The 57671-nt window shown below is 38.0% G+C and carries 53 protein-coding genes; 10 read left to right on the top strand and 43 right to left on the bottom strand.

Annotation, left to right across the window (positions count from 1 at the left end):
• Window positions 1-185: 185 nt before the first annotated feature.
• Complete coding sequence (locus BLR60_RS22370; protein ID WP_090504043.1) at window positions 186-1172, top strand: alpha/beta fold hydrolase; 987 nt, start codon at window positions 186-188, stop codon at window positions 1170-1172.
• Window positions 1173-1218: 46 nt separating this feature from the next.
• Here the strand turns inward: BLR60_RS22370 and BLR60_RS22365 are convergent, their stop codons facing one another.
• The 3 genes from BLR60_RS22365 to BLR60_RS22355 are packed head-to-tail and all read right to left on the bottom strand — an operon-like array spanning window position 1219 to window position 3946.
• Window positions 1219-2109: a DUF6263 family protein gene (locus BLR60_RS22365; protein ID WP_090504041.1), complete on the bottom strand. Its 891-nt coding sequence runs from the start codon at window positions 2107-2109 to the stop codon at window positions 1219-1221.
• A gap of 17 nt (window positions 2110-2126) precedes the next feature.
• The gene (locus tag BLR60_RS22360; RefSeq protein ID WP_090504038.1) at window positions 2127-2900 is read right to left on the bottom strand and encodes a M90 family metallopeptidase; all 774 of its coding nucleotides are present in this window, start codon (window positions 2898-2900) and stop codon (window positions 2127-2129) included.
• Window positions 2901-2908: 8 nt separating this feature from the next.
• Window positions 2909-3946, bottom strand: coding sequence for a Gfo/Idh/MocA family oxidoreductase (locus BLR60_RS22355; protein WP_090504035.1), 1038 nt, complete (start codon window positions 3944-3946; stop codon window positions 2909-2911).
• A gap of 105 nt (window positions 3947-4051) precedes the next feature.
• On the opposite strand from BLR60_RS22355, the gene BLR60_RS22350 reads away from it, so the two are divergent.
• Complete coding sequence (locus BLR60_RS22350; RefSeq protein WP_090504033.1) at window positions 4052-4396, top strand: hypothetical protein; 345 nt, start codon at window positions 4052-4054, stop codon at window positions 4394-4396.
• 307 nt (window positions 4397-4703) lie between these two features.
• Here BLR60_RS22350 and BLR60_RS22345 read toward each other — a convergent pair whose 3' ends face one another.
• From BLR60_RS22345 to BLR60_RS22325, 5 genes are all read right to left on the bottom strand, one after another.
• Window positions 4704-5381 carry a YiaD family glycine zipper/OmpA-like lipoprotein gene (locus BLR60_RS22345; protein ID WP_090504031.1) on the bottom strand — a complete coding sequence of 226 codons (678 nt, stop codon included), beginning with the start codon at window positions 5379-5381 and terminating at the stop codon, window positions 4704-4706.
• A 178-nt stretch (window positions 5382-5559) separates the two neighbouring features.
• On the bottom strand, window positions 5560-6252 hold the full coding sequence (locus tag BLR60_RS22340; protein WP_090504028.1) for an ABC transporter ATP-binding protein: 693 nt from the start codon (window positions 6250-6252) through the stop codon (window positions 5560-5562).
• A 2-nt stretch (window positions 6253-6254) separates the two neighbouring features.
• Complete coding sequence (locus BLR60_RS22335; protein ID WP_090504026.1) at window positions 6255-7727, bottom strand: DUF5687 family protein; 1473 nt, start codon at window positions 7725-7727, stop codon at window positions 6255-6257.
• Between the two features lie 66 nt (window positions 7728-7793).
• Window positions 7794-9074, bottom strand: a complete 1281-nt coding sequence (locus BLR60_RS22330) for a replication-associated recombination protein A (protein WP_090504023.1) — start codon at window positions 9072-9074, stop codon at window positions 7794-7796.
• Window positions 9075-9342: 268 nt separating this feature from the next.
• Window positions 9343-10641 carry an MFS transporter gene (locus BLR60_RS22325; RefSeq protein WP_090504021.1) on the bottom strand — a complete coding sequence of 433 codons (1299 nt, stop codon included), beginning with the start codon at window positions 10639-10641 and terminating at the stop codon, window positions 9343-9345.
• A 181-nt stretch (window positions 10642-10822) separates the two neighbouring features.
• Between BLR60_RS22325 and BLR60_RS22320 the strand changes: the two genes are divergently transcribed.
• Window positions 10823-11554: a class I SAM-dependent methyltransferase gene (locus tag BLR60_RS22320; protein ID WP_090504018.1), complete on the top strand. Its 732-nt coding sequence runs from the start codon at window positions 10823-10825 to the stop codon at window positions 11552-11554.
• Between the two features lie 227 nt (window positions 11555-11781).
• Here BLR60_RS22320 and hisS read toward each other — a convergent pair whose 3' ends face one another.
• The 5 genes from hisS to BLR60_RS22295 all read right to left on the bottom strand — a co-directional run bounded on the left by hisS (window position 11782) and on the right by BLR60_RS22295 (window position 15979).
• Entirely contained in the window at window positions 11782-13173 is a 1392-nt protein-coding gene (gene hisS / locus BLR60_RS22315; protein ID WP_090504016.1) for a histidine--tRNA ligase, read from the bottom strand.
• 259 nt (window positions 13174-13432) lie between these two features.
• Window positions 13433-14035: a LytR/AlgR family response regulator transcription factor gene (locus BLR60_RS25260; RefSeq protein WP_244155727.1), complete on the bottom strand. Its 603-nt coding sequence runs from the start codon at window positions 14033-14035 to the stop codon at window positions 13433-13435.
• Window positions 14025-14219 carry a hypothetical protein gene (locus BLR60_RS22305; RefSeq protein WP_090504013.1) on the bottom strand — a complete coding sequence of 65 codons (195 nt, stop codon included), beginning with the start codon at window positions 14217-14219 and terminating at the stop codon, window positions 14025-14027. The genes BLR60_RS25260 and BLR60_RS22305 overlap by 11 nt, the downstream gene beginning before the upstream one ends.
• Before the next feature lie 340 nt (window positions 14220-14559).
• Complete coding sequence (locus BLR60_RS22300; protein WP_090504011.1) at window positions 14560-14910, bottom strand: translation initiation factor; 351 nt, start codon at window positions 14908-14910, stop codon at window positions 14560-14562.
• A gap of 187 nt (window positions 14911-15097) precedes the next feature.
• Entirely contained in the window at window positions 15098-15979 is an 882-nt protein-coding gene (locus BLR60_RS22295; RefSeq protein ID WP_244155726.1) for a diacylglycerol/lipid kinase family protein, read from the bottom strand.
• A 223-nt stretch (window positions 15980-16202) separates the two neighbouring features.
• Between BLR60_RS22295 and metK the strand changes: the two genes are divergently transcribed.
• Entirely contained in the window at window positions 16203-17453 is a 1251-nt protein-coding gene (gene metK, locus BLR60_RS22290; protein WP_090504005.1) for a methionine adenosyltransferase, read from the top strand.
• 608 nt (window positions 17454-18061) lie between these two features.
• On the opposite strand, the gene BLR60_RS22285 is transcribed toward metK, so the two are convergent.
• Entirely contained in the window at window positions 18062-18595 is a 534-nt protein-coding gene (locus tag BLR60_RS22285) for a biopolymer transporter ExbD (RefSeq protein ID WP_090504002.1), read from the bottom strand.
• A 114-nt stretch (window positions 18596-18709) separates the two neighbouring features.
• Window positions 18710-19240 (bottom strand): superoxide dismutase family protein, encoded by a 531-nt coding sequence (locus BLR60_RS22280; protein WP_090503999.1) that lies wholly within the window; start codon window positions 19238-19240, stop codon window positions 18710-18712.
• Window positions 19241-19355: 115 nt separating this feature from the next.
• On the opposite strand from BLR60_RS22280, the gene BLR60_RS22275 reads away from it, so the two are divergent.
• Both BLR60_RS22275 and BLR60_RS22270 read left to right on the top strand, forming a co-directional pair.
• Window positions 19356-19703, top strand: coding sequence for a hypothetical protein (locus BLR60_RS22275; RefSeq protein WP_090503997.1), 348 nt, complete (start codon window positions 19356-19358; stop codon window positions 19701-19703).
• Between the two features lie 117 nt (window positions 19704-19820).
• The gene (locus BLR60_RS22270; RefSeq protein ID WP_090503995.1) at window positions 19821-20672 is read left to right on the top strand and encodes an EamA family transporter; all 852 of its coding nucleotides are present in this window, start codon (window positions 19821-19823) and stop codon (window positions 20670-20672) included.
• Here BLR60_RS22270 and BLR60_RS22265 read toward each other — a convergent pair whose 3' ends face one another.
• Window positions 20673-20957, bottom strand: a complete 285-nt coding sequence (locus BLR60_RS22265; RefSeq protein WP_090503992.1) for a putative quinol monooxygenase — start codon at window positions 20955-20957, stop codon at window positions 20673-20675. It lies immediately after the preceding gene.
• 12 nt (window positions 20958-20969) lie between these two features.
• Window positions 20970-21365 carry an NAD(P)H-dependent oxidoreductase gene (locus tag BLR60_RS22260; protein WP_244155728.1) on the bottom strand — a complete coding sequence of 132 codons (396 nt, stop codon included), beginning with the start codon at window positions 21363-21365 and terminating at the stop codon, window positions 20970-20972.
• A 633-nt stretch (window positions 21366-21998) separates the two neighbouring features.
• On the opposite strand from BLR60_RS22260, the gene BLR60_RS22250 reads away from it, so the two are divergent.
• A complete protein-coding gene (locus BLR60_RS22250) occupies window positions 21999-24497 on the top strand; it encodes a PAS domain S-box protein (protein ID WP_090503987.1) in 2499 nt (832 codons plus the stop codon).
• 236 nt (window positions 24498-24733) lie between these two features.
• On the opposite strand, the gene BLR60_RS22245 is transcribed toward BLR60_RS22250, so the two are convergent.
• Window positions 24734-26740 (bottom strand): urocanate hydratase, encoded by a 2007-nt coding sequence (locus BLR60_RS22245; RefSeq protein WP_090503984.1) that lies wholly within the window; start codon window positions 26738-26740, stop codon window positions 24734-24736.
• A gap of 18 nt (window positions 26741-26758) precedes the next feature.
• Window positions 26759-28294, bottom strand: a complete 1536-nt coding sequence (hutH, locus tag BLR60_RS22240) for a histidine ammonia-lyase (protein WP_090503981.1) — start codon at window positions 28292-28294, stop codon at window positions 26759-26761.
• A 76-nt stretch (window positions 28295-28370) separates the two neighbouring features.
• Here hutH and BLR60_RS22235 point away from each other — a divergent pair, with 76 nt between their 5' ends.
• Window positions 28371-29264 (top strand): LysR family transcriptional regulator, encoded by an 894-nt coding sequence (locus tag BLR60_RS22235; RefSeq protein WP_090503978.1) that lies wholly within the window; start codon window positions 28371-28373, stop codon window positions 29262-29264.
• On the opposite strand, the gene BLR60_RS22230 is transcribed toward BLR60_RS22235, so the two are convergent.
• From BLR60_RS22230 to tssO, 24 genes are all read right to left on the bottom strand, one after another.
• Window positions 29265-29726 (bottom strand): hypothetical protein, encoded by a 462-nt coding sequence (locus BLR60_RS22230; RefSeq protein ID WP_090503976.1) that lies wholly within the window; start codon window positions 29724-29726, stop codon window positions 29265-29267. It abuts the gene before it with no gap.
• Window positions 29727-29845: 119 nt separating this feature from the next.
• Entirely contained in the window at window positions 29846-30808 is a 963-nt protein-coding gene (locus BLR60_RS22225) for a hypothetical protein (RefSeq protein ID WP_143009127.1), read from the bottom strand.
• A 206-nt stretch (window positions 30809-31014) separates the two neighbouring features.
• Window positions 31015-31941 carry a hypothetical protein gene (locus BLR60_RS22220; protein ID WP_143009126.1) on the bottom strand — a complete coding sequence of 309 codons (927 nt, stop codon included), beginning with the start codon at window positions 31939-31941 and terminating at the stop codon, window positions 31015-31017.
• A gap of 3 nt (window positions 31942-31944) precedes the next feature.
• Window positions 31945-32919 (bottom strand): hypothetical protein, encoded by a 975-nt coding sequence (locus BLR60_RS22215; protein ID WP_090503968.1) that lies wholly within the window; start codon window positions 32917-32919, stop codon window positions 31945-31947.
• A 339-nt stretch (window positions 32920-33258) separates the two neighbouring features.
• Window positions 33259-33849 carry a hypothetical protein gene (locus BLR60_RS22210; RefSeq protein WP_090503966.1) on the bottom strand — a complete coding sequence of 197 codons (591 nt, stop codon included), beginning with the start codon at window positions 33847-33849 and terminating at the stop codon, window positions 33259-33261.
• Window positions 33850-34253: 404 nt separating this feature from the next.
• A complete protein-coding gene (locus BLR60_RS22205) occupies window positions 34254-35036 on the bottom strand; it encodes a hypothetical protein (protein ID WP_143009125.1) in 783 nt (260 codons plus the stop codon).
• 64 nt (window positions 35037-35100) lie between these two features.
• Window positions 35101-35796, bottom strand: coding sequence for a hypothetical protein (locus BLR60_RS22200; protein WP_090503962.1), 696 nt, complete (start codon window positions 35794-35796; stop codon window positions 35101-35103).
• Between the two features lie 10 nt (window positions 35797-35806).
• A complete protein-coding gene (locus tag BLR60_RS22195; RefSeq protein ID WP_090503959.1) occupies window positions 35807-38407 on the bottom strand; it encodes an OmpA family protein in 2601 nt (866 codons plus the stop codon).
• Between the two features lie 3 nt (window positions 38408-38410).
• Entirely contained in the window at window positions 38411-38890 is a 480-nt protein-coding gene (locus tag BLR60_RS22190) for a DUF4280 domain-containing protein (RefSeq protein ID WP_090503956.1), read from the bottom strand.
• 3 nt (window positions 38891-38893) lie between these two features.
• Window positions 38894-39850 carry a hypothetical protein gene (locus tag BLR60_RS22185; protein WP_090503954.1) on the bottom strand — a complete coding sequence of 319 codons (957 nt, stop codon included), beginning with the start codon at window positions 39848-39850 and terminating at the stop codon, window positions 38894-38896.
• Window positions 39851-40039: 189 nt separating this feature from the next.
• Complete coding sequence (locus BLR60_RS22180) at window positions 40040-40807, bottom strand: hypothetical protein (RefSeq protein ID WP_090503951.1); 768 nt, start codon at window positions 40805-40807, stop codon at window positions 40040-40042.
• Window positions 40808-40817: 10 nt separating this feature from the next.
• Window positions 40818-41777 carry a T6SS effector amidase Tae4 family protein gene (locus BLR60_RS22175; protein WP_090503950.1) on the bottom strand — a complete coding sequence of 320 codons (960 nt, stop codon included), beginning with the start codon at window positions 41775-41777 and terminating at the stop codon, window positions 40818-40820.
• Between the two features lie 3 nt (window positions 41778-41780).
• On the bottom strand, window positions 41781-41951 hold the full coding sequence (locus BLR60_RS24980; RefSeq protein ID WP_167354805.1) for a hypothetical protein: 171 nt from the start codon (window positions 41949-41951) through the stop codon (window positions 41781-41783).
• Between the two features lie 2 nt (window positions 41952-41953).
• Window positions 41954-43816 carry a type VI secretion system Vgr family protein gene (locus tag BLR60_RS22170; RefSeq protein WP_090503947.1) on the bottom strand — a complete coding sequence of 621 codons (1863 nt, stop codon included), beginning with the start codon at window positions 43814-43816 and terminating at the stop codon, window positions 41954-41956.
• Between the two features lie 347 nt (window positions 43817-44163).
• Window positions 44164-44559 (bottom strand): type VI secretion system tube protein TssD, encoded by a 396-nt coding sequence (gene tssD / locus BLR60_RS22165; protein ID WP_090503945.1) that lies wholly within the window; start codon window positions 44557-44559, stop codon window positions 44164-44166.
• A gap of 129 nt (window positions 44560-44688) precedes the next feature.
• Complete coding sequence (gene tssD / locus BLR60_RS22160) at window positions 44689-45084, bottom strand: type VI secretion system tube protein TssD (RefSeq protein ID WP_090496868.1); 396 nt, start codon at window positions 45082-45084, stop codon at window positions 44689-44691.
• Between the two features lie 346 nt (window positions 45085-45430).
• Window positions 45431-46003, bottom strand: coding sequence for an NAD(P)H-dependent oxidoreductase (locus BLR60_RS22155; RefSeq protein WP_090503943.1), 573 nt, complete (start codon window positions 46001-46003; stop codon window positions 45431-45433).
• A 123-nt stretch (window positions 46004-46126) separates the two neighbouring features.
• Window positions 46127-47515 carry a DUF5458 family protein gene (locus BLR60_RS22150; RefSeq protein WP_090503940.1) on the bottom strand — a complete coding sequence of 463 codons (1389 nt, stop codon included), beginning with the start codon at window positions 47513-47515 and terminating at the stop codon, window positions 46127-46129.
• An 18-nt stretch (window positions 47516-47533) separates the two neighbouring features.
• Window positions 47534-47980 carry a hypothetical protein gene (locus BLR60_RS22145; RefSeq protein ID WP_090503936.1) on the bottom strand — a complete coding sequence of 149 codons (447 nt, stop codon included), beginning with the start codon at window positions 47978-47980 and terminating at the stop codon, window positions 47534-47536.
• A gap of 86 nt (window positions 47981-48066) precedes the next feature.
• A complete protein-coding gene (locus tag BLR60_RS22140; protein WP_090503933.1) occupies window positions 48067-50553 on the bottom strand; it encodes an ATP-dependent Clp protease ATP-binding subunit in 2487 nt (828 codons plus the stop codon).
• Between the two features lie 5 nt (window positions 50554-50558).
• Window positions 50559-52934, bottom strand: coding sequence for a type VI secretion system protein TssR domain-containing protein (gene tssR, locus BLR60_RS22135; protein ID WP_090503931.1), 2376 nt, complete (start codon window positions 52932-52934; stop codon window positions 50559-50561).
• Window positions 52935-52975: 41 nt separating this feature from the next.
• Entirely contained in the window at window positions 52976-53959 is a 984-nt protein-coding gene (locus BLR60_RS22130) for a PKD domain-containing protein (RefSeq protein ID WP_090503928.1), read from the bottom strand.
• A 34-nt stretch (window positions 53960-53993) separates the two neighbouring features.
• Window positions 53994-54479: a type VI secretion system transmembrane protein TssO gene (locus tag BLR60_RS22125; protein ID WP_167354804.1), complete on the bottom strand. Its 486-nt coding sequence runs from the start codon at window positions 54477-54479 to the stop codon at window positions 53994-53996.
• A gap of 11 nt (window positions 54480-54490) precedes the next feature.
• Window positions 54491-55012, bottom strand: a complete 522-nt coding sequence (gene tssO / locus BLR60_RS22120) for a type VI secretion system TssO (RefSeq protein ID WP_090503926.1) — start codon at window positions 55010-55012, stop codon at window positions 54491-54493.
• Between the two features lie 179 nt (window positions 55013-55191).
• Here tssO and BLR60_RS22115 point away from each other — a divergent pair, with 179 nt between their 5' ends.
• The gene (locus BLR60_RS22115; protein WP_090503924.1) at window positions 55192-55626 is read left to right on the top strand and encodes a GPW/gp25 family protein; all 435 of its coding nucleotides are present in this window, start codon (window positions 55192-55194) and stop codon (window positions 55624-55626) included.
• Window positions 55627-55653: 27 nt separating this feature from the next.
• Complete coding sequence (locus BLR60_RS22110; protein WP_090503922.1) at window positions 55654-57519, top strand: type VI secretion system baseplate subunit TssF; 1866 nt, start codon at window positions 55654-55656, stop codon at window positions 57517-57519.
• Window positions 57520-57671 lie beyond the last annotated feature (152 nt).

Raw genomic sequence — 57671 nt, 5'->3', positions numbered from 1 at the left:
TGCCGTCATTTATATTGACTTCCCTAAGGCAGACTGATGTATTAATGATATAGCCAACTTATTACGCTTTACTTTATATACAATACATCTTTTCTTCGGTTTTATAAAAAGGGCATGATTTTTAAGCTAACTAATTGGCAAAAGTTTAACTTGAGCCAATTAGTTTTTTACATTATTAGCCATCAATGAAGAGATACTTCCTGTTATTAGCACTTAGCCTGTTTATTTTTAGCCATGCACAGGCACAAAAAACTGATACGCTATCCATTACCCTTGATAATGTAAAATATCCCTACCCGGTTAAGTATTTCCCGATCAATACGGAAGGACAGGATATTAAAATGGCTTATATGGATGTTGCACCCACTTCAAATGCCAATGGCAAAACGGCTATCCTTTTTCATGGAAAAAACTTTGGCGGCTACTATTGGACCAACGTAATCAAGGCCCTAACCAATATTGGTTACCGGGTAATTGTTCCTGATCAGATTGGCTTCGGTAAATCATCTAAAGCATTTATTCATTACAGTTTCCACCAAATGGCGGCCTGGAACAAAAGACTTTTAGATACGCTTGGCGTTCAAAAAACCATAGTTCTGGGGCATAGCATGGGTGGTATGCTGGCCACCCGTTTCGCATTGATGTATCCTGAAAAAACAGAAAAGCTTTTACTTGAAAATCCGATCGGATTAGAGGACTATAAAACGTTTATCCCTTATATTACTACAGCACAACAATACCAAACGGAACTTAAAAGCACCGCCGAAAGCATACGAAAATACTACCAGGGTTCTTATTTTACTCACTGGAAACCCGAATATGAATATTTGGTAGACATTGCCGGAGGGGTTACCAATAGTTCTGACTACCCCCGCTGGGCTAAAGTAGCTGCACTCACCTATACTATGATTTATGAGCAACCTGTGGTATACGAATTTCAGAATTTAAAAGTGCCAACTGTTTTATTTATCGGTAAGGAAGATAAAACCATTGTTGGCAAAGCATTGCTTACTCCAGATCAACAGGCTCTACATGGACAGTATAAATTTTTAGGCAAACAGACTGCGGCCAAAATTATTGGTGCTAAAATTATCGAATTTGATGCCTGTGGACATATCCCGCACATTGAGATCCCAACTGAGTTCTTGGTGGCCTTAACGGGTAGTTTATAGTTTTAAAGACCTCGCAGGTCTTTAAAAACTGCGAGGTCTGAATAAATTAATTAATCTCTTTCCCAACAACTTTATTAATGCCCTGCATTTCAAAATCGATATCCTGTCCCATCGATTTCATTTTTCCATACAACTCTACCCGTAGGTGACTGTTCTGCACAATACCGGTTTTGATCTCGATAGATGTTTCACCAGAATTGGTTCCCTGTAAATCTGTTTCCATTTTGTTGCCCATTGCTTCAAAATTTCCTTTTGAAACCAATGTTCCTTTTACGCTCAATATAGCAATGCCATCCTTTACTTCTTTCAAAGTATATTGCATAATGGTTTCAATGGGCATACTCATTTGCATTTTGGTATCAATAGTCCAGCTATCGCCAATTTTAACCGCTTTATCGGGATAAATTTTAAATGACGATTCCATTGTCTGCTTTACTATTTCATTGCTAAATTGTTTACTTAAAGCATTTTTAAACTGTTTAACCTGACTGGTATCTTTACTCATCCTTACCGCCATATTATCCAACATCTTATCTATGCCAGCAACGGTTTTAACCACACCGGCCGGGCTTATCGTCATGTAAAAAGATTCGCCTTTTAATCCGCTAAAAGGATTCTTTTTGGTACTATCCTGATCATCAGAACTCAATGTCATGGCATTTCCCATTGCATTCGATTTCATAAACAACCTATTGTAGGTTACCTTTATATCTTTATCGCCGTTGTGTCCTTCGGTGATATCAAAAATGTAATCTGTACCAATGGTTTGCGTGGAGTTAATGCTTCTGCCCGCAATTTTCTGATTGATGATCTGATCTGAAACAAACGAAAAATCATACTTATTCCCTGTCGTGTAATTCTGCTTAAGCGAATATGTTTTTTGTGCCCACACACCAAGTGAGGCTAAACTGCAGAGCAATGTGATTATTATTTTCATCTTCCTTTGTTAATCAACTATCCGGCGGGTTGCTGGGCAAAAATACGACTCAACTGAAAATACAATTCGGGATGTTTATCTTTTAACAGCTCGGGGTTTTCAAAAAAATATTCAGAAACCACGGCAAAAAATTCGGCCTGATTGGTCATGGCATAAGGGTTAATATCCGATTTGTTATCTGCAATTTTTTCCATTTCCTCATGCATCATTTTAATCCATGGTAAAGTGTACTCATGTGCCAATAAATTCTCCGGAACACCATCAGTTGCCCCATCAGATTTATCTAAAAGATGTACAAATTCATGTATGGCTGTATTTTCTTTGCCAGCACTTTTAGAAAAACCATGGCGCAATGCCGAACGCGATAAAATCATTTGTCCGTTCATATAACCTGTACCCACCATGCCCATAATATTCCTTTCGCCGTTATCAAACTGAAAATCCTTATTAAAAGTATCCGGATACAATAAAACGCTGGTCAGGTTTTTGTATTCCCAATTGTCGAAACCAAAAATGGGTATTACCGCACTCGAAGCAATCAGTAACTCATCTAATGTGGTCATTTCCAAACCAACCGGTTCAATTTTAACCGTACTGAAAAATGCGGCTATTTTTTCTTCAAATCTACGTTTATCTGTCGAATCAAGATTATGGTAATAACTCACGTAGTCGTCGAGTATTTTTTTGTCTACATCGGTTAAAGGCGTTACTGCCACTTTCTTTTTCTTCAGGATTAAATAAAGGGCAATCAGAAAAATTGGAATGAGGTATATAAAAGGGAGAGAATTCATGCTCAGGATTATGATATTGCAGGGCTTTCTATAATTTCAATTTGTGTTAAAACATCCGCTCGCGTTACGGGATAAGGTTTATTGTTGGCTATCGCCTGGTAAACGGCTTCAAAAAGCGGTAAATAACTTCCTATTTCCGACGGAATGTGCTCCTCGGTTTTCTTTCCGTCAGCATCAATGGTAGTTAATAAACCTTCTTTATTTGCAGGCTCAATGCCATAATCCGGATCGGTTAATTTCATGCCAGCCAACAACTGTTCTTCCTGAATATCGGCTCTTTGTTTAATAAAGCTGCCATTTACGCCGTGTAAAATAAAGGCTGCCTGCGAATTTACTACCAACATGCTCGAAGTAACAAAAACATACACGCTATCAGGATAAGTTAATTGGATCGAAAAATAATCATCTACTAAAGTGCCGGCCCTATTTTTACCTAAAATTTTATGATAACTTAAAGGTTTGCCAAAAAGGCTGATTACCTGATCTAAAAGGTGTGGTCCCAAATCGTATAGAAGTCCGCTGGCCTCTACAGGGGTTTCTTTAAATACTTTTGGTCCAATTACGTTACGGTAACGATCATAACGCAAATGCACTTCAACCAGTTTACCCAATTTACCACTTCCAATCACCTTACGTACAGATGTAAAATCACTGTCCCAGCGGCGGTTCTGGTAAAAGAAAATTTGTTTGCCTACACTATCGGCCAACTCGAAAAGCTCTTTTGCCTGCGCTGTTGTAGCGGTAAAAGGTTTTTCTACTAAAATATGTTTGTTTTTATTCAAGGCTGCTTTTGCATGTTCGTAATGGAGATTGTTCGGAGTGTTAATTACGATTAGCTCTATTTCCTCGTCATTCAGGAGTTCATCAACACTATTGTAGCTTATAATAGCAGGATAGTCGTTTACCGCGTTTTTATGGCTGCGTTCTACTATAGCCTTTAAGTTGAAGCCGCTGTGTGCCTGCAAAAAGGGGGCGTGAAAAACCTTCCCCGACATGCCGTAAGCTAATAAACCCGCATTAATTGTTTTATTGATATTCGTATCCATAGGTTATAAATGTAACCAAAAATACCATTACCATTCAAGGCTAAGTGTTAAAAAGCCTAAACGTTTTACTTAAGGCTTACACGTTTTTACACTATCTTTGCTGGCATGAAACCGTCGGAGATTAATGCCAAGTGGAAAGTTTTACAGGAAAGGATTTCAACTGAATTTGATTCAGATTTTCCTGATTTAAAGGTAATGCTTTTTCTCATCGGCGTTCAGGAACTGGGCAAGGGGCCGAAGAAATACAGTAAACGCCAGAAAGAAGAGCTCATGCACATTGCTACCTGCCGCTTATTGAGCGAAATGGGATTTTATGAACTGGAAGGATTGGACCAGGATGGCTGGCCGCACTGGAAATTAATCAAAGCCATTCCACCTTATACCATGTTGGAGCAGGAAATGCTGATGAAATCGCTGGTGGTGAGTTATTTTGAAGATATTTATTCGTAGTGAGGAATTTTAGTTACTTTTCCTAACGGGATCATCATGCGGCGTTTTAGCTTCCGGGCACAACCCAGATTATCTAAACGATATAATAGTATCGGACATCCCAACTTAAAGTCGGGATAAAGCGAATGGCGGCGCTATCTGAACCGATATGCACAGGAACCTGCTTTCCAAAAATAAAATATATTCAGTCATATGAGAACATCAGACACCACAAATAGCGTTGTTGAATCTTAAATGAAAAAACCCCAGTGCTTGTACACTGGGGCTGCATATATATTGACCTCATAGGTAGAGGGAATTTTCGATATTATCCTTGTTTTTGTGCCGTAGCTTTTAAAGCATCGTTGGCAACAATTACGATTTCTACACGACGGTTAGCTGCGCGGCCTGCATCAGTAGTATTATCGGCAATTGGCTCAGCAAAACCTTTACCAATGGTTACTAATCTCGATGATGGAACACCTTGAGAAACAGCATAAGCTTTAACTGCAGCTGCTCTTCTTTCTGAAAGCCCCATGTTATATTGTTCAGTACCTTTGTTATCGGTATGGCCGATAATTTTGATATCTGTATCAGGATATTGATTTAATGAAGAAGCTAAACTCTGAATATTGGTTTTGGCTGCATCTTTTAAAGCGGTTTTATCGAAATCGAATAAAATACCACTGTCAAATTTCACAATAATACCTTCGCCTTCACGGATCACTTCTGCGTTAGGAATAGCTTTTTGAATTTCAGCAGCCTGTCTGTCCATTCTACGACCGATAAAAGCACCTGCTGTACCACCTATAGCACCACCAATTAACGCACCCACTGCTGTGTTACCAGCCTTTTTACCAATTAATGCACCAATTACACCACCTGCTGCTGCACCAATACCGGCACCTTTTTGTGTTTTAGTTAAACTATCACAACTTTGAAATGCCATCGACCCCACAGCTAATCCTATACTTAATGTCGCTATTCTTACTTTTGAAATACTCATGATATGCTAGATTTATAATTTCCACCAACACATTCAAACACAATGCCAAAAACTATCAGCACGCTGTTTTCGCACCTTTTTATCTCCATTCACAATAAACCGAATGTTGTTTATACAAAAAAGAGTCCCAATAACTCAGGACCCTTTGCACACATTGTATCATTCTTAGTACAAAAAATTAAGCTGAAAAATAACTCTCCAACTCTTTTAAAGTATTTTCATCTGTTTTAAAATCTTTGATTACCTGTCCTTTTTCGACCAGCACAATGCGACTACAAACATCGGTAACATGGTTTAAATCATGGCTAGAGATAAAAGTAGTCATGTTTCCTGCCTGTGCTTTCAACAAATTCTTTAAGCGGATCTGCGTGGTTGGATCGAGATTGGCAAAAGGCTCATCAAGGATTAATATTTCAGGCTTTTGCATTAAAGCGGCAGCAATACCTACTTTAACCTGGTTCCCTTTACTAAAATCGCGTATGTACTTTCCGCTGTTCAGGATTTCGCCATTAAAAAACTCTCCATATTGGTTAAGGTATGCAGAAACATCGGCAATGCTTAAATTGTGTAAACTTCCGATAAAGATAAAATACTCTTCAGGTGTTAGATAATCGATCAGGAAACCCTCGTCCAGAAAAGATGCAGTGTAATTTTTCCAGTTATCATTTTGCATTACATTTTCACCTTTCGATAAAACCTCACCTGTAGTTGGGCGGATTAAGTCTAAAAGCATCCTAAAGAATGTAGTTTTACCGGCACCGTTATTCCCTACTAAACCTACGGTTTCTCCGGCAGCAATCTGTAGATCTTCGATGTTTACAACGGTTTTATCGCCATAAACTTTTTGTAATTTCTTAACTTCTAAAATCATAATTATTCTCTAAAGCCTTCGGCTATTTTATATCGTTGTTTTTCAAGTCTTTTAGCAATATAGTTTACCCAGAAGCCCCTTAACAAGAGCATGGCCAAACCGAATACGCCCACTACAGCCAGGCCCCAGTAAGGTTTATTTAATATGCCAAATGGCACATACATGATAATAGGTGTAAGTGCATAAGGAAACATCAAAAGCCATTGGGTAGCACCGGTTCCCTGATAGTTAAAGCTTGCGGCTTTGGTAATATCTAATCTTTTATAATTTAAAGTAGCCAGGTAAAGTACCACTACTGTTCCAAACCCAATATTATAAAAATAAGCAGCCAGGTGCAGGAGCAATAATTTTGGACTTAAAAATCCATAAAAACTTGCCAGTACGGTAATAATGGTACAGCCAATAGTAAAAAGCAAAAATTTAGCCTTAATGTAATCTTTAAAATTGATTTTGTTGGCCAATATACCATCAAAGTGGGCACTTTGCCAGGCAAACATAAACTGTCCATAAATAATGATCGAGATACCTGTCATAAATATAGCGCCAAACATCATCTGGCCAAAGGCATCGCTATTGATCGCCTTTTCCTTATAAAAGATAAACCCGTAAAAAAGGAAAAAGAAGCCCATAATCACTGCTGATCGTGGACGTTTATGACGGAGAATTAATTTTAATTCTAAAGCAGCCAGTTCGCCAACTTTACCAAAGCGGTTAAGGAAAGCATAATCGGTACTGCCTTTTTTCTCCTGTTTGGCACTCAGCTCTTCCACGTATAAATTTTTACGCAGGAAACCAGCATTGAAATAAAATATAGCAACAGCTGCGAGCGTAAATGCAAATCCATATGCAGGCTGTGCGGCGATGCCTTTGAATACGAAATCAGAAACTGCCATGATAGAAATAACCTTATAATATTCTAAAGCAGCAAAAGCAGCAATAACAACCAGTCCGAAAAAGGTATAAAGGGTATTAGTAATTGATTTACGTTTAATATACAATACGAGGTAATTGTTAAAAACCATTATTGAAAGTATCGAAACGATATACATGATGGTGGTAACAGCACCTAAGTTTGGCGCAATCTGCGTAAAGCAGAAAGGCAGAAAAATAAAAAAAGGCCAAAGGTTAAAGGCAGAAAATAGTGCTTTAACATTTAAAAAACTGATGATTTTGCTTCTCGAAATCCTTAAATGCAAATAAGGAATAATGCTTAGTGTAGGCAGTTCCTGAAATTGTAAACGCATGATAAAATCGAATGCAAAATAATAAAGGATAATGCCATTGAAACTGGAGATTACCGTTTTGTTTGGAAAAATTTGTGGCAGAAAATGCGACATTCCAAAACCTACGCCAACAGCGATGGCAAAGAAGTAAAGCAGAACGAAACCCAAAACAATCTGGCCAGCAATACTACCGCCCCTGTTTCGCGAACGCCAGAAAGATTTTCTTTGATGGCTTAAAAAAGTACTCAGCATATTTAGTTTAGGTGTTTGATTTTAGTCAATATACCTATTAGTATGCATTTGGAAGAAATTGTTACACTAATATTTGTATTTGCCTTTCCAGTTCTGTCTAAGCTTTTCGCGCAGTTTCTCTTCTGCAGGGTTTTTACCCGGATCGTAGAGTTTTGTGCCGCTTAATTCTTCAGGAAAATATTCTTGTGGCGAAAAATTGCTTTCATAGCCGTGTGAATACTGGTAATCTTTTCCATAGCCGATATTTTTCATTAATTTGGTGGGTGCATTGCGGATATGAAGCGGCACAGGCAGATTACCAGTTTGTTTAACCAAAGCCTGCGCCTTGTTAATGGCTTCGTAAGAGGCATTACTTTTTGGCGAACTGGCCAGATAAGTCACACATTGCGACAAAATAATCCGCGCCTCGGGATAACCGATTACATTTACTGCCGTAAAACAATTATTGGCCAATAACAGCGCATTAGGATTGGCATTGCCGATATCTTCTGAAGACAAAATCAACAACCGGCGGGCAATAAAAAGCGGATCTTCTCCTCCTTCAATCATCCTGGCCAACCAATACACGGCAGCATTGGGGTCGCTGCCGCGGATTGATTTGATGAATGCCGAAATGATATCGTAATGCTGTTCTCCGGCTTTATCATAAAGCGCAAGGTTCTGTTGCGCATGGGCCAGCACATTCTCATTGGTCAGCACGATTTTATTACCACCGATGCCATTAATGGCAATTTCGAGCACATTTAATAATTTTCTTGCATCACCTCCAGATAAACGGATTAAAGCTTCGTGTTCTTTGATGGTGATTTTTTTTTCTACAAGAACCGCATCTTTTTTAATGGCGGTTTGCAACAAGCCCACCAATTCTTCTTCGGTAAGGGATTTTAAAATGTAAACCTGACAACGGGAAAGCAAAGCGGAAATAACTTCGAAAGATGGATTTTCTGTCGTAGCGCCAATCAAAGTAACCAGGCCCCGTTCTACAGCTCCCAATAAACTATCCTGTTGTGATTTACTGAAACGATGAATCTCATCAATAAACAGAATAGGTAAACCCAAAAAGCTATCTTTTAGTTGTGCGGCCCGATCAATCACTTCGCGGATATCTTTCACGCCGCTATTAATGGCACTTAAGTTAAAAAAGGGCCGGTCTAATGCCTGCGAAATGATATAGGCCAAAGTGGTTTTACCAACTCCGGGAGGTCCCCAAAAAATCATCGATGGCAGCTGACCGCTTTCAATCGCTTTGCGCAATACCGCGCCCGCTCCTACCAAATGCTGCTGACCAACATACTCATTAAGGTTTTGAGGGCGCATACGTTCGGCTAAGGGAGGCAGGTTTTGCATAATGGTAAATATATAAAAATTGAATATTTTGTTTGTAGACAATTTACTAACCAAATAGGTGTGGGATAAGTTTGCTACAGATGCGCAGATTAACAAGGAAGTAAATTATCGGTAAATTCTTTTATCGTCCGCGTTTGCAACGCGGACGAAGGAGAATGGCGATTTAATCGCCACCTTTCTGCATTACAAATGCAAATCTCAACAATCCTCGTTACAAACGAAGACCATTTGGGTCAGGGTGACGATCGCACATAAAAAGAGCAAAATGCTAATCCTCTATCTTCGAATGGCGCTTCGTATCTTTCATGGTCGTGTATAAAACCAGCGAGATTAAAATACATCCGGTTACATACCAGTAAAAATAACTTTCGTGACCAATATTTTTAAACCAAAGTGCGAAATATTCTGCCGTCCCACCGAAAATAGCAACAGTTAAAGCATAAGGTAAACCAACGCCCAAAGCCCTGATTTCGGCAGGAAACAGCTCGGCCTTCACCACCGCATTAATACTGGTATAACCACTCACAATAATTAAGGCACCAATCATCAATAAAAAAATAATGGCGGTATTGGTCTCTCCAGCCAGGCCCGTTAAAATCGGATAGGTACATAAGGTACCTAATACCCCGAAACCAACTAACAGGGGCTTCCTGCCGATTTTATCAGATAACAGACCGAAGAGCGGCTGCATGATGGCAAAAACCAACAGCGAAACAAATGATAATGTGGTAGAAGTTTCTTTACTCAGATGAACGGTATTCACCAGAAACTTTTGCATATAAGTGCTAAACGTATAAAAGGCGATGGTCCCACCTAATGTTAAGCCCACTACGGTAAAAATCTCTTTCGGATACTTTAACAGTATGGCCATTCCACCTTTTTTGTCTTCGGTATTTTTATTTTTAAAGGCAGCAGTTTCATCAATATGCCTCCGCAGGTATAATGCAATAAAAGAAAGCACAGCACCAATAAAAAAGGGGATCCTCCAGCCCCAGGCATGCAATTGTGCAGAAGTAAGCAGCCAGTTTTGCAACACCAACTGGATGCCTAAAGCCAATAACTGTCCGCCGATAAGCGTTACATATTGAAAGCTGGAATAAAATCCCCGATGTTTTTTGGTGGCCATTTCGCTGAGGTAGGTAGCAGAAGTTCCATATTCGCCACCAGTACTCAAGCCCTGAATCAATCTGGCCAAAACGAGCAATAATGGAGCAGCAATACCAATCCTTTTGTAACCTGGAGTTAAACCAATCATTAAAGATCCTATGGCCATAATCAGCACTGAAATCATCATCGAATGTTTCCTGCCTAACTTATCGGCAATACTTCCAAATAACCAGCCTCCAATGGGGCGCATTAAAAATCCTACGGCAAAAATTCCGGCTGTGTTTAATAACTGCGCAGTTGGATTGCTGTTCGGGAAAAAGGCAGGTGAAAAATAAAGTGCAAAAGCAGAATAGGTATACCAATCGTACCATTCAACCAGATTCCCAACAGCGCCTCCGAAGATAGATTTTAGCCGGTATCCTGCCTCCTTAACTTCATTTTGCTGTACTGTTTTTTCCATATTCAAAAACGATTGATTGAGTGATTACCAGAAAGACTGAATGGGAACACTTTGAATGATAAATAAAACATAGTCCTAACAATTCTGTTCTTAATCAAAAATATGATAATTTTATAAAGAAAGAGCCGAGTGATATTCATCATCACTCATTTCATCATTCAAAAATTCAATCATTACCACGATGAAAGATAACTTTTCTACCCAATCTGCCGATTACGCCATCTACCGGCCAACTTATCCACAGGAATTATACGATTATCTGTTTGCCCTGGTAAAAAATAAAGAAACGGCATGGGATTGTGCCACAGGAAATGGCCAGGTTGCACGTGTATTGGCGCAGCACTTTACTGCGGTTTATGCAACAGACATTAGCGAAAATCAATTAAAAAATGCTTTACAGCTGCCAAACATCACTTATAAAGAAGAACCCGCAGAACAAACCTCGGTGGAGAATAATAGTTTCGATTTAATCACGGTAGCGCAGGCCATCCATTGGTTTAATTTCGAGGCATTTTATGCCGAAGTAAAAAGAACATTAAAGCCAAATGGACTTTTAGCGGTAATTGGTTATGGTTTAATGGTTATTGATAAAAAGGTAGACGTGGCTGTACATAAACTTTATGAAGATATCTTAGGCAAATACTGGGACAGTGAACGCCATTATATTGAAGAAGGTTACAAAACCATTCCCTTCCCTTTTGAAGAAATTATTGCACCACATTTCCAGATCAAAACCACCTGGAATTTTAAACAGTTAATCGGTTATTTAAATACCTGGTCTTCCTTGCAACATTATAAAAAAGCCAATGAGCGCAACCCATTGGAGTATATGCTTACCGAGTTAAAGGAAGCCTGGGGTGATGATGCGGAGAAGGATGTTCATTTCCCTGTTTTACTGCGGGTTGGACGATGAATTTAACCACGATTATAGCTGAATCTCACTTTTTCCGTCATCCTGAACTTGTTTCAGGATCTATTTTTTCAGTAGTTACACATTGGATCGCTTCTAATTTCATGATCATATTAATCACAGAGGAAACAGTGATAGGACACAGAGACCGCTGAGCCGGATAAGGCTATCTGACTATAACCTCTTTTACTCTGTGAAAACTCTAGTGATCTCTGTGGTTAATTAAACTTCTATTTCAACAACTCCAGAATACCTAAAACAGTCAGTTTTTTCTGCTCCCCAGTTTGCATATCCTTTAACGTCAGTTCGCCGCTGGCAATTTCATCGCCACCAATTAAAATCACATAAGGAATGTTCTTGGCATCAGCATAAGCCATTTGTTTTTTCAGTTTCGCCGAACTTGGATATAATTCTGCTGCAATCCCGGCATTTCTAAGCTGCTGAACGATCGGCAAGGCATATTTCTCCGCTTCTGCATCGAAATTACTGATCAAAACTTTTGTTCCCACTTCTGCCGAAGCAGGAAAAAGGTTCAATTCTTCCAATACATCATAAATACGGTCGGCACCAAAAGAAACACCCACGCCTGTTAAGCCTTTTAAACCGAACATACCGGTTAAATCGTCGTAACGACCACCTCCACCAATGCTGCCCATGGCCACTTCGTTGGTTTTAACCTCGAAAATACAGCCGGTATAATAATTTAATCCACGGGCCAATGTAATGTCTAACTCTAATTTAGCAGTTAAAGGTAAGCCATAAGCAATCAGACCTTCTACGTAGTCAAAAACCTGTTCTATTTCTGCAATACCCTTTAAACCGGTTTCAGATTCAGCTAAAACTTCTTTCAGGCTGGCCAGTTTTTCCTCATTAAAACCTTCTAACAAAATTACCGGACGGAGTTTTTCTAAATCCTGTTCGGTGAAACCACGCTCTAACAATTCTTTACTTACCCCATCCAAACCGATTTTATCCAGTTTATCGATGGCTACCGTCATATCGATAATCAAGTCTGGCTTACCGATAATTTCGGCAATACCTGATAAAATTTTGCGGTTATTAATCTTGATGGTGAAATCCTTTAAGCCCAATTTGCTTAAGGCCTCGTTGTAAATCAAAATAAATTCGGCTTCGTTTAATAAACTTTCAGAACCCACCACATCCACATCACACTGGTAAAACTCACGGTACCTGCCTTTTTGAGGACGATCGGCACGCCAAACCGGCTGCACCTGAAAACGTTTAAAAGGCAAAGTAATTTCGTGCTGGTGCATCACTACATAACGCGCAAAAGGCACTGTTAAATCGTAACGGAGCGCTTTTTCAGAGATTAAAGGAATCAGCTTGTTACTATTATCTTCTTCAGCAAAATCGAAGGATTTCTTTTTCGGATCTTTAAGATACTCCCCGCTATTTAAAATTTTAAAAATCAGTTTATCGCCTTCATCACCATATTTTCCCGTTAGGGTAGAAAGATTCTCGAAACTCGGCGTCTGGATTTCGGCATAACCGTATTTCCTAAAAACCGTTTTAATGGTGTCGTAAATAAAGTTGCGTTTTACCATTTCAACCGGAGTAAAATCGCGGGTTCCTTTTGCTAATGAGGGTTTAATAACTGACATAGCCGCAAAAGTACAAAAATGTAAGGTTTAAACCTTGCAGGTTTTTAATGGCCTTATTAAAAACGATAAGTTATATAAATACATAAGGGTTAATTGCCAACTGGTTTGGGCGTTCCCCAAGCTACGCAAGGGTCGGGCTTTTCAGGGCTACGCTTCGCTCCGGTACCGATGAAAGATCGGTACTGAACCCTTACAATCCCTAACGCGAACTTTGCTTTTCAGACTGCGCAGATTTGTGAAACCAGCAAGGTTTGAAAAGTCATTTCCCCAACACCTCTTTTACCATTTCCCTGTTTGGTTTACTTACTGGGATTTTATCGCCATTATTCATCAACAGTGTTCCACCATCTTCTTTTAGCCAGCTTTTTACAAATTTTGGGTTAACGAGGTGGCTTTGATGTGTCCGTACAAAGCCCTGGGGTTTAAGCAGATCGGAATATTCTTTTAATGATTTTGAAATCAATAGTTGATCGCCATCGCTAAAAAAGAAATTGGTATAGTTGTTATCTGCCTCGCATCTTACAATTTCATCAGTACTGACGTACCTGATTTCGTTCTGTTGAGGCAATGCAATCCTGGCATTTATCTTACTTAATCCTATCTTTTCTTTTACCTGTGGATTTTTATGTACTATAGGAGGCGCAAAATTGATGGCAACTGTATTTGGCGCTGCCGTGGGCTGCGTACGGTTCCGTCTGATCAAAAAATAGATCAACATAAAAATACCTCCAAAAAAACAAAAAAAGATTAGGCCTGCTATCAAAAGCGTGATGATTTCGGGCACACCTAAATTAGCTCCATATGCAATATGAATACCATAAGTAAGTATAAAAATAAATCCAATAGATATTCTATTCTTCATTTCGAGTAGCCTTAGCCTTTTTAATCAAATTTACACATAATAAAACAATGCCGACCATTATAGCAATAGCCATAAATCCAATGACTAGAATAAGAATAATTTCCGGCATACCAATGGCTGCTGCATAAGAAACCTGTAGACCAAAAGCAATAACAAAAAAGAATAAGAAGAATAACTGTTTCATAATAATTGATTTAAATGTTAACGAAAGTAATTGCGTACTGCACATTTAAAAATCAATCTTGAGCATCTGGTAGGTTTTGATGAGAATTAATAAAGAGCCTTTTAGTATTTTATTAAACCTCACAGGTTTTGAAAACCTGCGAGGTTTGAAATTTCATTTCCCTAACACTACTTTCACAATTTCCCTGTTAGGTTTAATTACCTGTAAGATGTAAACCCAATCCGTATTGGTCAGTCTGAGCGGAGTCGAAGACTTATACGAAATTTCTATAAATAGAAAGATCCTTCGTTGCACTCAGGATGACAGCTTTTTCTATTTAGCGCTAACTTAATTAGAAATATCATCCCCCAGCCTTTTTCACCTTATAACCATCCTTTTGCAAAATACCCATCACTTTATCGCGCACATCACCCTGGATCATAATTTCGCCATCTTTAACCGATCCACCAACGCCACATTTGGTCTTCAGCATTTTGCCCAACACCTCTAAATCTTCCGAACGGCCTCGAAAACCAGTAATTAACGTTACTGCTTTACCACCACGGTTCTTTTTATCCAGCATCACTCTTAAATCCTGCTGGTTATTTGGCGAGGTAACGGTATCATCTACTTCTTCTTCGTACTCGAATTCAGGATTGGTAGAATACATAATTCCGCCAAGATCGCTTAAACTATTTTTCTTTGGTTTCATGGTTATAATGTAATGCGGAGCGTGTAATTGGATGGTGGTTAACGGTTAATTGTTTAATCGGTTAATTGTATGGCCTAATTGTTAGATTGTTATATCTTTATTTACAAACAGCCAACTTCAGACTAATGCTGGTTATTGGTTAATAGTCTGGTGAATCCGAACTCCAAACCCTCAACTCTAAACTCAACTAGGGCACAATTACTTTAAGTGAAAGTGGCTTCACCATCGCTTCAATCTCCACGCCCATTTGCAAAGGCTCCCCATCTACATGCACAGCTCCTGCAGTTTCTCTTGTAATTTTAATGTTTTTACCCTTAATAATTTCAATCATATCTGATGTTTCGGCCTTCCCATTTAACATTACATAACCCAATAATGGTAATTTTATTATCGGAAAAGGTTTAATAATACAAACATCCAGTAACCCATCTTTCACCGATGCATTTGGTGCAATGAACACATCATTTCCGTACTGTGATGAATTGGCAATACTAATGGCGAAGGCTTTTCGGGTATAAGCCTTGCCGTCTATAGCTAATTGATAAGTTTGCGCTTTGTAATTAAAAACCTCCTTAAAACCCAGTTTTACATAGCCCGATAATCCTCTTTTTTTATCTTTCGAAAAAACAGCACTTAGGTGGGCATCGAAACCCATTCCGGCCAGATTGAAAAAACATTTTTTGTTAAACTCGGCCGTATCAATTTCATCAATCTTAAAATTATTGATAATAGAAAGTGCATACCTTAAGTTTTTGGAGATATTTAAAAAGCGTGCGAGGCCATTGCCTGACCCCAATGGTAAAATTCCCAGAATTTTATTGTGCTTCAACACTTTTGTGGCTACTTCATTTATGGTACCATCGCCACCTGCAGCAATAATTACATCGAAGTTTTTGGTAGCGGCTTCATCTGCGAGTTCGCCTGCATGACCAACATATTCGCTGAAAACGAAGTTGGGACTAAATTTTTCCTTATCCAGGTATTTGTCGATAAAATCGGGAATGCGGAGTTTTCCCCTCCCACCAGAGATAGGGTTGATGATAAAGAGAATATTGATCTTTGTGTGCAAAGTGTAAGATTGAGTGCACAAAATAATCTATAATTTTTGAAATAAAGAAAATATGCTAATTTTGCGACAGTAAAAAGTGGATTGATTTGCTATCCCGATACCTCGGGACCGGATTGCAACCACTTAAAAAAATTGCTAATGCCTCCTTTCAATCATTTCAACACCTGTTTCCAAGGGGTTTGGCAATTATAAATTTGTTTATTTATCATTAATTATTTAATAAATGTCATATTTATTTACATCAGAATCTGTTTCTGAAGGTCACCCAGATAAAATCGCCGATCAAATTTCGGATGCATTAATTGATAACTTTTTGGCTTTCGATCCAGAATCAAAAGTAGCTTGCGAAACTTTGGTAACTACGGGTCAGGTTATTTTGGCGGGTGAGGTAAAATCTAAAACATATTTGGATGTACAGCAAATTGCGCGTGATGTAATCAAGAAAATTGGTTACACCAAAAGCGAATATATGTTTGAGGCTAACTCTTGTGGCATTTTATCGGCTATACACGAGCAATCTCAAGATATTAACCAAGGTGTAGACAGAAGTAGTAAAGAAGAACAAGGCGCAGGCGATCAAGGTATGATGTTTGGTTATGCAACAAACGAAACTGAAGATTATATGCCTTTGGCATTAAACCTTTCTCATAAATTATTACAGGAACTTGCTGTTTTACGTCGTGAGAACAAAGAAATTACTTATCTACGCCCTGATGCAAAAAGCCAGGTGACTTTAGAATATGACGATAACAACAAACCTGTTCGCATTGATGCCATTGTAATTTCTACACAACATGATGATTTTGATGAAGAAGCAACCATGTTGGCCAAAATCAAAACTGATCTGGTTAACATTTTAATCCCCCGCATCATTAAAAACAATCCGCAATATGCACACTTGTTTAATGATCAAATCGAATACCATATTAACCCAACTGGTAAATTTGTAATTGGTGGTCCGCATGGCGATACGGGCTTAACCGGTAGAAAAATCATTGTGGATACTTACGGTGGCAAAGGTGCTCATGGAGGTGGGGCTTTCTCGGGTAAAGATCCAAGTAAAGTAGATAGAAGTGCGGCTTACGCCACCCGTCATATCGCTAAAAATTTAGTGGCTGCCGGCATTGCCGATGAAATTTTGGTTCAGGTATCATACGCAATCGGTGTGGCAAAACCAATGGGTATTTACATCAATACTTACGGAACGGGTAAAGTAGGTAAAACAGATGGCGAGATTGCTAAAATTGTAGAATCGATTTTCGATATGCGTCCTTACTTTATTGAGCAACGTTTAAAGTTAAGAAACCCAATTTACAGCGAAACTGCAGCTTACGGACACATGGGCCGTACGCCAGAAACGGTTACCAAAACTTTTAGAACACCAAACGGTGAAGAAAAAACAGTTTCAGTTGATTTGTTTACCTGGGAGAAATTAGATTACGTAGATCAGGTTAAAGCTGCTTTCGGTATTTAATTCTCAAATAAATAAATAATAAGGCGTTTTGCAACATTGCAGAACGCCTTTTTTGTTATAGTGAAGCCAGATGTAACGATCTGCCAGTAAAAATCTCTGTTAGATGGCAATATCTAACACCACCAGATCCATATATCCGATTCTATGTTTGGTGGCTCACCAAACAGCAGAAAACCATTGATATTTTTTTGTAAAGCAAGGTTCCTCATCTATCGGTCCCGAAAGCCCCGCCATCCGCTTTACCTCACTGCGTTCGGTGCCCGCTCCTGTCAGGTTTATTTAACCCGGGGCTGGTGCTTAAAGGCCAAACTGACGAAGTTTCACTTAGCCTAAGCCGGGGCCAACTTCGTCAATTCTCTAGCTCACCTGCTCAACCTAACATCATGGCAAAAACCTAACTTATCTAAACCCCCGCCTGTACGGGCAGGTGATTGAAGCGGGACTACAAGCAAAAAGCAGGGCGAACATTAAAAAGATACTGTAACTGCTTTCCAAAAACAATACCGATGTCTACACCATTCCATATTCAATCCCGGTTAGACGCTACCAAGGAGACAATGGACAACAATTAAGATTATAAAAAGGGCTCAAAATTAAAATAAGAAAAATTAGAGATTGTTATTTTTCATGAACGACAACTCTTTTTCGGCAAAATGATCATCGTCTATGCTATAAGATTTAATATCTGCGATCTTCATTTCATCAACCACATCCACAAAATTTTGAAACTTAGCCGTTTTGCCTGGTTTAATGATCACGATCATATGCTTTGATGGATCGTTCTGATGGGTAGCTGCAACCAATAGCTTATTCGCCATAATCTCTTTTTGCAGATCTGCCACAGGCATCACTTTCATATTACCCTTTTCAAAAGTACCCATGTAAGAAACAGCCTTATTATCTTTGCCCAGTACAATGGTCATGGTGCGCGATTCGGGATAATTTGCTGTTATATTAATATCCGTCTTATCTGGCTTTGCAATATCGGCAGCATTTAACTGGCTCAGCGTTGTGGTGAGCATAAAAAATGTGGTCAATAAAAACATGAGGTCTACCATTGCAGTAAGATCCACCCTTGGTGCTGCTTTTTTGGTTCTTCCTTTCACGGCCTTGCCGCTTTGAGATTCGTTTAGAGTTGCCATAATGATTTAGGTTTTTTAATGATGATGACACCCTTGGTCAAATTGCATAAAAAAAGCGGTTAAAATTTTAACCGCTTGAGAAAGGCCAGTAACGACCGACTATTTTAATGCAAATTATTTCACCGCTTCTATTACACCACAGCCCACCCGCGGTCCCGAGTTACCCGTTGGTTGGGTGGTATAATCATCTGTACCGCCATGTACAATAATTCCCCTGCCAATAATATTTTTAATATCGCCATCTTTAATACTCCACCTATCGGTAGTAACCGAAAGTGTGGCGTGGCCTTTACCATCTAACATGATGTTGCCAATATCGCCACTGTGGTAAGCTGCTGATCCCCATTTGCCATGGGCTTCTTTTGTTGGGTTCCAGTGGCCATGTGTATTTTCGCCCATATTACCGCAGTCGCCGTGCTCGTGAAAATGTACCGCCACGTTGCTATCTGCACGCGCTGCAAAATTCATTTCAATATCCATCTTAATTTTCCCATCGCTCAATTGATAAAACTTTGCCGTTCCGATGGTTTTCGTATTGTCAGCTGTTTCGGTCAAAGTGGCTTGCGCAATTTCTTTATCGGTTTTGGTACAGGCACTTGCAAGCGCAACTCCTGCAATTGCCAGGCTTAAAAGATATTTTTTCATATGATTAAATTTAGTTTAAAAAAGAACAGATGGACAATCATTTAGTTTGCTTTAAAAAAATGATAGCAAAACCATTTCGCGCACCACTTGTTTAATTACTATAAAAAAGTATACTATGGAACAGCCAAATGAAATGAACACTTTAAGTCAAATTTTGGAAAAATTGAGGCTGAAAGGAAAAGATAACGAATTAAAAATATCTGATCACGGGAAAATGCAAAGTAAATCGCTCGGAAAAATTTACAAGCCTGAAGATTTAACTATTGTTAAAACGTATCGGTTTGAAGGCGATTCAGACCCTGCAGACAATTCGGTATTGTATTTAGTTGAAGATCAGGACAAAAATATTGGATATATACTAGATGCTTATGGCATATATTCTGATAATGAAGGGCCGGCATTTGATGATTTTTTAAAGAAAATCCCAACAGAAAACAGAGACGAACAGGAACTGTTCTGTTAATAACTTCAGCATATAGTAGTAAGGAGAAGCAGCGTAATCTGATTCTCCTTTTTTTATTTTAAATGCCTAGCAGTCTATAATTCCCCTAATTTTGCGCCTCATTTTACCCCCCTTTGGATGAAAAGCAAAATCAATATCCCACCCATACCAGCTGTTTTACTGTCTATCATCAGTGTGCAATGTGGGGCGGCAATTGCAAAAGGCCTTTTTCCACAAATTGGGGCCGCCGCAACAGCATCTTTACGCATCGGATTATCAGCCGTAATCTTACTAATTGCCTTTAGGCCAAACCTGTATAAACTAAATGCCAAGCAATGGAAATACGTAATCCTATATGGTGTTTGTTTAGGGGTAATGAATATGGTTTTTTATATGGCCATTGCGCGAATCCCGATTGGTTTAGGCGTAACCTTGGAATTTGTGGGACCTTTAGGTCTTGCCATTTTTGGGTCTAAAAAACCTATTGATTTTCTTTGGGTGGTACTTGCTGCTACCGGGATTGTATTAATTACCCCATGGACGGGCACAGGGCTTAATTTGGCTGGTGTATTGCTGGCGCTTTTGGCTGGTGTTTTCTGGGCAGGTTACATCATTTTAGGTGGTAGAATATCTAAAATAATGAAAGGTGGCGATGCTGTTGCTATCGGGATGTTATTTGCTACCATAGTCATTTTGCCCTTCGGTATTTATGGAGGAGGTTTAAGTACCCTCAATCCTAAATTAATAGGATTGGGAGCAGCACTTGCACTATTATCAAGCGCCGTTCCCTTTACCCTGGAAATGAAAGCCCTTAAGCAGCTTCCTGCCCGGACTTTTAGTATTTTAATGAGTTTAGAACCTGCTATGGCCTCATTAGCTGCATTCGTTTTTTTACAAGAATACCTCAGCTTAAAAGAGTGCTTTGCTGTAGCTTTTGTTGTAATTGCTTCTGCAGGCTCATCATTAACAGCCAGGCGTACCAAAGGATAATCAGGCTATTTTTTTTGTTTTATAGATAATAATCTCATCTGTTAACTGACCAGCCTGCGCCATAAAACCTAAGATATAAGGCTGCTTATTGTGCAGATCCAAACCTGCCTGATCTTTCCACTCTTCATGAAAAATAAAAGTTTGATCACTTGTCGACTCATGAAGATCGTACTGAATGCAGGCTCCCTCCTTGCGCGAATTTGCTACCATATCCAGCAGCACCGTTCTTAATTCTGCTGTGCTTTCTTGTTTGCTTTTAACTATTGCTGTCAAATAAATGCTCATGTATTGCTGTATTTAAAAAATTTCGGTTAAATGTTCCCGGTACAATTTAAGTGCTGTCCTAATATCTGCATTCTTTTCTACATCATGAAAATGAATTCCTGGTATTTGTTCCATTCCGGTAAAGGCATTCATCCTGTGAAACCCAAACAAGACACCATCATCCACACTAGTTTCCTTAAAAAATTCTCCTGCTAACGTAAACGCTTCTTTTGGTGCATTCCATGATGATGTGACCATATATTTCCGGCTGTGCAACATACCACCTGTACCATAATTTCGGGTTGGATTTTCAGTTTTGCGTCCGTCGCTAATGTAAATCCCCTTTTTATGTCCTTCGGTAAAAACCACATCTATATACTTTTTAAATCCATGTGGCAACTGGAACCACCAGATTGGGGTATGGCAAATGACAACATCTGCCCAAACATACTTCTCTACTTCTTCCTTTGGATTGTACTCGTGGTTAATATTGGTTGTTTTTACTTTAAATCCTTCCTGTGAAGTAAATCCAGCGTAGCGTTCGCTATTGTCTCATTAAATCTGCCACCGGAATGACCAAATTTTTGTCCGCCATTGATAATGAATATTTTTGTCATCTCTTTTTCTTTTTGATAAACAAAATTAAACTACCCAATACTATCATTAAAACAAGTTAATTCATAGCTTTGTATCAGAATTATAATACTTAGATGGTGGTTAATTTTGAGTGGTATAGAAGTCATTGTGCCTAACCTCAATTCGATTGTTCGCTGCTTATCTGGTGGAGAGGGATTGGCTATCATTCCCCGATTTTCTTTGCAAAAAGGAAGTAAAAGATGAAAAAATAAAGGTAATTTGGGAAGGTACCTCAAAACTCACCAACACTTTATACTTTGGTTGTAGAAAAAATACGCAATATGCATCAGAAATCCATTTAATCAAAAACCTTTTTAAAGAGGTTATGGTTAGTATATAGTTTCTAATGAAAAATCCCACTTAAGCCTATTTTTATTTTGAAACTTAAGTAAAATAATTATTTAGATCACGTCGTAAAATCCCGTAATGAGTCAATCCAGTCCGTTTTTAAGTAATGATCAATTATTAGAAGTTTTTAACTATACCCATACCGCAACCGCCGTTCATGTTGGAGAAACGGCCATTATACAGAGCGCCAATGATGCAATGCTCAGGATTTGGGGGAAAGACAGAAGTGTGATCGGAAAATCACTTGAAGATGCCCTACCTGAGTTAAAGGGACAGCCTTTTATTGAGATGTTTAGAAAGGTTTGGCTGGAAGGTATGTTGATTTCGGGAAAAGATACCGCTGCCGACCTCCTCATTGACGGGGAGCTAAAGACCTTTTACTTTGATTTTGAATACCGGGCCATTAAAAACGACGAAGGTAAGACCATCTGTATTCTACATACGGCAGTTGATGTAAGCGAGCGTGTGCTAAGACGTGAGGCTGTAGAAAGGGAGCAAGAGAAGGAAGAAGCATTACAACGGGAACAGGTACTGAACGAGGAACTTGCAGCCACAGTAGAAGAACTTGCAGCGACCAATGAAGAACTGGTGGCTACAAACGAAGAATTACAGGAAACACAAGAAACTTTACATGTTTTAAATAACGAACTCGAATTAAGGGTCGTAGAACGGTTTAACCAACTGTCTGAAAGCGAAAAGCGTTTCAAAACCATGGCTGAGGGAACAGATATTTTAATTGCCGTTGGCGATGAAGAGGGAAATGCGATCTATTTTAATAAGCCATGGACAGCCTTAACGGGTAGATCAATGAAAGATTTGCTTGCGTTTGGCTGGGCCGATCTGATTCATCCTGAAGACCGTGATCGGTATATGAATATTTACCTTTCAGCCCTGCGGGATAAAATAGCATTTTCTGGTGAATTTAGGATCCTCACCAGAAAAGGTGATTACCGATGGCTGTTAACCAATGGTCCGCCACGTTTCCACGCCGATGGATCTTTTGCCGGCTATATCAGTTCGTGTATTGATATTACCGAAAGAAAATTAATTGAATTAGAGCGTCTAAATTTAAATAAACTCATTGAAGCCAGTTCAGAATTTATCGCTTTGGTTGGTTTAGATATGTCTATCCAATATTTAAACCCCGCAGCATTAAGAAAGTTAGGCTGGGCAAATAGCAAGAACCGAAATATATTGGAGGTTATTTTCCCGGCAGACAGGCCTGCTGCTGAAAAGCTTTTACCCGGCGTTTTGGCGGGCACCAATTTCAAACAGGAAATCCGTTTCTGGAACGAAGAAACGGGTAATCCTTTTTGGATTGAATGGAATGGTTTTGCCATAAAAGATCAGGAAACAGATAAAATAACGGCAATTGCCTCGGTAAGTGCGGATATTACGGAACGAAAACTTTATCAGGAAGAACTTCAGGATATCAACCTTGAAATGGCTGCGGCGAATGAGGAATTGGCTACGACAAACGAAGAACTCGCCCAAACACACGAAGACCTGATCCAATACACCAAAAAGTTAGCTGATAGTGAAGAAAGGTTACTTCAAGCCATTGATACCGGAAAAATGGGTACCTGGAGCATCGACCCCAAAACACTTGAAATTACGGTGTCCGGATTTGTTAAAAATTTACTCGGCTTGCCACTTGATGAACCCGCTACAATGGATGATATCATGAGCGCAATTGATCCGGATTATCATGACATATTCAATACAGCTTTGTCAAATGCATTAAATAATCACTCTTCAAGCGATAATGAATACCCAATAACTAATTTAACTACGGGCGAAGAAAAATGGGTTAGGGCAACTGGACGGGTATTTGTAGATCAGCATGGGCATATGACAGAATACTCTGGTCTTTTTATTGATATCACAGAGCAAAAATTAGATGAGCTGCGTAAAAATGATTTCATCGGTATGGTCAGCCACGAATTAAAAACACCATTAACAGCCATCAATGGCTTTGTTCAGGTTTTGCAGCGTAAGGCTAAAAAAGACGAAGACAATTATGAAATGATCGCGCTTGAAAAAACGAATAGCCAGATCAGAAAAATGACGACCATGATCAATGGTTTCTTAAACGTATCACGTTTGGAATCTGGCAAGCTACTGATCGAAAAAACAAACTTTAACTTAGATGAGCTGTTGAAAGAAGCTATTGAGGAAACTTATATTTCGCAATCTTCGCATAAAATTATATTACATCCCACCTGTGGTGTAGATATTCATGCAGACAGGGATAAAATCGGCAATGTGATTTCTAACCTGATCAGTAACGGAATAAAATATTCTGATAACGGAACGCGCATAGAGATTACCTGTAAAACAACTGAGCATGAAGTTGAGCTTCAGATTAAAGATGAGGGAATAGGTATAAAACCCGATGATATTGATAAGCTTTTTGAACGTTATTACCGTGTTCAGGGCAACCATACCATATCAGGTTTTGGCATCGGACTTTATCTAAGTGCAGAAATTATAGAAAGGCATGGCGGCAGAATATGGGCTGAAAGTGAAGAAGGTAAGGGCTCTGTTTTTCATTTTACCTTGCCTTTGAGTTATTAGGTAAGATCCCTAAAGAAATCGTCATTCCCTTAATTGGGAATCTTAATGCAGGCGCTTTAAGATTAGCTTCACTGAGCACTCCTACGTGGTTCGCGCATGCGTGAGATCCGATGGCTCTCGGATGACGACCGGACTAGTAGATTCTGTTAATGGTAGTGAAACGAAGCATCTTTCTCTCTAGGCAAAGATTCTTCACTACGTTCAGCCTGACAGCATAAGGCAGACGGCGTCAACAGCTAGCCCAAGCCCAAATCATTTAATAATTTTTCATCAACCAAATTTGGGAGCGTAACTTTCAAATTACCCGTACGTGCCATCTCCCGTTCAATAGCAAAGCGCGCTTCCTTATTTCGGGCCCAGCTCCTTCTGGCAATTCCATTGTTTACATCATAAAAAAGCATGTTTTGCAATTTTTCTGCCGCCTGTTCCGTTCCATCCAACAGCAATCCGAAACCACCGTTTATTACTTCGCCCCAGCCTACACCACCACCATTATGGATCGAAACCCAGGTTGCACCCCTAAAGCTATCACCAATCACGTTATGAATGGCCATATCGGCGGTAAACCTGCTGCCATCATAAATATTGCTGGTTTCTCTAAAAGGCGAATCCGTTCCGCTTACATCGTGGTGGTCCCTTCCCAGTATCACTGGCCCCAATAATTCTCCTTTTTTAATAGCCTCATTAAATCTTAAAGCAATTTTTGTCCTTCCTTCAGCATCTGCATATAAAATCCGGGCTTTTGAACCCACAACCAATCTGTTTTCTTTTGCAGCACTAATCCAATTAATATTATCCTGCAATTGCTGTTGTATTTCTGAAGGTGAGGTAAGTTTTATTTCTTCCATCACTTCTTTCGCCATGCGATCAGTTGAATCAATATCCTTTTCATCGCCCGAGGCACAAACCCATCTAAATGGACCAAAGCCATAATCGAAACATAGCGGACCTAAAATATCTTCTACATAAGAAGGGTATCTAAAATCTATTCCATTTGGCCCCATTACATCGGCATCTGCCCTACTGCATTCCAACAAAAAGGCATTTCCATAATCGAAAAAATAAGTCCCCTTAGCAGTATGATGGTTAATACTTATTGCCTGCCTTTTTAATGATTCCCGTACGTGAAATTTAAACTTGTCAGGCGCATTGGCCATCATTCCATTAGCCTCTACAAAGCCCAAACCTACCGGATAATAGCCCCCAGCATATGGGTTATGCAGAGAAGTTTGGTCGGAACCAATCGTCACTTCAATATTTTCCCGGTCAAAACGTTCCCAAACGTCAACCACATTACCAATGTAGGCCAATGAAACCGTTTGTTTTTCATTTTGGGCCAGTAAAACCCTTTTTACCAGTTCGTCTAAATTCTCTACAAGTTCATCTACCCATCCTTGTTCATGCCTCTTGATTGCAGCCTTTGGATTCACTTCGGCACACACCGTAATACAGCCTACAATGTTTCCTGCTTTGGTTTGTGCGCCACTCATACCGCCCAAGCCGGCTGTTAGAAAGATTTTACCGGCAACAGCTTTCCCATAAAACCCTTTTTTACGGAAAGCATTCATTAAAGTAATGGCTGTTCCATGAACAATACCCTGAGGACCGATATACATATACGAACCTGCTGTCATTTGCCCATATTGGGTTACGCCTAAAGCATTAAATTTTTCAAGATCTTCTGGCGAGGAATAATTAGGGATCATCATGCCATTGGTAACCACAAGTCTCGGTGCCGCAGCATTTGAGGGAAATAATCCTTGCGGATGCCCGCTGTAGATATTCAGCGTTTGCTGATCGGTCATCGTAGCAAGGTACTGCATGGTTACAAGATATTGTGCCCAATTCTGAAACACGCTGCCATTACCGCCATAAGTAATCAACTCTTCGGGATGCTGCGCTATAGCCGGATCCAGATTGTTTTGGATCATGAGCATAATCGCCGCCGCATGTGGTGTACAACATGGGTATTCGTTTATCGGCCTTGCATAAATGGCATAATCAGGCATAAAACGGTACATGTAAATATGTCCGTAATTTTCCAATTCAGTCAAAAATTCTTTCGCCAATTCCAGATGCCATGCTTTTGGAAAATAACGTAAAGCATTTTTGATGCTCAGTTTCTTCTCCTCAGCATTTAATACTGCTCTTCTTACCGGCACGTGGTTCAACATGGGATTTCTATCTTTTTTTGCAGGCAATATTGAAGGAATGCCTGCCTGTACCTGTGCTTTAAAATTCATAATCTGAAAATTAAATTCTTAATTTAATGCCAACGCTGCTTTGCCGGCAACGGCTACAATCTTACCTTTCTTTACCATTTCGATGGCGTTTTCCATCCTATCGTACATAATCTGGTCTTCTTCAAAGTGGTCAATTTCACTCCGGACAAAATCATGTACGGCAGTCAATATTTTACCAGGTTTTAATGGATGATGATAATCAACCGCCTGTGCGGCACAAAATAGTTCGATCCCTAGAATTTTCTCTACGTTTTCAATCACCTGAAGTGCTTTACGTCCACTAATGGAGCCCATGCTTACATGGTCTTCCTGACCTAAAGAAGTGGGGATGCTATCGGCACTGGCCGGGAAACAAAAACCCTTATTCTCGCTGGCCAGTGCTGCTGATGTATATTGAACAATCATGAAACCTGAATTTAATCCGGTTTCTTTCATTAGCAATTTCGGCACACCGGGGGTATTACCCTCTAAGGATAGATAAATCCTGCGATCGCTTATATTCCCGATTTCGGATGCCGCCAAACAGGCGTAATCAAGCGGTAAAGCCAATGGCTGACCGTGAAAATTGCCGCCGCTAACGGTTAGATCATCATTAAATATCACTGGGTTATCGGTTACTGAATTCAGTTCAATTTCTAAAACTTCTTTTAAATGCAACCAGGCTGTTCTGGAAGCGCCGTGCACCTGCGGAATGCATCTCAAAGAATACGGATCTTGTACTTTAGCGCAGTCGGCATGCGATTTCATAATTTCAGAGCCCTCCAATAGTTTACGCACCTGTTCTGCCACAGCAATATTTGCAGGGTATGGCCGCAGTTGGTGGAGCGCTGCATGAAAAGGTTTTTCTGATCCCTGTAAGCCTTCAATCATCAATGCAGCGATAATATCGGCAGATGAAAGTACATTTTCCAAACGTTGTACTACCTTAACGGCATGCGCAGCGATAAACTGCGTTCCATTAATTAAAGCCAGACCTTCTTTTGGCCCCAATTGCAAAGATTCCATCTGGTACTCTTTTAAAAGTTCAGCTGTAGCGATAACTTTGCCTTTATAATGAACCTTACCCAAGCCAATTAATGGCAAAAACAGGTGAGAAAGCGGAGCAAGATCGCCAGAAGCACCGACAGAGCCTTGTTTAGGCACAACCGGAGTAGCACCTATTTCCAAAAACCAGATCATTCGGTCGAGCGTTTCGATTTTAATGCCTGAAAAGCCCTGTGCCAATGCTTGTAGTTTCAACACCAGCATCAGTTTTGATATTTCACTATCTATTGGCTTACCGACACCAACAGCATGGCTTTTTAAAATGTTCTCCTGCAGTTTCCGGGTATCAACAGCCGAGATCATGGAAGTACAAAGCGGACCAAAGCCCGTATTGATTCCATAAACAGCCTTACCCGAAACCGCAATCCGTTCTACCACCTTGCTACTTTCTAGCACTTTCTCCCTTGTACTTTCGCTTAATATCCCTTTCACTTCGCCATTACCAATGGCCAAAGCCAATTTAGCGGTTAAATGATCAGTTCCATACTTAAAAATCTGTTGTGCGCTCATGTGATGAAGGTTTTAAACAAAAATAAGCCCTATATTTGATAGCTATAAATACCAATTACATCATCATTTAATAACCATGGGTTATCAGATAGAGCTTAGGCATTTAAAATATTTTCAGGTTTTAGCAGAGGAACTGAAGTTTAGAAAAGCTGCAGACCGCTTATTTATTTCACAACCCGGACTGAGCCGGCAGATTAAGCAGATGGAAGAAATTTTCAATGCGCCCCTCTTCGATCGGAATAAGAAAAAAGTAACACTCACCGAAGCTGGCCTCTACCTTAAAGATGAAGTGGATTTTTTGTTCAGCCATATCGAAAATATTAAAAAACAGATCAGCAATATTAATGAGGGTAAACAGGGCGAACTCCGCATCGGCTTTTTAGGCTCCGCAGCACAGAAAATCGTACCGGAAGTCATTTTTAAACTGAACAAAGATTTTCCGAAGATCAGCACCAATCTGGATGAAATGCCCAACAAGCTACAGATCGAGTTGTTAGAAAAAGATATGCTTGATATCGGTTTTGTGAGGATACAGCAGTTTAATCCTGGTATTTCTAAACACATGATCCATCAGGATACCTTTTCGCTGGTATTGCCCAAAAGCCATCCGATGAAAAAAGCCAGTTTTGAAGCAGTAAAAAAACTGGGCGACGAACCTTTTATTTTTTTCTCCAGTGATGACAGTCCGTTTTATTATGACCTGATGATGAGCATTTGTGAGGATCATGGCTTTAAACCCAAAACCTATCATAAATCTGTTAATGCGCTCACCATTTATAAATTGGTGGAGGAAGGCTTAGGCATCGCCATTGTACCTACAGGCTTGCAATATGGCTACCAGGAAAATGTAAAGTTTGTAGAGCTTACCCATATTCCGCAACGAACGGAACTGTATATGATCTGGAAGGAATCTAACCGGAATCCTGCACTAAAAAATGTGATTAGGTTGCTGTTGAAAGATAATACTTAGCTATTTCTGCATCAATATCTTATGCTTCAACATTACTCCTTTTAAACCTAAGCCTTCCCTACTATAAACAAGTTTGGTTTGCTTAAAGTGACCACCCTCATCCTCAGTCATCCATATAAAACTATGGGCTAAATCCAGATCTTTGGTTTCAATGAGTGTAGGAAGGTACGACTTTAACAAGCTGAACATTAGGGTAATGATTTCGTTTTCATAAACCCGGTAAATTCTAAACTTTTCTGTATTAAAAACTAAAAATATTTGAAATAACATTTGATAAAACCAGGATTTTCTGGTTAGTTCATATTGTACTGGTTTATTAAAGTAAGTAAATAGTTTATGCTTATTAAAACTTCGATTATAGAAAATAATGATGTCATCAATTGAATCAATAGCAATTTTTTCCTTTAAAAAGAATGTTTCAATAATCAGATCGTTATTTTCTAAATAGATTTTATAAAACATATCTTACAATATAAATTATCTGATTAAAAGTACTTCCAAAGTCTTATTATTTAAGTTCGATACCAGAAATAAAAGTTAAGGACCTATTTTAAGAAAAAGATAAAACAAACTTTCTTTTATCACCTGATAATTTCGAGTTTATCGCTACCTTCGGGTTTATGCAGATAGAAGGTGTGTGATTTGGGCATCATATTTTTAGCATTCTTAGAAATCAGCGGAGAATATCCTAAAGTAAGTGTATCTGCACACACTAAAGTTACCACTCTCCCATTTCCAAAAAATTTCAACGCTGCTTTCTTACATGGATATATAAAATTTCTTTTCTCAACGGCATAATCGCTCATATTCTTGGTAAGCTGATTTTCAATTTCCTTATTCCAGGGTTTTGATGCTGCTTCTTCATAAATTGTATTTCTAACTAATGAAAGAAATTTATTTTGATTGCCTTCTTCCAATACCTTTTTGTAATTGTCATAAAACTCATCAACTTCTTTACGGATATTTGGATCATTGCTTAATTTTTTACTTTTACTCCACCCCACAATTTTCCAATTAACGTCTTTAGCATCTACTTCAAATGAAGTTTTATATTCTGAATATGGCATAGGCTTCTCTAATTGAGGTGTTTTATATACTAATGTTTCCCACTTATATTCGTTTCCTTTACCTTTAGCATTTAGCTGATCGAGCATAGTCATCGGCTCCTTGTTTTTTGTAATATCTATTTTAACAAAGGAGTTCTTAGAAAGAGATGAGACAAAAAGGTTTTCCTCTTTTTTTGCAGGAAACATTTTTATTATTATTTCCTGTTTTCCAGGCTTCAAAATATACTGGTTGAGCTCTACCGTTAAACCCGATCCTTCACCTAATCCAAAATAAGTAACTATCAGCATGTCATTCAATAATATTTCGTAGGAACAGTCTAAATGCTCATGCTTTAATTTAAATAAAACACCTTCCGTTTGATATCCTGTTTTTCCCACGATTTTATTTTCAGCTGCTGTAGTTTTTTTGTTCTGTGCACAACATTCTAAACCTATATAAATCCCTAATGCAATCAATTTTATCAACCTATTCATCATTTCCTGTATTAAAATTATAAATGTGCTTCATAGAAACGTGGGATAGCTACTTAAAAATTTTTACGCTTCAAAATTGCATTTTCCAAGCTAAGCCTAAAAAATTAATTGCTACTTTCTATTTCTAATTGTGTGATATGATTTTTTTTAAGCCGTATAAACGAGCTGCTATATAGATCATTTAAATCGAATCGTTAACGTTCATTTAACTATCTTAGTAACTTCTTTACCTCCAACGGAGATAGGTATAAAGATTTTACTTTTCCTATATTTCTTTTTTTGATTTTTGTAATCAGTAATGTTTCTTTGTTTTGACCTGTTTCTTCAATTTGATCGGTTAGGTTAAGCTGATTATTACTTAATGGACTATAGATGGCCTTTCTTGATATAGTCTGACGATCTTCATTATTCCGGTAAATATCCATTTTGATTGTGCCGGAGTTGATATAACTCATTTTCTTACTAAAATGCGTTTCCTCTGCTGATTTAGCTTTAACCGATGCAAGTTTGCCCTGGCTATTATACTGATATTTGTATTCCCAGGTATCCTTAAAATCTGATTGGTTCCGTTGTGTGGTAACCGTTGCTTGCTGAATAGTTTTACCCCATCTTGCCCGATCCTCAGATAATAAGACCGGATAAACATCACGAATAGAATAATCTTCCAGATAATCTTCTAAAAGATTAAATAAACCAACAATAGTATGTTTAGCGTTTATTTCCTGTTTAACCGATGCGTAAATTTTCGGATATAACAGATATTTATCCTGTTGATTAATGAGCATAAAATGTTTGGCATCAGAAAATTTAATTTGCAGCTTATTGAGGGTATCCGCGTTACCTAATATAGACTTAGCGATTAAATAAAGGCCTTTGCTACTACTTGTTAAAAAATATGCAGTAGCTTCGGAGATTACACCTTCAGCAAATTTATATACAAAAAGGCTATCTTTTGAACTGTTTTGAATATATAATATCCTTGTGGTATCTTTTTCATTGCCTTGCTCAGATCTAACTTCGGTTAATTGCGTTAATAAAATTCCGTGATAGGAGTTAGCCTTTTTAGGCAACTGCTGTGCAGCTACGGAAAAAATAATCAAAAAATGAAGTATAAATACCGATATAAACTTGTTCATATTTTATTTTGCAGTTGCAGCGGTTAAGCGGTTGGGTGTTAATTTCCAGAAAATACTTTTCCCAGCAGTGATGGTAGCCGAAATACCGTTCGTAGCCTTCACATTGGTGTCGTAGTAAAAATTGCCACTCGTCCAGTATTGCTGATCTTGAAAGTCGGCTGATGGAACGGAATACTTAATTCTGTCCGGAACTTCAACTTCCTTAAACCGAGGTTTCCCATCCGCACCTTTTACTTGCTTGCCATCCGGGCCAAGTACAGGTTTTTTAACTTTCTTTTTCAGGTGTTCGTGTGTACCTTGATCTGTATCGGCATTATGGTTGCCTTTATCTTTATATCTGGCTGACGTACCATTCGCAGCAACAAAATCATCGTAAATGGCTTTGGGAATCTCAACGAATTTATACTCATCAAATTTATTTTGTCCCAGTTTATTGTATGGATTTGTTTCAGAATTGCCCCAAGCAAGAAAATCGGTTCCATCCCAAAATTCAGCTCCATCTGTAATATCTTTAACCCCGAAACAAACATCCAATACAGCATATCTCGCCAGTTTCGATTTTTCATCATTATTATCTGGTAGCTCTTTCTTATTTGGTACTGAAGAGTATCCAGAAGCAAGTAGTGAGCGCCACGTTTTTTTGGTGGAAACCGCCCTGTTACGACTGGTAAAGGCTACACATCTGAGCTCTTTTATATCAGCATTACCAGATTCATGACTAACGATATAGGCAATGTAGCGAAAGTCTGAATGTAAAAGTGCTTTATCATCATACTTAACCAGGTTTGCATCTACATTAAGGGCGTCCCAATTTTTTGCAGCTACAGCCTGATCATATTTCTCTTTGGTTGTCGTAAATATTTTAGCACTCCCTGCAATCCCGCCAAGATATTCTCCTTCACGTGTATAATAAACATATTGTAAGGTATCTTTAGGATCTTCTTGTGGTTTATAATCACCAAATTTAACATTTGTCATAACTACTCAATTTACCTTTATGCGTACTCCTATTAGTCATCCAATAAAAGGGTTACCTACTTTAACATTTATCCCTTTACTCGTTTTCTCGCATACGTTAATTTCCATAATCGACATAGGACATCATCGAATGAATATTTAACAACTTTGCTCCTAAGCATAACCATTTAAATTAATATCTAACGCTTATTGAAGGTTAACTGTGCGACACCATAAGCTTCTCTTTTACAAACTTTTGCCAACAGAAAATTATATGCTCCATCTAAAGGAATATTATGATCATAAATATTTTCTCTGTTAGAATACCAGCACTATAACCTTAATTTAACTTTTTTACCACTATTTTAGTAAGTCAGGGTAGCCCATTTTATAATCATCATAAATCGTATTTACGGATTTGCTGGTTGAATCTTCAATACGAAGCCCTCTTTTTACGATAGTAAAGTTGGTTTGAATGTGATTAACACAATCATATTGATCTACAAAAATCCATTTGTTAGCTTCTGGAAGGTCCCAGAAATAGAAATCTCCATGCACTTTATTTATATTTGTTTTATAGCCTTTGTATTTTGATTTTAAATAATCTAATATTTTTTCACTCTCTTCCTCATCAGCGGATGAATATTTGTATCCTAAAAGCTTTTTAGCGTTATAATTATCTATATAAATCCATAAATCACTATGATCGGAGACATTTCCTTTTGGAACCTCATAGGATGATATTTTGACACTTCCAATTTTAAATCCATCCAGTTTAGTAGACGAGTAGCCCTTTAATCCATAGCTTCCTGCAAGATTTTTACGTAATTCCTTATGCCCTTCAATAACTTTAGATATATCTTCATCTAATTTCAATGCTTCCAGATCAGCTTTTGAACTGCACGATACCACAAGGCAACCAATTAGAATAATACCGATAAGTTTATTCATTTAGATTTAAGTTTTTTGCAAGTCTCATTTATTTACTCTTGTATATTTAGTCTTTTCGCCTCTGGCTTCAATAATCAATATGTCACCCTTAAAGGAGAAGTTAGAGTCAAATTCCTCATTTCACATCGCCTTTCCTTTATAGTAAATTTTATTATTGCTAATTCTATATGTCATTTTTGAAACAACTTGTTCACTTCCTTCTATTGTATTTTGAATAATTCACCATTTTTAGTGAATTCTATATAGCTTTCCTATGGGTTTACCTGATACTACGATTTTTCATCTCCCTTGTCCCACTACCTGTAATCCTTTTTCTACATCCTTAGCCTGAGCATTACAGCTAAAAAAAACATAGTGGCTAAAGCCATTATTCTCTCATAATTTTTATCGTGGCAATTGTGCATCTAACGAATAATTTCGAACCCAGTATTACCTTTTGGCAGGTATATGTAAAAAGGAAAACCAAATTCTTCGTTTTCAGCCTTTTTTAGATAAGAAATAATTGGAGATTTATCTTCCCTAATTAAGTTTATTACTCTATTTTTTGCGTAAAACACTACCTTGGGCACATCCGGAAAATCCTGCATCACATAACCTTCAGCATCAATCATTTTGAAAATGTTATTTAACGCGACAATATTATCTTCTTCCAGATACATAGATGTATCTGTCTCCTCATACCTTTTTTTTAATAGCAGCGCTAGTGCATTTACATCCTTATCTTTAAAAAGGGTATGAATACGGCGGTAATAGTTATGTATCAGTTCAAGAGTAACTTCATTTTTAATATCAATTATACTTGCATCACTCCAGCCTATTAACCGGTAGGGTACTTCTGCCTTAAATTCGCCTATTGATTCTAACATTGGTAATGTATCACTTTCAGCCTTTGGCATTTTATACTCATATACGGTTGTTAGCTGCTCCTGATCCATTGTAGAAGCATCCAGATACTGTACTTTAATTATAGCGCTTGCGTCTTTATGTATAGAGGATACATTAGCCAATGGCCTGAACCTAATAGCAATCTGCTGCAAACCAGAACTTAAAATTAAATGATTGATAGGATAATTTGAATAAATGCTTCCTGCGCTATCATGCGAAAATGCAAGCACACCGTTGATTAATATATCGAAATTAGTTAGAGATATATTATAATCTAAAAGGTAATATGGTTCTTTCATCATTAGTAATTTATGTACAAACTAACTATTAGTCTTTGCTCGTCAGATACTCAAATTGGATGATCTACTATTTTTTAAAAAGATGGGCAAGGGGACTATCATATTCTTTTAACAGCGGTCTTGCATATTCTTGAACAATGTGGTCCATATAAGCTCGTTTGGTTACAATCTTAACAGACATATTGAGATTTGCGTTTGTCGGATCTATTGTTATGTGGGTAAGTATATCATTTTTGCTCCAAAAAAACTGCTGGGGATATTGTGTTGACTTATTATCAAATTCATCTGCTACCTCCTTTACATAACGTGGTAATACATTTTTTAAAACATTAGCGGTTTCCCTGTCTGAATCTGTGAATTTTCTTGTATCATAGGAAATCGAATCAGGGATACTGTAAGTTTTGAGCAAATCTTTAAGCAAACTTACAGCATCTTTATTATCGGGATGCACGCTTATAAAACTCACTAAACCATTATAGGTTACAACTTTGGTTTCTAAAACATCTGCGATTTTAGCCTTATCGAAAGTTACTTTTTTATTACCCGCATAATAATAATACACTACTTTTTCGCCTTTATCAACTAGTTGAACACCGTTTTCAGTAGGCATTTCGAAACGTCCACTCTGCTCTTTGATATTATCTGTAAAAACAGAGAGATCAACATTTGGTTTTTGACCAACTATAAGATCTTTTAAATCAAGTTTTTTTTGACTACAACTCCATAGAACCAAACAAAATAAAATAACGATAATTTTTTTCATAAATAAAAAATTAAACTAGATAATGCTCTTTAAAATTAACCTCGTCCTTTTCCACAAGCACCGCCTCTCCATCATAACTGAAAGTTCGCTTAATAAAGCCAAACTTAATAGTTGTCGCAGCAACAAAAGTTGCTTTGATTCCACCAAATTCTGCTACAGGAGCAACATACACACCATTATTATTTGCGCCAACTTTTACACCTCCAGTAACACTTGTTTTAGCATCAGCTTTTAAAATTCCTGAAACACCCATGCTTGCCGTTTCGGCTTTTGCGGTAGCTTTAAATTCGATACTAACCTTTATTTCACCAGTGATTTTTACTTCACCGGTTGTTTCTTTTGGAAACCGGATATTAATTATCGTTTTGCCTGAGACGTTAATTGCACCGCCAAGTGTTACTATAAACGTAATTTTGACATATTTGTTCATTTTATCTTTCACCCATGCAAGCACCTCTCCGGCTCCAGGACATATTGCATTACCACCATATTTAAGCACAATGTCTATAAGATCGATACTTATATCTGCCTCAATCAAAGGACTGGTATCTGCTCCGATCTCAACGATCTCGCCTACGACACGATTTGCTTTTTTAAGGTACCACTGAGCAGAAACGGCCAAGACAGGTGCTTTAACTTCAAACATAAAACGTCCTTTGGCTAAACTGGAATTTGATACGCGATCAGCCATCTGCTTAACCTGATTGATAACTTTCAATGTTTTTGCAATACGCTCTGCCCACTCCTTACCAAATTCTATTTTTTGTTTGCTGCCACTTGCCGAAGTCCATTCTCCCGTTAGGGATAACTCAAACTTTTGCTCCATTTCCCCGTATCGCTTAGACCACTCTGCATCTATAGCGGATCCAATGGCTTTATCTTGAGCATTTTTTAACTCATATCCGTATAGTTTATTACCATAAGAATAGGCGAAAGGCTGCGTATGAGACCATTTAAATTCCAATGTCCACTTAATGTCAGAATAAACATGTATCGCTAATGTCTCCTTATTTGGAACAGAGTAATATCTACAGGTGTGAATATGAATGGAATAGATATTCTTTATGCCATCTCGCCTTGGCCAGATATAATTCAATGGGACAACGTTAAATTTACTCATCGTAGATACTGCTGGAACCGTAATTTTTCCCTCACTTTCAGCATTTAAATCAACATTGATCAACTTAATGATTTTGCTGTGTTTTTTACGTTCAAAACAGGCTTTGGTATCGAAATTTATTGGCTCTATCGTAATTTTTTTGGGCTTACTGCCCGCTATTGTTTCGTAAATAATAGTTTCTGCATTGTGACCGTAATATTCAAATGCAATATCTACACGTCTATTATTTACATATTCATATTCATTTTTATATTTGATATTATCACGTCCCATTTTATCGTCAGTAGGTCTTACCTCTCCGTGTCCAGTGGTTGTAATCCGTTTAGGATCTAACTTTCCTTTCACAAAAAATTCCCTAACGGTTACTGCTCTATTTTGTGATAATATGTTATTGTGATTTTGTTTTCCAATTACACAGGCAAAACCGTCGAGATTGATAGTGCTATGACGATGCTCCAATAAAAATCTCAAAATGTTATTGAGCTGTTTTAAACTTTCAGGCAATAATTCTGTACTATCGAACTTAAAGTGAATAGATTCTACAATTTTTTCTCTCCTATCTGCAATGTTCTTAATTCCTTTTCCATTATCAAAAATAAGTTCAGGTTTCCCTCCCTCTTCAGTCAAATTAATCTGCTCAAACTTACACAGTTCAAACCTAAGCTCGTTTTTATCGGGTTGGTAAATGGTAACAGGTGTTCTGTTTTGGGGTTTTTCTATTACCTGCGATTTCACCTTGTCTTTTATCCTTAAAAACCGGGCATGGGCAGTATCCCCCTCTCCCCCTGTATCTTCGATATATTTACCAGTTACAGGGTGTACCACACGTACATAAAATTCTTCTACATTTTCCCTATCTTTCATCGATTGATACCAGGAATAGGTATTGGGAATTTTTAAGTTGATTTCACCATCGATTATATTTACCCGGTAAATTTTACGTGTTACTTCGTCATCTTTTGGCCACAGCCCCATCATGCTCCGCAATCTTCTGAATACACGAACTTCTACGTTGTTGTAGCCATTCAAACCTTCAGTAGTTAGTCTCAGCCAGATCAGTTCGCCATAGGAAAATTGATAAGTTTTTCTTACATCTGCCCCCCCCTCATTCTGCGACCATTTGCTATCTACAATCCTCGCTGGTGATTCGCCCCTAACTTTCAGTCCTGATTTGCCATCAAAGTTTCCACTCCAGCTTGCCTCAACATACCATAAATAGGGACCACAAAGTTTTCTGGGAATTTTAAAGCCATATTTAAAATGGCTCGGGATTGTTTTCTGAAAATCAATAATTCCTTTTTGATTAAAAATTGCCCATTTTATATCTTTCTTTTTATCCTGTTCTGTTGTTCCAGCCTCCCATTCGCCAATTTTAAACCAAATGCGCTCACTAGGGGCGACTACCATTAACTGACCGGGTATAGATCCTTTCTTGGCATTATATACTTTACCTTCGCCAGTCCAAACAATTTTCTTTATTCCCTTTGCCATACGTTATGCTTTAACACTCGCTTCTAAACCGCTAAAATTATTTGCAGATTCATCTAAAGATTCTGACAAGGGGTTGAGCTGTGATTGTACATCTTTATTTGCGTTATCAAAGTTTTGTTTTGAGGCCTCTGCTTTTTGACCGTGTTGAATAATCTCAATGCAATCGGTGCCTCCTATCGGACAGGTAGCTTTACTATCTTCAAGCAAAATTTTCCCTCCGTTTGTCAATACGGTATCTTCATAAAAACCCGACCATTTCGTTACCGTTGCAGTGCAAGGTTTATTGTTCATTTTTGAACATGAACCAAACATGTTTTTCTCGAAGGTTGTGCCAATATCTACAGTGGTCGCTATCAATTTCTTACTACCATCTTTGTCGTTCGCATACTCTTTGTTATGTGTTAGCACCTTTAATTTATCTGGCGCCGATCCAAATTTGCACATACATTGTGCACCCTGGACTACAACGTGTTTCTCTGCCATATTTTACTTATTTAGTAAACGATCCCAAAACCCTTTTCTCGGAAATTGTCCATCAATCATGACCATTTCTGTTACCGGCAAGCCTTTAACATTTCTATCCAATTCAAAATCGTGATCGAACTCGAATCCATTTTCAGGGATCACCGTAATCCTTATTTTTACTTTTGATTCTTCTTGCGCCCTATAACTAAAATCAGAAACTACTGATAAGATCCTTTTATTTTTAGGGTGTAAAAAATAATTCCCTACATAATCACCTGTATGCCTATGGGTGATAAATAATTCATCTTCTAGGGGCTTGATGATACCATTATGCAGTAACTCTACAGCACCAAAGCTATTAGTCCGTCCGCTCAATTTTTCTTCCGTTATATAACCTTCAACATCGAAATTTTTTGCTATCGGAAATTTATACGTCGATTCGGCATTGCGGTTCTGTCCATATTCTTTATAGAGTGGTTTAAAAAAAGTTTGGATAAGCCAATCGTTCAAAAATGCATGCTGTATCTGATCCAGGTTGGAAAGCTGTTTTTCCATACGGCAGACATAATCTTCTACCAGATGACCTTCAAAATTATCAAGCACATTTTTTTTAACCAATTGCCATTTCTTTAAAATTTCATCATGATTATAAATGCTCTGGAAGCCTCCATTTTGATCAACTGCTATTATTAATGGATAAAATACCTTCCCTAGTTCATATGCCAGTTTATCGGCTATGAGATCTGGCAGAATTTCGTTAATAAAAACGTCACTTATCCTTTCAATCTGAAACAGTGGTTCTCCTGCCTTACCGGGTTTTAGTCGGGTTATCCGTACCTCATATTTTACTTCATTAGCATTTTCTTCCCCTTCATTGAAAGTGATCAAAACGCCATAATGTGCAGACAAATCAGCAGGCCAATCCAAACGAAGTGCATTTACGCCTGAGTAATATATTTTTTTATTGGAGATGTCCATTTTGTCACGATTATAACCTGATTTAGTTTAAAAAACGCTACTTGAGTAGGGGTAATTCTTATAGTAGATCAATTTAAATCAAATCACTTACATTTATTTAATTGCTTAATTAACTTCTTTATTTTAAGGGAGACAGGTGTAAGATTTACCTTTTCCAAGTTTATCACTATAACTAAATAAAAATCTTAGTTATCGCATCAAAAATTCATAAACAATCTTTGAAGTTTCCAAATCTCTTAATTCATATTTTTTATTTTTCAGTATCAATTCATAGGTTTTCTCTAATGGCAATAACCCGTATACCTTTAAATAATATTTTGAATGGGTAATATTTCCTTCAAAAATCACTGGGTATGAATAAAATATTTTATATTTTAAATTGTGCGTATTAGTACTGCAATATACTTCGTGCGTCCAAGTTGGTTTAGTGGCTACGAGACTAATGGTATCCTTGGAATTTATATCAATTATTGCTGTTAGTTTTCTATAATCCAATATACTTCTGTTAAGTTCAGTGCTTAAATCTGGTGTTCCATTATCATCAGCAACCGTCTTCAAAAATGAAATATTTTGCTTTTTCATATGGATGTTTATTACTGAATCATTAACCTGTTTTAAGGATCCGTCTTTTATTGAAGAATAAATTTTGGCTCCTTCGTATTTATACGTCAGAAAGAATCGTTCTTTTTCAATAGTCAAAGTAAATGGTAATATGGAGCTTACACTTACTGTATCGCCTAAAAGATACTTTTTAAAGTTTTGATTAATCCAAATACTTGATTTTATTTGTTTGTTAGCTTTAGCTGCTTTATTAAGCAAAGAATCTTTTGTTACAAAGTTTTTAAGCTTTATATCAAGTGTTTTCTTAAAATCTTTACGATCAGTTCTTACATTCTTTTGAATACATGCTACAAAAAGAGTAAAAGCAATCAGTAATTGATATTTTTTTAATAACATTATTCTTTGATTAATGAACTTCCCAAAAAACTATTTCAGTTGCATCAAACATCTGCCCATCAAAGCCACTAATTAGTTTAACGCCATCCCAAACTTCTATGTGTCTGAATTCAGCTCTTCGTTGCATAGTCCCATTAACTTCTTCTTTAAAATTTTCAAAGTACAAAATGCCCTTTTTATTACTTAATTTATTATAAGCATTCTCTTTTGTTCCGTTTATCTGTATTCTTTTCTCCCAAAAACTTAGCTTATCAATGTGTTTTTTAAGATTATATGCTCCCAATACATGCTTGTGAGTACAATACGGATAACCACCAGGGTTGGTATAATTAACTACACCGGTTAAAGGAACACCTGAGTTAATTAAAGCCATACTCATTCTAATTGCGCATTGATTGTAATGTCCATCTGTACAAGGTTTATTGGAATAAGGCTTTGGATAATTTTTATATATCTTAAAAAACAATGGCTCTATATATGTTACACTTATTCTACCACAGAAGACATTACTCAATGTGTAAAAGAATAAATCATCATCATCAGCAAAAAAATCGATATAATATTCTTGTTTATCCTTTAGTTTTTCAACAGCTATCTTTAATGTAATTATAGAATTATAGGCTTGTTTTAGTTTAATCTCGTGCTTGGCATTTTCAGTTTTGTTATCCGAGCCAATAAATTTCAAGCCTTTGGACTTTACCGTTACATATCCTTTATTATCGTTTGCCTTTTTGCTTCCTTGCTTCACATCAACACGAATAATCATCATAGATTCACTATGTATAATTTCATCTAAACGTTGATTTCTTTTATTCTCGTCGATATGGCCTGATAATTTTGTAGTTCTAACCTTCGAAGGAACTTTGAGTTTGCATCCAATAAACTCTTGAGAATGGTTTAATGAAACTATTGGAACAAAATCATTGTCGCTAACTTGTGGGGTATATGTATTAAATTGAACATTTGCCATAACCTATTTATTTCCTTCGCCAACAACCTGTTTGTTACTTGCCAAAACCAAATTATTGTGTACTGCTTCGACATTTAGCTTATCGGCTATTTTTACAACTTTTTGCCCCACAACCATACTATAATCAGAGCGCACTTTGATTTTCAAATTGTTTGACTGTTTTGTAATTGCCATAACTAGAATAATTTTGATTTCTCCGCGCTGTTAATCTCTACGGTTTTACCACTCTGCAGGCTCATGTTTTCTTTTTGACTGAACATCGAAATCTCACTCGCAAGTTCGTTCGATGTTTCAGATTGCCTTACAAAATCCTTAGTAACAAACTCTGATCTTTTATCTGAACTTTCCTGGATATCTCCAGTTGCACTCAGTGAATAATTATTTCCTGCTGTTGTATTGATGTCCTTATTTACTGAGGTGGTTTGGTTATTACCGATAGATGAAGATTGATCTTTACCAACGCTCACATCCATATTCTCCTGCACATTAATCTGCATATTTTTGCAGTTCAAAGTCATGTTCTCCAATGCCGTGATGGTAATATTATTGCCTTTGGTATCGATATGGATGATGTTGTTGTGGATATCGGTAATCTTTATTCCCTGTGTGCCTGCATCATCGTCGAACTCAACCAGGTGACCGCTTCGTGTAATAATACTTTTAAGGTGGTTTTTAATTAAAGGGCTGCTATCTACACTGGAACTATGGTAAACACTCCCCATCACTACCGGACGCGCAATATTTCCTTCTTCAAAAGCAATCATCACCTGATCATCAATCTCTGGGATGGCGAAATAACCACGATTATTGCCCCTATCACCTACACCGGCACTCGGCGTAACCACACGCAGCCATTCGGTCACATCGTTGGTTAAACATTCCCATTTAAATTTCACCTTAATTCTGCCCTGGCCCTGTGGATCGTTATTATCAATCACATCTGCCAACTGCATATCGGGCTGTGGTTTTTCAAAGTTTTTTACCAATAAACGTTCGGTAGTGGCTATTCTTCCTTCGAAATTATTGTGGTATTTACCGTTCTCGTCGATGTGGTGTTTAATGCTGGTAATCAGAAATTTGCCTAAACTTTCGGTGGTAAAAGCCATTTCTTTTCTCAGGCTCATCGTAATTTCAGCAATACTACCAATACTCAATCCTGCGTTATCTCCCCTGGCCGTAACTTTTAAAAGTTCGCTGGTATTGGCCTTTTCTTCATTTTCAACCAGGTTTTTGATATCGTTGTTATTATCAACCCTGATTAAAGCAGGTTGATTAAAAGTTTTGCTAAAAGTTAAATTTGAAGCTTTAACGGCATGCGATAAATCTGGCGTACCTTCTACCTTACCTGTACTCTCACTTTGCAGCATTTCGTTCTGCTTTGGATTGTAGGAAAACCGCTTATTTTTGATCGGTGCAATTTCCATGGCATATTGCATTTCCTGCACATCCCTACCGTAAAACAACGATATTTCTTTCTGTATGTTGGGTTTACCAAAATTAAGCTGTTTACCGTCGTAAAAAAACCACTCATGGTATTCGGCCGAAAGGCGGTTCAAAAAAGCAAAATCGCTTTCTCTGTATTGAATAATATAATCAATAGAAGTACCTCTAGTGGCATTGGCCACTACCTTTAAATCATTTGCAGGCGTATCTTTTGTAGCTAATTTTACGATCTCATTCAGATCTTTATCCAGATAAGAGCCCAGATCAGGTCCACGATCAATTAAAATAGTCGGGCTATAACCGCTTACGATTAAAACACCATGGTAACCATGATTTTGTGAAAGTTCCACTTTAGAAACCAGACCTACAAAATTCTGCATACCTTCTGGCGAATGGCCAAAAGATGCGGTTAAGGTTTTACCAACAAAATCGCGGCTATCATCCAAAGTAATCAGCCCCGGTGCACCCATTTGATCATGGTTAAAACGCAGCTCAAAATAATGATGTTCGTTAAAAGCCTGTGTGAGACTAAAGGAAGCAAAATGGGTAATTTCCTTATCTTCTATATTGATTTCTGCAATGAGTTTCTTTTCCATATTGATTAATCTTGATCACAAAATTACCCTAAGCTAAATCCAGTTGCGGAGTTTTAATGCATAACTTTTCCAGTAAAAATGATTCCATTTCTACACGAGGACTGTTCAGATGATTTTGGTGTGCGGATGACGGACCAAACATTTTACCAGGGAGGTAAGTGTTTTTTATTGCAATATATTTGCTTTGGCCAGACATCATTGAGCTTTAATATAAAAATAGCTGACGGGGACTACCCCCCAACCTTGCTATGATAATTTAGATATACTATACATTAACTGAAGCGCTTTGAACTAAATACGCCCCGATAAAATCGGGGCGTATCAATTAATTGATATGCATAAAATGATTAAGCCTTCGGCCAATCATTTTCGTGTTCGGCGTTGCCTAGTTTCAGCTTACGCGCCGATACCACAAAACTTAAAGTCATCGGCGTATTGTCATTAACCGCAATACCCTCGTTATATTGGATGATGTAGCCATCTTCGAAAGACAGTTCCTTCATTTTTGCATCTTCTTCGCCTTTTTTGAAAACGATGTTGCCTGAAAGTGGTTTGTATTGATTGTTAACCATCGATTCTATTACTGAAGTATCTTCTGTAGACTCGATTTCGATGTTGATGGTACCACCATAAACACCTGACGATGGACGACCTTTTGCGTCAACATCTCTATTTAATGAAAAGCTGCACTGTAGTACATCAAATTCTTTTGATCCTAAGTTTAAACGGGTTTTGAATGCCATTGTAGTAAAATTTTAATGTTTTTAAATGAATGATTTGCGCTGAGCGGTTGGAGCGGAGTGAAACTCATGGTGTATGGCGTTAAGCGTTTTAGGCCTTATACCCTCTACCTTCCTACCCTCAACCTTAGCCTAGGCTTTCGGCCAATCGTTAAGGTGCTCTGCGTTTCCTAATTTTAGTTTTCTAGCTGAAATCTGGAATTTAAGTGTCATTGGGTGATCGCCCACAATGTTGATCCCTTCGGAATATTTAACAATGTAGCCATCTTCGAAATGAACTTCTTTCATTTTGGCATCTTCCTCGGTTTTCTTGATCAGAAGGGTCCCTGTAATAGGTTTGTACTGGTTGTTTACCATCGCCTCGATAATTGAGGTGTCTTCGGTTGATTCGATCTCAATGTCGATGGTACCGCCATAAACTCCGGAAGAAGGTCTTCCTTTTGCATCTACATCGCGGTTTAACGCATAGGCACAGTGAAGCACATCGTACTCCTTGCCCGAAAAATTTAATCTAGCTTTGAAAGCCATAGTTTTAAAATTTAAAGGTTAAAAAATGATTATCAGTAGACTCCGCTACTATCATCTTTAAACCAAATATCAAGCCAAACCCGCTGTATATAGCTCAGTAATAAGCGGTAATAAAATTCTCAAAAAACCCAAAAGACACGTTTACGGCCTAAAAACGTAGTTAATCAAGGTGTTTTGTGGAAAAAATGTGGAAAAATTCGAGTATATCTTTAGTGTTACAAATACATTTTAACACACACATGCATTACAAAACTGTAGCAACTATACACAAAGTGTTGCATTTTAGGACAATCTGATGATTAATTTTCGTTTGCCGCATATCTGCTAAACACAGATCATGGCGATCTTAAATTAATTGTGACCCAAATTTTTCCATCTTAGCTAACCACTTCTGACTATAGTGATTTTCAAGAGAATGTAATTCGCCTATGGTATTGGTAAGTACAGGGCTCATTTTACATTTTTCAAACACTAATTTTTTGATAGAAAGGTAAGTTGTCTTCTTATTTGCCTTCCACTCCTTAAAGGTAGCCTCGTCTAAAATGGATACGATTCTTCCAGAGCGGCCACTAAAGTCATTATTTACATTTTGCTGTTGGGTAGCAAAAACCTGATCGGGCATAAACAAACGATCAAAAAAGCCTTTAATCTTTGCCGGAATATGATCTACATACACCGGACAAAAAAGCACAACATGGTTACTTTGCCTAATCGCTGTTAAAGCTTTCTGCAAATCAGGCTCTAACTCGGCAATCTGTCTATTGTTAAATAGTTTGTTCGAGTTAAAAATCAGATCGATAATGGCCAACTCCCTTACGGTAGCGCCAACACTTTCTGCACCTTGCTTATAGGCGTTAATCAGGAAATTTGTAGATGCGTTTTTTTCGATATCCCCATTCAGGATAAGTATTTGCTTCATTTTTTTTGATTAATCTGATTGGGCCGATGCGTTACAAAATTATAAAGAATTTGTTAAGTGTTATGCATGCCCCATAAAAAAACCCAACGCTAGGGTTGGGTTTTTATTTTCAGCTATCAAAAACTATTGCTGATTATATTCTGAACTCCAGGTAGTACTTTCATCTTCACCTTTATGTCCGTCTAGTTTTACCACAAAACTTTTGGCCGGAAAATACGGCGTAATGTGGATATCAAGGTGAATTCTGTCTTTTTGTTGCTCGTCTCTTTCAAAACGCATAATCTTAAAACGCTCAATCAAGCGGTCAGCGCCCTGGATACCATCTAAAAATTTAACAATCTGGCCACGCAAGTCCTGCTCGGTTTTAGATGTCCAGTTTTCGAAAGCCCTTCTGTTCAAGAAATCGAACAATACTTTAGTAATATAATCGAATACACGTACTACAGAATAAGTTTGTAAACCAATATTATCGCCATTAAACAGCGTCTTAGCAGAGAAAGCCATTACTTTACCATACTCATTAACCATCGGCACTAAACCTACGCGTTCTAAATGAGAGATTTCACTTTTCTTTAAATCGAATTTTACACCATCAACCTCGTTTATAGCACCATGTTTTTTACCCGCCGTTACCTGCGACATTAGGGTATAATACATTTTACCCGCTAAAGCGGCCGAACCTGGCACAGTAAGATCATCTTCCTCGCCCACTTCTGCTACTTTACCGCGACCAACCAACCAATTACAAGTCATGATTACGTTCGATCTAAAAGCATCGCCGCCGGTAAAGTTTGCTGCGGTAAATAAATCGAGTACATCATCCGGCTGATCTAAATCGGCAAAATCGGTTACCAGCATCGCTTTATTGTTGTGCGCGATCTTACCCCATCTTTCTAATACTTTATTAGAACCCATGTAACCTGGAACAACCATTAACGAATAGTTATTACGAAGATCTAAACGATCATAATTCTGTTTTAACTCATCATCTACATATTCGATAAAACGCGGATTATCAAGATCTTTAATCTGATCCATTGATGCATTTAACAGCACCACATTTTTCAGTTTGTCTGACTCCGTATTTTTATAGAATAAATGCACCGAACGGTAAGCCTGCTCTAGTTCTCTGGTGCTTTCCAGGGCAGTAGCGATGTTTTTATTTAAGTTTTCTTCTGCGGCATTTAGTTTTTCGGTACTTTTTTCTACCATATCGGCAACAGAACTGGAAGACTCAAGCACTTCTATCCAAAGCTGGATTTTCTTTTTCAGCTCTTCGCGCTCTTTCTTCTTTTCATCGCCAGTAAGAAAAATCTGTTTTCTTGCTTTTCTTTCCGGATTTAAATTCTGAAGACCATCAACTGTGGCTTCTAACAAATCGAAACCGCCAACCCTGGCTAGTTTTTCTAAGTTATCCTTAAGTGATGTTTTTTCTATGGTTTTACCCTCTGCTGGTTTAAAACCTACTTCGGATATATTTTGGTCTGCTTTTAATTCTTGAGGATTTGACATGTTTTCTCAGCGTTTAGATTATTTATTTTGCTCCAATTCATCAACAAAGTTCTTCAAAGCGTTGATGAACGCCGATTTGGTTTCTTCATCATCAAGTGTAGCTTTTAAGGTTTTGTTTGATTTTAACTGTTTAATTACATTAAGCGACATCTCCCGCTCAATGTTGACATTGGTAAGGTAATTACTTTGATTGATGATATTTTTTACGCCAAAATCACTCAGATCATTAAAGTTTATGGTTTCACCAACGGTAGATCCGTCCTGTTTTTCGAAAGCTACTTTTACATTCGGTTTATAATGAGCAAATACTTCCTTTACCGTTTTTAATCCTTCTACCTTTTCTGGTTTTATCGGTTCGTTATCAGTAAGCTTCTGTACAAAAAGCGTTTTGTTATGTGCAATCTCTGCGAAGGCTTCTGAGGTATCAATTTTTCGCTCGTTACCTCCAATTTCATAGTTAAACATAGTATGTCGATTTAGATTTATGATTAATTTTTTCTAATAATATAATAGTTAACGTTTTAACTCAATTTTTGTTCCAATATTTATGCTTATGGATGAATAATATTCCATTCTAACTTATCTTCCTCTGCGTGTTTGCTTACTAAGATCTTAGATCCTTTTTTTAGCTCACCAGAAATGATGTATTTGGAGATTGGCCTGCGCAAAAGATTTCTGATGACAGCCGATAACTGTCTGGCACCATACTTTGGCGTAAAACCGTCTAAAGCAATCATTTTTTTGGCGTCTTCTGCTATTTCAAACTCGATACCCATTTTGTTCAGCGACTGTACCAAACTGCTCAACTGAATTTCAAAGATGCGTACCACATTGCTTTCATTAATCGGTGCAAATGGAACGATTTCAGAAATCCGCGCTAAAAATTCAGGACGGAAATGTCCGGCCATCACTTCCATCAATTGGTTTGAAGCCGGAATAACGCCTTTACCGATCTGTTCTGCTATCCATTCGCTACCAATGTTCGAAGTAAAAAGAATAAGCGAATTACTAAAATCGCCTTCTTTTCCTAAACGATCGTGCATATGGCCTTCGTCCAGAATCTGCAAAAAGGTATCGAAAACCGAAGGGTGTGCTTTTTCAATCTCATCGAAAAGTAGTACAGAATACGGCTGCTGCCTGATTTTATTCACCAACAAGCCACCTTCTTCGTAGCCCACATATCCGGGAGGCGCACCATAAAGCAGAGCTGCACTATGCTCTTCTTTAAATTCTGACATATCGAACCTGATCATTGCCTTTTCATCGTTAAATAAAAATTCAGCAATTGATTTGGCCAATTCCGTTTTACCCGTACCGGTTGGCCCTAGTAAAAAGAATGATCCAATAGGCTGTCCTTTTTTGTTCAAACCGCTACGCGATTCCAATATGGCATCTGAAACAGCTTTCAAAGCCTGATCTTGCCCAACCACCCGTTTTTTAAGGTATTGCTCCATATTGAGCAATTTTTCTTTTTCACCTGCCTGCAGTTTTCCCATCGGGATGCCTGTTTTATAGGCTACTATGGAAGCAATATCCTGTTTGGTGATTCGGTCGCTTTTTTCTGCAGCATATTTTTTTAATTCCTGCAGGCTGCTGCTGATATAACCCTGGTATTCATCGGCTGTTTCGAAAGCATCGGTTTGTGTCTCATCTGTTAAACGCCCCAATAAAACCGGACTTAACTTATTTTGAAGTAATGAAAAAAGCCATTTATAATCTGCAAAACGATCAGCTTCTGATTCCTCTATATTGGCATTTAATGTTCCCAGCTCTGTCTCTAAGCTATCAATGGCCTGGTCAGAAGTATCGTTCATCATTTTCATGGCCGCCATGGTCCGGTCTAACAGATCAAAAGCTGAATCAGGCAGCCTTCTATCTTTCATATAACGCTTGGCCAAACGCACACATTCGCCTAAAGCATCTGGCTCAATGGTTAGCGTATGGTGCTCTTCGTATTTAACAGCCAGTTTCTGCAACATTTTGATGGTGCTTTCTTCATTTGGTTCATTAACCTGAAGTACTTCAAAACGTCTGCTGAAAGCCTGCTCTGGCTCGATAATCTTACGGTACTCGTCCACGGTCGTAGCCCCAATCACGGTTATTTCACCACGGGCAAGTTCCGGCTTTAACAAATTGCCAATGCCGGCACCCAAAGGGCCTTTACTATCTAACAGCGTATGGATTTCATCAATAAATAATACCGCTTTTTCGAACTGTTTTATTTCTTTGATGATATTTTTTAAACGGTCTTCGATTTCTCCCTTGTAAGATGCTCCTGCAATTAATGATCCCAAATCCAATTCAAAAAGCTGAACGGGTTTTAAACGCTCGGGAACATTCTGATTTACAATATCTATAGCAAAACCATCTACCAAAGCGGTTTTCCCCACACCTGCATCACCGGTTAAAATTACATTCGGCTTGGTTCTGCGGCAAAGGATCTCCATCATTTGGCGGGTTTCTTTATCGCGGCCAATTATCGGATCTGTTTTACCATCCCGAACCGTTTGCAAGCGATCTATACAATATTTATAAAGCGCATTGCCTGTACTTTTATTTTCGGCACCAGCAGTGGTTTTATCAGGCGAAACTGCCTTCGAAATTTCTTCATCCTTTACATAGATATCCAAAATTTCGCGTTCTTTAATCGGAAAAGATTTCAACTGATCAGGCTGAAAACCGATGCCAGGTTTTGCGAGCGCGGTTAATACACAAACTGGTGTGATTAAATCAAGTCCAAGTTTAATGCGTACATTATCTGCTTCTTCAAAAATAGCCGCAATTTCTGGTGCACCGCTAACAGTATCGCTAAGACTTGACGATTTCTCCTGTTCATCTATCCGAACTTCAGCCCACTCGCTGATGTACTCATCATCTTTCCCAATGGAAGTAATAAAAGATCTTAAACCAACATCTTTATGCATTAACCCTTTTAGCAAATGGGCTGCGGAAAACACCTCGTTCCTATATTCTTTTGCCAGCGACTGTGCAATATGCAGTGCTGTTTTTACCGATTCGCTTAAGTTTGTAACTGCCATAGCCTTTAGTTGGTTGTAGGCAATACTGCCGGGTTAAAATTATTTTCGGTAATGTAATAGTATAGCTTGCCGTTTGAGATAAACTGCTGTTCAATCTGTGTAGCTCTTTTAATCTGCTGAACCGACTGATCCAATAATTTAATATAACCTTCAAACTGATCTAGCGGCATTTTAGAGGTATTCTTTAAATCACTCACAATGTATTTAGATAAAAACTCATTGTTTAAAGGCAAACCTGTAACCAACTTGATGTAATTTGTTAAAGTCATTGCCTTAATATCGCCAGATGATATCTTCATACCCAATAACTGCTTAGGCATTCTTACATAGTTTTTAACCAGCTTACGCCTGAAAGAAGATTGATCTGCCTGCAGATTTTGTCCTAACATAACCGAAAAAACATCTAAAATCTGCTTGTACTCCATATTGTTTAGTACAATAGCATATTGCAATGTAGATGGGTTGTTTTTTACCACGTCGGCAGACACGTTTGCAGTAGTATAGTATTTAAAAGCATTGTGCGGCATACGATCGGCTACTTCCATACCAACTGGTTGAGGCAATAAAGCTTCTACATCAGCGGCTAAGTTTTTGCGCGAAATCCCTGTTAAGCGGAAAGCACTATCTAAAGAACTGATCTGGTTGTAGATATCCATATTGGTTTCTTTCACAAAACGGCGCAGGGCAATGGTCATGCTCTGGTTGGAGTTTACTGATCCTTTGGTTGGAAAAACTACACCACCCTGTATTAAACTGTTTTTAGGATAATCGAGGTAGTAAGAAATAGAATCCTGCAGGCTGGTATTGTAAGGTTGAAAGCTCTTCAAACCTTCGCCTTTAACCATCGTATTTTTTCTATACTCGGCTGCACGGATGGCTGATTCTGAAACCAGTTTACGTGATTGAATAACAAAATCATTAAACGACTGGTTAAAATCGCTATATACCTGTAAAGCTAAAATACGGGCATCAGCAAGAGCAACCTGTTCGCTCAACTCGTTAATCAGGTAATTATTGGTACCGCCTGTATTTCCGGTACTACCCACTAAAATAATTAAATTGGTTTCGTTCTTTTTTGCTTTAAATAAATTTACTGCTGTTTTTAAAGCGCTAAAAACAGGGCTTTCTGTAATCTCTCCATTACACCGCATGGTATTTTTTGCCTGGTTTGATAAGAAATTCATGAACTTTCTGTAATCATCCTGAATCGGGCTAACAAAAATACCCTGTTGTCCGCAGCCAGTTTCACCGCGATATACTACACCACCATAATTTACTTTGGTTCCTTTGCCAAAATCGCCCATTATACCTTCAAATGAACCAATAGTGTTGGTCATTCCAGAAAGGTACTTGGTCATTGGGCTTCCGCCGTCTACTACAAAAACAACATTTACCTTTGTTTTATTTTTACGCAACATCAGGTAATCCTGATAAGAAAGTGATGATCCGTTGATGGTTAAGATCTTATTGTCTTTTTTGTTGTAAACATCTGTGGCAATACCTACTGTGCTGCCTGCTTCGTCATTTGAAACCACAGGCACACTACGCAGGATCAGGTTTTCCCGTGGCAATAGGGGATCTATTACAAAATTAGTTCCGTTATCCATTCCGTTTTTAATGGCCATAGCGGTAGAATCATCCTTATCATAATCGCCAGGTTTAACAGAAGTGATGTATAAACGATCACCCCAGTGGTGTACTGTCTCAGCAGAAACCCATCCATAAACACTTTTAACGGCACTATCTGCAACCAATTGATCATCAGAGCCAATCAGGTATTTTTTACCATCTTCCGATTTTTTATAGATGTAGGCAATTTCGTGCAACCTCACTTTGGCCCTTCTGTCTTTAAGTTCGGGCGTATTATAAACCAAAATAGAATCGGTAGTATCGAAGTAAAATTTTGGTTCGGTCAACGCATCTTTTCCATTCACAATACCAATGGCTTTCTCTGCATAACCTGTTTTTTGGTTAGAGAATGCACGTTGCCATAAAAGCAGTTTGGATTTTGCAATCCATCCGTAGCTGATTGCACTTTTTTTATCATTGATTTTCCTTCCCCTGATCATTCCGGCTTTATACTTAATCAGTTTCAGGTAACCATTCTGTTCTTTAGAAACATAAAAAGGTTCCATAAAGCTTATTTTTTTCATAATAAGGCTTCCACCTGGCGCTGTTGTAGTGTAATTATCTTCACGATCGGAAAAAACAATCCATGGCAGGCTGCTTCTGCTGGTATTATCGTTAACATTTATCGTTTCAGCCGGCCTCTCGTAAGATTTAGGCATGTATTTTACTTTTTTGCCAAAGGATGCCGGTGATTGTGCATAGGCAAACGATATTCCTAAAAATAGGATGCTTAAGGCATATAATTTTTTCATATTCTTTGTAGATGAGCTTAAAATTAGGTTAAGAGGTTAATCTATTTTGTTTTTGCCTGAGGTGCATCAGTAGTTGCTGTTGCCGCGGGCTGCGCCGTTCCTGAATGTTGTTTAATATTTAATAAACTGGCACAGGTTGAGTTTGGCTTAATGGTTAACTGTGCCTCATCTACCGCTATTTCGCCCCCAAATGTTAAGCCCATACAGTATGAATAAATATCAGTCTGTTTTTTCTTACCATTCATTTCTACATTTACAGTTACTTTTTCGTTGTTGCACATGTATTTGTTGATCAGGTAGTAATAGTTGGAATTAAAATCTGCACCGTTGGCTATGGCTTGTAATCGGGCCCGGATATCATCAATGGTTTTACGTTCTCCATCACCGGGAGCAACTAAATCTTCTACTATTTCTGCATTGGGATCAGTGATCAAAATGTTTAGAAAAGCGGGTTTAGCTGCTTTATCTGACCGAAGACGGACTACATATTTTCCAGGTGTGCGGTAAGTATACAGGGCCGTTTTTCCTTTAACATCAACGCGACCAGTTTCGCCGAAAGACCATTCAAAATCTTTTCCTGCGCCATCGCCCTCAAGCCTGATCTCTTCATTAACCAAACCAGCTGTCGGGCCGCTGATGGTGAGTACACTATCTACCACCGGTGTATGCACGGTATCGCGTACGGTAACCGGAAATTCCTGGCGGAGTTCGCCATCAACGGTTAGGCGCACAATATAAGTATCGGGCTTGGTGTAGTGATAAGTTCCTGTTTTTGTGGTGGCTTTTTCGCCATTACCAAATTCCCATAACCATTTTGAGGCCTTTGGGGTATTATCGGTAAAAACCAGATCTTCATTTAAATAAATTTCATCCTTAAGAATTCTCGCATCGACTGTTCTTTTTTCGAACAATGAACTTTTAAATAAGAAAATCAGGCCTGTTAAGAGCAGTACAGCCAAAAGGATGTACAAAATAACATAGCCCTGCGAATTTGAATTAACTTGCTTGGTGTTTGTTTCAGACATAGGTAGCGTTTTTATAGGTTGTTCTTGGTAATGTTTATCTTGCAGACATCGTTTGCTGTAATTGGCGCCTGTTGGTAATGCAGTCATCCAACTGTCTTTTATGCAGCTCGATATCAGAAATATTTCTATTTTGTTCTTGTCTATCGTAAAATAATCTATCGTATAACTGTGCGGTGTGGACAAAGATTTTATATCGAGAATCTGAGGCCTTACGATCAAACGCAGATTTGATTGAACCTAATGAAAGCTGGATATCGTTCTTTAAAAAAACGGCCTGCACATTTGGGTTGTAACGTGTAATCTGTTTAAAAGTGGTGTCAATAGTAGGCATGGTTTCTTTTACCATGTTTTCGAATGCTTCATTCTCGTTAATCTTAACTTCAAGCTCTTCCTTAGAAATTTCGTACTGCGATTTATCGCTATAAAAAATTCCGAAGCTCAAAAGCCCAACGGTAAAAACGAACAACGCTATAAAGAACAAGAATTGTTCGCGTCTTTCTTTTATGCTTAACTTTATCATATCGTTTTAAATTACCTGCCGTATCTACCGTTCCTGATTTTTTGTGCTGCTGTTTGGTTTGCCTTCTGGCAATCGTTAATCCGTTCTTTATACCGCTGTATATCACTCCTTGACTGGAACAGTGAATCTTGTAAATCGGCCATTGCACCGACATTTTTGTTCAGTTTTTCGTACAGATCAAAACTTGGACTTGGGTCTGTTTTTTTAGAAATCAACTCTTTTATCCTGTTATTGGCGCTCTGAATATCACTGAGCAGGATACTTTGCTTGCTCATTTCATTTGCGTTATAATCGCGATATTGGGCAAGTTCTTTAAAGCGGACCTGGATAAGATCAAAATTTGTATTGATATCTTTTCTGAGGTAAGAAAGTTTCTCTGTTTCCTTTACTTTTTTATCAAGTAAGCTGTATTCGTAGTCGGAAGCTGCAAAAAAGAGATAAATACACAAAATAGAGAATAGTGTAAGCAGGACAAATTCTAAGATAAACTTAGTATAAGCGCTCCTAATTTCGATGGCGTTAATAGGTTTCATAGAGAGTTAACAGTTTCGCATAACAATAGCCTAATGATTAATCTGACATCAACTTCACCCAAAATCACACATTTCTATTCAAATTATCACCGTACTATAACAATTTTTAATATTTGTTGTTTGGTAATAAAAACGATTTTATTTCTTTTACTTTTAACAAACTTTAAGCCAAACCGTTTATGTCTGAAAATTTTTATCATAAACCCTTCAGATTTAAGTCCGTTTTTTCAGGTAACGGACTTCAGCCAACCGATTTGGGTAAATCAATTTCGAACCACATAGAACTGATTATTTTTACCCGATTTGGGGAGCATAGGTACCACAACGATTTTGGTTGCGAGATATGGGATCTTGATTTTGAATTAATTGTAAGTGAAAGTATCTGGGAGGAAAAATTCCGTAAATCACTGCTAAAATCGATTATCGACTATGAATTTAGGATCTATAATACGTCGGTTGAAGTGCATATTACCGAGGTAGAAAACGTATATCCGCTACGTAAGATAACTGAAATCAAAAAAAAGGTAGATATTAGCGTAAGGGCACTAATAAAAACCACAGGAGAAAAATATTTTTTTAATACTGCTTTATTTCTTAGCCCCTTATCCACCTAAAATTAAAACGCTCAAAATATTCTACCCATGAAACCAGTTTTTTATTCATCAAAAGATGAAATCAGAAATAGAATTCTAAAAAATGCCGAAGATTTTTGGAATGTTAAAGACAGTAACGATTTTGATCCACTTGTAAAGCTGATTATTGATGCCTTAAGCAACGAACTTTTTAACGTATCCAATGATGTAAAAAATCTGGAGAATAGGATTTTCGACAAGATTAGCCGAATTCTCGCTCCTGATCATTTAACCTCATCTTTACCTGCCCATGCCATTATCCATGCCAGGCCTATTGAAGAGGAAGATTACCTTTCGCCATACACACAGTTTGCCTTTAAGAAGAATATCCAACAGGAAAACGATAAAGCTAAAAAAGCAGACATTTTCTTTAGCCCTTTACACACGGTAAAAGTTAATCATGCATCAATAAAATACATAGCCACCGGAAACACGCTTTTTAATGTCGAACAACTGAGTAAACAACCAATGCTCAATACATTGCCAGGTTTTTCTGTAGAGAAGAATACCATGTATATTGGTTTTAGCGGATTAAAAAACTGGATGGACTTTAACAAACTGAACTTATTTTTCGATTGGAAAAATTATTCGGTACCCGAAAATACCTACGATCTTTTATCGCTGGGGAAATGGTTTTATAAAGACAACGAAATTACGGCTTATACAGAAAGGTTTATGGATGAACCTTTAACAGGGAAAATTGAAGCCCCGTTTCATCATAAACAGTTGCTTAATTTAATTAAGGCCGATGTATTACAGTTTTATAGCAATAGGTTTATTACACTTGGCGATCTTAATGATTTTAATATTGATGATGGCCAGGAATTACCTGCTGCATTCGCTAATATTTTTCAACCAAATACTTTAAACCAGATTGATCCAAAAGTGAAATGGCTAAAGGTAGTTTTCCCGGCAGCCATCAACCAGGAAATGCTGAATGAGCTCCATATTTACATCAATGCTTTTCCGGTAGTGAATAAAAAATTAAGTCAGATTAAACACCGGCTTAAAACGATGAACAATATCATCCCGATTAAAACCGAAGAGATGGACCAGATGCTGGCTGTAGAAAATCTTAAAGACAATAAGGGCAAAAGTTATAATGAAATTCCTTATACTAATGAAAACGATAAGGGGGATGGTTCATTCTCGATCAGATATGGCGGCACAGAGCGTTTCGACACCAGAAATGCAAAAGAACTGGTTGATTATCTGTTTGAACTGCTTAGGGATGAAAAAGCTTCATTCTCGGCATATGGTCCCGATTTTTTAAGTACAATTCTTAAAAATTTAGAACAAAACATTGCCCTTATTGAACAAAAGAGCCGTTCGGCGTTAAAAGACATCAAAGAATTACCCAGCTATATTGTATTAAAACCGATTGACGATGCAGATATTTTATTTCTAGATATCTGGGTTACACAGGCGGAAGAAGCCAACCACATTAATGCAGGCAGCCGATTAGCGCTATACGAAAACAATAAGGTACATGCAGAAAGTATCTTTTTGTTAAGCCAAACAAAAGGAGGCCGATCAAAGTTAAATGCGACGAACAGCGTACAGGCTTATAAATATGGATTGACCACGGCAGACCGGATTATTACTAAAGCAGACGTCATTAATTTTTGCCGTTACGAACTGGGCAATAAGCTAAAAGGCATCACCCTGGCTAAAGGTATTATTATGGATAACAAACCAAATGCAGGTTTTATTAAAACAACAGATATTATCATCGAACCTGCAGATAACCTTCAGTTCAGCGCAAAAGATTGGGAAGAGCTCTTGAGCCTTACCCTGGCTAAATTAAATTTAAGAAGTACAATGAATGTGCATTATCGGTTGATGCTGAAGCCAATGTTATATAGAGCGGTTTAGTAACAGATGTCCTCATCTCGATTCAATAGCTCCTAACATCCGCAGGTTAAAAAAAACAAAAGCTGCAAAACTTTGATAAACAATGTTTTGCAGCAAGGTAATATTCACTTAAATTAGTGTTGACCAATATTACTGCTGTGAAAATAATAAAT

Origin of the sequence: Pedobacter terrae (assembly GCF_900100705.1) — a bacterium.
Lineage (GTDB): Bacteria > Bacteroidota > Bacteroidia > Sphingobacteriales > Sphingobacteriaceae > Pedobacter > Pedobacter terrae.
This window is presented reverse-complemented; position numbering and strand designations above follow the sequence as displayed.

Bases quoted from the DNA above. Each gene is read 5' to 3' on its own strand.
- BLR60_RS22370 (WP_090504043.1), top strand. From the start codon at position 186: ATGAAGAGATACTTCCTGTTATTAGCACTTAGCCTGTTTATTTTTAGC.
- BLR60_RS22365 (WP_090504041.1), bottom strand. From the start codon at position 2,109: ATGAAAATAATAATCACATTGCTCTGCAGTTTAGCCTCACTTGGTGTG.
- BLR60_RS22360 (WP_090504038.1), bottom strand. From the start codon at position 2,900: ATGAATTCTCTCCCTTTTATATACCTCATTCCAATTTTTCTGATTGCC.
- BLR60_RS22355 (WP_090504035.1), bottom strand. From the start codon at position 3,946: ATGGATACGAATATCAATAAAACAATTAATGCGGGTTTATTAGCTTAC.
- BLR60_RS22350 (WP_090504033.1), top strand. From the start codon at position 4,052: ATGAAACCGTCGGAGATTAATGCCAAGTGGAAAGTTTTACAGGAAAGG.
- BLR60_RS22345 (WP_090504031.1), bottom strand. From the start codon at position 5,381: ATGAGTATTTCAAAAGTAAGAATAGCGACATTAAGTATAGGATTAGCT.
- BLR60_RS22340 (WP_090504028.1), bottom strand. From the start codon at position 6,252: ATGATTTTAGAAGTTAAGAAATTACAAAAAGTTTATGGCGATAAAACC.
- BLR60_RS22335 (WP_090504026.1), bottom strand. From the start codon at position 7,727: ATGCTGAGTACTTTTTTAAGCCATCAAAGAAAATCTTTCTGGCGTTCG.
- BLR60_RS22330 (WP_090504023.1), bottom strand. From the start codon at position 9,074: ATGCAAAACCTGCCTCCCTTAGCCGAACGTATGCGCCCTCAAAACCTT.
- BLR60_RS22325 (WP_090504021.1), bottom strand. From the start codon at position 10,641: ATGGAAAAAACAGTACAGCAAAATGAAGTTAAGGAGGCAGGATACCGG.
- BLR60_RS22320 (WP_090504018.1), top strand. From the start codon at position 10,823: ATGAAAGATAACTTTTCTACCCAATCTGCCGATTACGCCATCTACCGG.
- hisS (WP_090504016.1), bottom strand. From the start codon at position 13,173: ATGTCAGTTATTAAACCCTCATTAGCAAAAGGAACCCGCGATTTTACT.
- BLR60_RS25260 (WP_244155727.1), bottom strand. From the start codon at position 14,035: ATGAAGAATAGAATATCTATTGGATTTATTTTTATACTTACTTATGGT.
- BLR60_RS22305 (WP_090504013.1), bottom strand. From the start codon at position 14,219: ATGAAACAGTTATTCTTCTTATTCTTTTTTGTTATTGCTTTTGGTCTA.
- BLR60_RS22300 (WP_090504011.1), bottom strand. From the start codon at position 14,910: ATGAAACCAAAGAAAAATAGTTTAAGCGATCTTGGCGGAATTATGTAT.
- metK (WP_090504005.1), top strand. From the start codon at position 16,203: ATGTCATATTTATTTACATCAGAATCTGTTTCTGAAGGTCACCCAGAT.
- BLR60_RS22285 (WP_090504002.1), bottom strand. From the start codon at position 18,595: ATGGCAACTCTAAACGAATCTCAAAGCGGCAAGGCCGTGAAAGGAAGA.
- BLR60_RS22280 (WP_090503999.1), bottom strand. From the start codon at position 19,240: ATGAAAAAATATCTTTTAAGCCTGGCAATTGCAGGAGTTGCGCTTGCA.
- BLR60_RS22275 (WP_090503997.1), top strand. From the start codon at position 19,356: ATGGAACAGCCAAATGAAATGAACACTTTAAGTCAAATTTTGGAAAAA.
- BLR60_RS22270 (WP_090503995.1), top strand. From the start codon at position 19,821: ATGAAAAGCAAAATCAATATCCCACCCATACCAGCTGTTTTACTGTCT.
- BLR60_RS22265 (WP_090503992.1), bottom strand. From the start codon at position 20,957: ATGAGCATTTATTTGACAGCAATAGTTAAAAGCAAACAAGAAAGCACA.
- BLR60_RS22250 (WP_090503987.1), top strand. From the start codon at position 21,999: ATGAGTCAATCCAGTCCGTTTTTAAGTAATGATCAATTATTAGAAGTT.
- BLR60_RS22245 (WP_090503984.1), bottom strand. From the start codon at position 26,740: ATGAATTTTAAAGCACAGGTACAGGCAGGCATTCCTTCAATATTGCCT.
- hutH (WP_090503981.1), bottom strand. From the start codon at position 28,294: ATGAGCGCACAACAGATTTTTAAGTATGGAACTGATCATTTAACCGCT.
- BLR60_RS22235 (WP_090503978.1), top strand. From the start codon at position 28,371: ATGGGTTATCAGATAGAGCTTAGGCATTTAAAATATTTTCAGGTTTTA.
- BLR60_RS22230 (WP_090503976.1), bottom strand. From the start codon at position 29,726: ATGTTTTATAAAATCTATTTAGAAAATAACGATCTGATTATTGAAACA.
- BLR60_RS22225 (WP_143009127.1), bottom strand. From the start codon at position 30,808: ATGATGAATAGGTTGATAAAATTGATTGCATTAGGGATTTATATAGGT.
- BLR60_RS22220 (WP_143009126.1), bottom strand. From the start codon at position 31,941: ATGAACAAGTTTATATCGGTATTTATACTTCATTTTTTGATTATTTTT.
- BLR60_RS22215 (WP_090503968.1), bottom strand. From the start codon at position 32,919: ATGACAAATGTTAAATTTGGTGATTATAAACCACAAGAAGATCCTAAA.
- BLR60_RS22210 (WP_090503966.1), bottom strand. From the start codon at position 33,849: ATGAATAAACTTATCGGTATTATTCTAATTGGTTGCCTTGTGGTATCG.
- BLR60_RS22205 (WP_143009125.1), bottom strand. From the start codon at position 35,036: ATGATGAAAGAACCATATTACCTTTTAGATTATAATATATCTCTAACT.
- BLR60_RS22200 (WP_090503962.1), bottom strand. From the start codon at position 35,796: ATGAAAAAAATTATCGTTATTTTATTTTGTTTGGTTCTATGGAGTTGT.
- BLR60_RS22195 (WP_090503959.1), bottom strand. From the start codon at position 38,407: ATGGCAAAGGGAATAAAGAAAATTGTTTGGACTGGCGAAGGTAAAGTA.
- BLR60_RS22190 (WP_090503956.1), bottom strand. From the start codon at position 38,890: ATGGCAGAGAAACACGTTGTAGTCCAGGGTGCACAATGTATGTGCAAA.
- BLR60_RS22185 (WP_090503954.1), bottom strand. From the start codon at position 39,850: ATGGACATCTCCAATAAAAAAATATATTACTCAGGCGTAAATGCACTT.
- BLR60_RS22180 (WP_090503951.1), bottom strand. From the start codon at position 40,807: ATGTTATTAAAAAAATATCAATTACTGATTGCTTTTACTCTTTTTGTA.
- BLR60_RS22175 (WP_090503950.1), bottom strand. From the start codon at position 41,777: ATGGCAAATGTTCAATTTAATACATATACCCCACAAGTTAGCGACAAT.
- BLR60_RS24980 (WP_167354805.1), bottom strand. From the start codon at position 41,951: ATGGCAATTACAAAACAGTCAAACAATTTGAAAATCAAAGTGCGCTCT.
- BLR60_RS22170 (WP_090503947.1), bottom strand. From the start codon at position 43,816: ATGGAAAAGAAACTCATTGCAGAAATCAATATAGAAGATAAGGAAATT.
- tssD (WP_090503945.1), bottom strand. From the start codon at position 44,559: ATGGCATTCAAAACCCGTTTAAACTTAGGATCAAAAGAATTTGATGTA.
- tssD (WP_090496868.1), bottom strand. From the start codon at position 45,084: ATGGCTTTCAAAGCTAGATTAAATTTTTCGGGCAAGGAGTACGATGTG.
- BLR60_RS22155 (WP_090503943.1), bottom strand. From the start codon at position 46,003: ATGAAGCAAATACTTATCCTGAATGGGGATATCGAAAAAAACGCATCT.
- BLR60_RS22150 (WP_090503940.1), bottom strand. From the start codon at position 47,515: ATGTCAAATCCTCAAGAATTAAAAGCAGACCAAAATATATCCGAAGTA.
- BLR60_RS22145 (WP_090503936.1), bottom strand. From the start codon at position 47,980: ATGTTTAACTATGAAATTGGAGGTAACGAGCGAAAAATTGATACCTCA.
- BLR60_RS22140 (WP_090503933.1), bottom strand. From the start codon at position 50,553: ATGGCAGTTACAAACTTAAGCGAATCGGTAAAAACAGCACTGCATATT.
- tssR (WP_090503931.1), bottom strand. From the start codon at position 52,934: ATGAAAAAATTATATGCCTTAAGCATCCTATTTTTAGGAATATCGTTT.
- BLR60_RS22130 (WP_090503928.1), bottom strand. From the start codon at position 53,959: ATGTCTGAAACAAACACCAAGCAAGTTAATTCAAATTCGCAGGGCTAT.
- BLR60_RS22125 (WP_167354804.1), bottom strand. From the start codon at position 54,479: ATGATAAAGTTAAGCATAAAAGAAAGACGCGAACAATTCTTGTTCTTT.
- tssO (WP_090503926.1), bottom strand. From the start codon at position 55,012: ATGAAACCTATTAACGCCATCGAAATTAGGAGCGCTTATACTAAGTTT.
- BLR60_RS22115 (WP_090503924.1), top strand. From the start codon at position 55,192: ATGTCTGAAAATTTTTATCATAAACCCTTCAGATTTAAGTCCGTTTTT.
- BLR60_RS22110 (WP_090503922.1), top strand. From the start codon at position 55,654: ATGAAACCAGTTTTTTATTCATCAAAAGATGAAATCAGAAATAGAATT.